Source organism: Holophaga foetida DSM 6591 (genome assembly GCF_000242615.2).
GTDB lineage: Bacteria > Acidobacteriota > Holophagae > Holophagales > Holophagaceae > Holophaga > Holophaga foetida.
In genome coordinates this window covers 121,680-167,250 of record NZ_KI912269.1, presented here as the reverse complement: position 1 = coordinate 167,250, position 45,571 = coordinate 121,680, and the positions used below count along the sequence as shown (strand labels likewise).

At 64.2% G+C, this 45,571-nt stretch carries 36 protein-coding genes; 23 read left to right on the top strand and 13 right to left on the bottom strand.

Annotation, left to right across the window (positions count from 1 at the left end):
• Positions 1-179: 179 nt before the first annotated feature.
• Positions 180-650: an SEL1-like repeat protein gene (locus HOLFODRAFT_RS0216200; RefSeq protein WP_005031282.1), complete on the top strand. Its 471-nt coding sequence runs from the start codon at positions 180-182 to the stop codon at positions 648-650.
• A gap of 414 nt (positions 651-1,064) precedes the next feature.
• On the opposite strand, the gene HOLFODRAFT_RS0216195 is transcribed toward HOLFODRAFT_RS0216200, so the two are convergent.
• The 4 genes from HOLFODRAFT_RS0216195 to HOLFODRAFT_RS0216180 form a co-directional block, all read right to left on the bottom strand.
• The gene (locus tag HOLFODRAFT_RS0216195) at positions 1,065-2,603 is read right to left on the bottom strand and encodes an SEL1-like repeat protein (protein WP_158412980.1); all 1,539 of its coding nucleotides are present in this window, start codon (positions 2,601-2,603) and stop codon (positions 1,065-1,067) included.
• A 306-nt stretch (positions 2,604-2,909) separates the two neighbouring features.
• Positions 2,910-5,525: an AMP-binding protein gene (locus tag HOLFODRAFT_RS0216190; protein WP_005031280.1), complete on the bottom strand. Its 2,616-nt coding sequence runs from the start codon at positions 5,523-5,525 to the stop codon at positions 2,910-2,912.
• The gene (locus HOLFODRAFT_RS21860) at positions 5,522-6,787 is read right to left on the bottom strand and encodes an MFS transporter (RefSeq protein ID WP_005031279.1); all 1,266 of its coding nucleotides are present in this window, start codon (positions 6,785-6,787) and stop codon (positions 5,522-5,524) included. The genes HOLFODRAFT_RS0216190 and HOLFODRAFT_RS21860 overlap by 4 nt, the downstream gene beginning before the upstream one ends.
• Positions 6,788-6,804: 17 nt before the next feature.
• The gene (locus tag HOLFODRAFT_RS0216180) at positions 6,805-7,716 is read right to left on the bottom strand and encodes an AEC family transporter (protein ID WP_005031278.1); all 912 of its coding nucleotides are present in this window, start codon (positions 7,714-7,716) and stop codon (positions 6,805-6,807) included.
• 188 nt (positions 7,717-7,904) lie between these two features.
• Here HOLFODRAFT_RS0216180 and HOLFODRAFT_RS0216175 point away from each other — a divergent pair, with 188 nt between their 5' ends.
• From HOLFODRAFT_RS0216175 to HOLFODRAFT_RS0216165, 3 genes are all read left to right on the top strand, one after another.
• Positions 7,905-8,651, top strand: coding sequence for an ABC transporter ATP-binding protein (locus tag HOLFODRAFT_RS0216175; RefSeq protein WP_005031277.1), 747 nt, complete (start codon positions 7,905-7,907; stop codon positions 8,649-8,651).
• An 11-nt stretch (positions 8,652-8,662) separates the two neighbouring features.
• Positions 8,663-8,797: a hypothetical protein gene (locus HOLFODRAFT_RS25600; protein WP_005031276.1), complete on the top strand. Its 135-nt coding sequence runs from the start codon at positions 8,663-8,665 to the stop codon at positions 8,795-8,797.
• A 78-nt stretch (positions 8,798-8,875) separates the two neighbouring features.
• Positions 8,876-9,952 carry a M6 family metalloprotease domain-containing protein gene (locus HOLFODRAFT_RS0216165; RefSeq protein WP_005031275.1) on the top strand — a complete coding sequence of 359 codons (1,077 nt, stop codon included), beginning with the start codon at positions 8,876-8,878 and terminating at the stop codon, positions 9,950-9,952.
• On the opposite strand, the gene HOLFODRAFT_RS21855 is transcribed toward HOLFODRAFT_RS0216165, so the two are convergent.
• Positions 9,945-11,099, bottom strand: coding sequence for an ISAs1 family transposase (locus HOLFODRAFT_RS21855; protein ID WP_005034570.1), 1,155 nt, complete (start codon positions 11,097-11,099; stop codon positions 9,945-9,947). The genes HOLFODRAFT_RS0216165 and HOLFODRAFT_RS21855 overlap by 8 nt on opposite strands.
• 134 nt (positions 11,100-11,233) lie before the next feature.
• On the opposite strand from HOLFODRAFT_RS21855, the gene HOLFODRAFT_RS0216155 reads away from it, so the two are divergent.
• Positions 11,234-12,199, top strand: coding sequence for a metallopeptidase domain-containing protein (locus HOLFODRAFT_RS0216155; protein WP_005033956.1), 966 nt, complete (start codon positions 11,234-11,236; stop codon positions 12,197-12,199).
• Positions 12,200-12,212: 13 nt separating this feature from the next.
• Entirely contained in the window at positions 12,213-12,782 is a 570-nt protein-coding gene (locus HOLFODRAFT_RS0216150) for a hypothetical protein (RefSeq protein WP_005033954.1), read from the top strand.
• A gap of 3 nt (positions 12,783-12,785) precedes the next feature.
• Here the strand turns inward: HOLFODRAFT_RS0216150 and HOLFODRAFT_RS0216145 are convergent, their stop codons facing one another.
• Together HOLFODRAFT_RS0216145 and HOLFODRAFT_RS0216140 are read right to left on the bottom strand one after the other, a co-directional pair.
• Complete coding sequence (locus HOLFODRAFT_RS0216145) at positions 12,786-13,811, bottom strand: agmatine deiminase family protein (protein ID WP_005033952.1); 1,026 nt, start codon at positions 13,809-13,811, stop codon at positions 12,786-12,788.
• A gap of 8 nt (positions 13,812-13,819) precedes the next feature.
• Positions 13,820-14,725, bottom strand: a complete 906-nt coding sequence (locus HOLFODRAFT_RS0216140; protein ID WP_005033950.1) for a carbon-nitrogen hydrolase — start codon at positions 14,723-14,725, stop codon at positions 13,820-13,822.
• Between the two features lie 511 nt (positions 14,726-15,236).
• On the opposite strand from HOLFODRAFT_RS0216140, the gene HOLFODRAFT_RS0216135 reads away from it, so the two are divergent.
• From HOLFODRAFT_RS0216135 to HOLFODRAFT_RS21850, 5 genes are all read left to right on the top strand, one after another.
• On the top strand, positions 15,237-16,592 hold the full coding sequence (locus HOLFODRAFT_RS0216135; RefSeq protein ID WP_005033948.1) for a hypothetical protein: 1,356 nt from the start codon (positions 15,237-15,239) through the stop codon (positions 16,590-16,592).
• A gap of 83 nt (positions 16,593-16,675) precedes the next feature.
• Positions 16,676-18,040, top strand: a complete 1,365-nt coding sequence (murC, locus tag HOLFODRAFT_RS0216130) for a UDP-N-acetylmuramate--L-alanine ligase (protein ID WP_026939406.1) — start codon at positions 16,676-16,678, stop codon at positions 18,038-18,040.
• 150 nt (positions 18,041-18,190) lie between these two features.
• Positions 18,191-18,622, top strand: a complete 432-nt coding sequence (gene tnpA, locus HOLFODRAFT_RS0216125; RefSeq protein WP_005033945.1) for an IS200/IS605 family transposase — start codon at positions 18,191-18,193, stop codon at positions 18,620-18,622.
• Between the two features lie 264 nt (positions 18,623-18,886).
• A complete protein-coding gene (locus HOLFODRAFT_RS0216120) occupies positions 18,887-19,462 on the top strand; it encodes a UbiX family flavin prenyltransferase (protein ID WP_005033943.1) in 576 nt (191 codons plus the stop codon).
• On the top strand, positions 19,459-20,430 hold the full coding sequence (locus HOLFODRAFT_RS21850; protein ID WP_005033942.1) for a YheT family hydrolase: 972 nt from the start codon (positions 19,459-19,461) through the stop codon (positions 20,428-20,430). The genes HOLFODRAFT_RS0216120 and HOLFODRAFT_RS21850 overlap by 4 nt, the downstream gene beginning before the upstream one ends.
• Here the strand turns inward: HOLFODRAFT_RS21850 and HOLFODRAFT_RS0216110 are convergent.
• Positions 20,385-21,884: a Ppx/GppA phosphatase family protein gene (locus tag HOLFODRAFT_RS0216110; RefSeq protein ID WP_005033939.1), complete on the bottom strand. Its 1,500-nt coding sequence runs from the start codon at positions 21,882-21,884 to the stop codon at positions 20,385-20,387. The genes HOLFODRAFT_RS21850 and HOLFODRAFT_RS0216110 overlap by 46 nt on opposite strands.
• Before the next feature lie 208 nt (positions 21,885-22,092).
• Between HOLFODRAFT_RS0216110 and fbaA the strand changes: the two genes are divergently transcribed.
• Positions 22,093-23,121, top strand: coding sequence for a class II fructose-bisphosphate aldolase (gene fbaA, locus HOLFODRAFT_RS0216105; RefSeq protein WP_005033938.1), 1,029 nt, complete (start codon positions 22,093-22,095; stop codon positions 23,119-23,121).
• A 49-nt stretch (positions 23,122-23,170) separates the two neighbouring features.
• Here the strand turns inward: fbaA and HOLFODRAFT_RS24135 are convergent, their stop codons facing one another.
• Positions 23,171-23,818 carry a GGDEF domain-containing protein gene (locus HOLFODRAFT_RS24135; protein WP_084053816.1) on the bottom strand — a complete coding sequence of 216 codons (648 nt, stop codon included), beginning with the start codon at positions 23,816-23,818 and terminating at the stop codon, positions 23,171-23,173.
• Between the two features lie 431 nt (positions 23,819-24,249).
• Positions 24,250-26,007: a 30S ribosomal protein S1 gene (locus HOLFODRAFT_RS0216090; RefSeq protein ID WP_005033932.1), complete on the bottom strand. Its 1,758-nt coding sequence runs from the start codon at positions 26,005-26,007 to the stop codon at positions 24,250-24,252.
• Positions 26,008-26,214: 207 nt separating this feature from the next.
• On the opposite strand from HOLFODRAFT_RS0216090, the gene HOLFODRAFT_RS0216085 reads away from it, so the two are divergent.
• The 4 genes from HOLFODRAFT_RS0216085 to HOLFODRAFT_RS0216070 all read left to right on the top strand — a co-directional run bounded on the left by HOLFODRAFT_RS0216085 (position 26,215) and on the right by HOLFODRAFT_RS0216070 (position 31,421).
• A complete protein-coding gene (locus tag HOLFODRAFT_RS0216085; protein WP_005033930.1) occupies positions 26,215-28,290 on the top strand; it encodes an FUSC family protein in 2,076 nt (691 codons plus the stop codon).
• 315 nt (positions 28,291-28,605) lie between these two features.
• On the top strand, positions 28,606-28,884 hold the full coding sequence (locus HOLFODRAFT_RS0216080; RefSeq protein WP_005033928.1) for a hypothetical protein: 279 nt from the start codon (positions 28,606-28,608) through the stop codon (positions 28,882-28,884).
• 85 nt (positions 28,885-28,969) lie between these two features.
• On the top strand, positions 28,970-30,856 hold the full coding sequence (gene htpG / locus HOLFODRAFT_RS0216075) for a molecular chaperone HtpG (RefSeq protein WP_005033926.1): 1,887 nt from the start codon (positions 28,970-28,972) through the stop codon (positions 30,854-30,856).
• Positions 30,857-30,899: 43 nt separating this feature from the next.
• A complete protein-coding gene (locus tag HOLFODRAFT_RS0216070) occupies positions 30,900-31,421 on the top strand; it encodes a PAS domain S-box protein (RefSeq protein ID WP_005033924.1) in 522 nt (173 codons plus the stop codon).
• A gap of 7 nt (positions 31,422-31,428) precedes the next feature.
• On the opposite strand, the gene glgP is transcribed toward HOLFODRAFT_RS0216070, so the two are convergent.
• From glgP to HOLFODRAFT_RS0216055, 3 genes are all read right to left on the bottom strand, one after another.
• Complete coding sequence (glgP, locus tag HOLFODRAFT_RS0216065) at positions 31,429-33,552, bottom strand: alpha-glucan family phosphorylase (protein ID WP_005033922.1); 2,124 nt, start codon at positions 33,550-33,552, stop codon at positions 31,429-31,431.
• Between the two features lie 88 nt (positions 33,553-33,640).
• On the bottom strand, positions 33,641-37,942 hold the full coding sequence (locus tag HOLFODRAFT_RS0216060) for an amylo-alpha-1,6-glucosidase (protein ID WP_005033920.1): 4,302 nt from the start codon (positions 37,940-37,942) through the stop codon (positions 33,641-33,643).
• A 7-nt stretch (positions 37,943-37,949) separates the two neighbouring features.
• Complete coding sequence (locus HOLFODRAFT_RS0216055; RefSeq protein WP_005033918.1) at positions 37,950-39,275, bottom strand: sensor histidine kinase; 1,326 nt, start codon at positions 39,273-39,275, stop codon at positions 37,950-37,952.
• A gap of 231 nt (positions 39,276-39,506) precedes the next feature.
• On the opposite strand from HOLFODRAFT_RS0216055, the gene HOLFODRAFT_RS0216050 reads away from it, so the two are divergent.
• The 7 genes from HOLFODRAFT_RS0216050 (at position 39,507) to HOLFODRAFT_RS23500 (ending at position 45,191) form a co-directional block, all read left to right on the top strand.
• On the top strand, positions 39,507-39,971 hold the full coding sequence (locus HOLFODRAFT_RS0216050) for a division/cell wall cluster transcriptional repressor MraZ (RefSeq protein WP_005033916.1): 465 nt from the start codon (positions 39,507-39,509) through the stop codon (positions 39,969-39,971).
• A 2-nt stretch (positions 39,972-39,973) separates the two neighbouring features.
• Positions 39,974-40,957, top strand: a complete 984-nt coding sequence (gene rsmH / locus HOLFODRAFT_RS0216045) for a 16S rRNA (cytosine(1402)-N(4))-methyltransferase RsmH (RefSeq protein WP_005033915.1) — start codon at positions 39,974-39,976, stop codon at positions 40,955-40,957.
• A complete protein-coding gene (locus HOLFODRAFT_RS0216040; RefSeq protein ID WP_005033913.1) occupies positions 40,954-41,325 on the top strand; it encodes a hypothetical protein in 372 nt (123 codons plus the stop codon). The genes rsmH and HOLFODRAFT_RS0216040 overlap by 4 nt, the downstream gene beginning before the upstream one ends.
• 57 nt (positions 41,326-41,382) lie before the next feature.
• The gene (locus tag HOLFODRAFT_RS0216035; protein WP_005033910.1) at positions 41,383-41,964 is read left to right on the top strand and encodes a pentapeptide repeat-containing protein; all 582 of its coding nucleotides are present in this window, start codon (positions 41,383-41,385) and stop codon (positions 41,962-41,964) included.
• Positions 41,965-42,074: 110 nt separating this feature from the next.
• Positions 42,075-42,944, top strand: coding sequence for a homocysteine S-methyltransferase family protein (locus tag HOLFODRAFT_RS21835; protein ID WP_005033908.1), 870 nt, complete (start codon positions 42,075-42,077; stop codon positions 42,942-42,944).
• Positions 42,941-43,606 carry a DUF1638 domain-containing protein gene (locus HOLFODRAFT_RS0216025; protein ID WP_005033906.1) on the top strand — a complete coding sequence of 222 codons (666 nt, stop codon included), beginning with the start codon at positions 42,941-42,943 and terminating at the stop codon, positions 43,604-43,606. The genes HOLFODRAFT_RS21835 and HOLFODRAFT_RS0216025 overlap by 4 nt, the downstream gene beginning before the upstream one ends.
• Before the next feature lie 79 nt (positions 43,607-43,685).
• Positions 43,686-45,191: a two-component system sensor histidine kinase NtrB gene (locus tag HOLFODRAFT_RS23500; RefSeq protein ID WP_005033903.1), complete on the top strand. Its 1,506-nt coding sequence runs from the start codon at positions 43,686-43,688 to the stop codon at positions 45,189-45,191.
• The last annotated feature ends 380 nt before the right edge of the window (positions 45,192-45,571 follow it).

Sequence of the window (45,571 nt, the reverse complement as noted above, 5' to 3'; positions counted from 1 at the left end):
CGGCTTCGTTCAACAGAAGCTCCATCCCCGGGGCTAATGCGGTGATATATGAGATTCCATCGGTGTCTGCGGCCGATGATGGAGCGAAGTTCTCGGTGGTGGTGAGCAATGGCAATGGGCAAGTGACCAGCGCCGAGGCTACGTTGTGGGTTGTCAAGGAATGATGCGCAGGAGGAGTGATGAAGAAGATGCGTTTCTGGCCCTGGGGCTGCCTGGAGGCGCTTACCCTGGCGCTGGCCCTGCTAGTGGGTCTGCTGATGAGCTGGCGGTTCTCCCGGGTGCATATCCTGGCGAGGTTGGGACATGCAGAGTCCATGTCAGAGCTGGGATTGGCTTATGTCAGTATCTCCGGTAGGGGATTGGTCGCTGAAAGTAACTGGAAAACGGCAACCTATTGGTTCGAAAAGGCCGGAGCGGCGGGGGATGGAGGGGCGGATTTCGAGCTCTACCAGATGTGGCGGGTGCAGGGCGATCCCGCCGACATCCGCCGTTGGCTGGAACGGGGGGCCCGGAATGGGAATCCGGAGTGTGCCATGACCCTCGCGCAATGCTATTGGTTGGGCCTCTATGGGTACCCGAAAGACCAAGTGCTTTCAGATGAATGGGCGAAAAAGAGCACAGCGTTTGAACGCAGGAAATACCGGAAATAAGGGGAGGACGGCTGGCCGCTCAGGGGGCATGTTCAGCCTAGGGAAGCCCTGCCATGTGTGTCTGGACCCCTGGGCGGTGGCGGCGTCTCTTCCCGTCTCCCCGGACTACCCAGCCCACACCGGGCCGGAGGCCTGCGCAGGTGCTCAGCCGCCCCGCATGGTCAAGAATCCCACGGAATCCCACGGACCAGGTGGTTCCGGTGGGGCAGGGGGCGCTGTTCAGTGTGGATGCCGAGGTGAAGGGACAGATTGGATACCAGTGGATGAAGAACGGGGTCGCCATCTCCGGGGCCACCGCGACAAGCTATGCGACACCCCCGGTTTCCTTGGGCAATGATGGTGCTGGGTTTTCCGTGGTTGGGCGAAGCCCGACCGAAGCTGAGCCCCTGCGGCACTTGGTTATTCACCCTCCGGCTAGCGCCGAATCGGGTGCTGGACCCGGCGCGATTCGGCTGCCCTGATCGCGCTCGCACGCTCCCGCCAGCGCCGAGCTTCCATGGGATCAGCCAGCACGCCATCCCCCGTGGCATAGGCTGTCGCCAACAATCCGCAACTGGATTCATCCCGGAAGCCCTTTTCGTAGGCCTGGCTGAGCCACCGTGCTCCCTCGATCTTGTTCGCAGGGATCCAATCCCCCCCATCGGCCTTCGAACCTTGACCGAGGAAGAGGAGGTTCCCCAGGGCATTCATCGCACCGGAATCCCCAGAGGACGCGTGTGAGCGCAATTCTGCGAGTCTGCTGGGGGGTGGGTAATGGGGCGTGGAGGCGCTTTGGGATCCCGGCGTGCTGGGGAGCTGTGGACGCCGCCCTTGTGAAATGGGCTGATCCGTTCGCCGGATCACTCGGGAAGGCACCGCCTCGAAGGGGCCGATCGTTGACTGGATTTCCAGTATGGCGGCTGAGAACGCATCCCTCGCTTGGCGAAGGGCTCTCGTTTGTTCCGGGGTGCGGGTCTGACGGATGTGGCGGGCTTGCTCTGCATCCTGGGGCGGTGACAGGGGCTCCGGTCCTTCATCCGTGAAATAACCTGCCGGGCTTTCATCCAGGCAGGACGAGTGGTAGCACACCTGGCCTTTGAGCGAGGCCACGGTTTGCGTATAGATGACTTGGCAACTGGGCACATAACCACTCTGGTTGGCCTGTTGAAGGTCTATGGCCACTCCCCAATTGCCGCCCGTCAGCATATCGACCTCTCTCGGCGGGGCGGGCAATCCCGCTTTACTGAAGGCATCGCTGGTATTTGTATGCAAACGCTCGACGATGCGGATCAGACGTTGGATCTTCTCCTTGGATGCTTCTGTGGCCTCATGGCGGGGCGTTGAGGACGATGCCATCGCCTCTGCCGTTTGTGCCGGAGCCGCAGGTTTCGGGTCGGGACCGATGATCGCCCTCCATACGGTTCTACCGACCGCCAGGCGCAGCGCATGGTCCGCGCCGCCGACCAGCAGGAAGGCCACGATGACTGCAAGGGCGGTCTTCCACGTTGCGACGCGATGGACCGAGGCCAATCCCCAGGTGGCGAAGGCGATTCCCAGAACCGCCAGCACCGCAGACATGACGAGAATGGCAAGAGAGAGCCACGAGGGCGTGGCGAAGATGCCCATGCCAAGTCCCTGGCCCCCCCTCACAGAAGCAATCGGGTTGAACTGCAGGTACAGGGAGAGGGCGGTCAGGCAGGCTGCGAGAGGCAGCAGCCACGCGGAGCTGTATCCAAGGACCCGCAGGGAGTTCCGAAGATAGCCCCTGACCCTTTGGTCCAAGGCCCAAAGAATCCCGTGGGCGGTGAATCCTCCGATGAACATGAAACACAAAGGTCGGAGCAAGAAGGCTACCAGGGTGCCGGGAACAATCAGGATCGTGTCGCTAAGCACTAAGGAAACATAGGGGCCAGCTGCTTTCCGAATGGCGATCAAGCCCAGTTTCATGGCCAGGAAGAGGAATGGGCTGGTCACGATTACCCAAAGGTAGGCATACCCGAGGGGCGCCCACAGGGAATCACCTCGGTACGTTGCGTCCCAGATGGTGCGGAAAGATTTGAAGGGGTAAAGGTTATTGCGGAACCATCGGACTGCAAAATTGCCATGTTCCTCGAATGGGAGGAGGTTGAATGCCATGGTTTAGGCCTCCGCATGGGTAGAGCAGGTTGCACGGTGTGTGCAACTTTGGATTATAACCTTTTTATGTTTAATTAGTGGGTATTTAAGTGCTTAGGGGGTAGGGATTGCCCCGCCATGACCCGATGGTGGCGCAGCAGCGTTCTACAGCCTTGCCTTCAAGCTCCGGTAATCCGTCTTCCCGGTCCCCAGGGTGGGGATCTTGTCCACCTTCTCCACTCTGCGGATGTTGTGGATGGGGCTGAGGCCTGCTTCGCGGATGGCGGCGTTGGCGGCTTCCCGGGAGATGTCGCGGATGGTGAAGAGCACCAGCTCTGGATTGTGCTCGTCGGGGGTGGCTTCCACGGCGAGGATGATCTCTTCGTCATCCTCGTGGCCGAAGCGGGCGATGAGGGCCTCCTCCACCGCGGGGAGGCTCACCATCTCGCCCCCGAGCTTGACGAAGCGCTTGAGGCGCCCGGCGAAGACCAGGTGGCCATCCTCCTCTTTCACCAGATCCCCGGTGCGATACCAGGCGCTGCCCTCGAAGTCCTGGAAGGGGGAGGGACCCTCGTAGTCCAGGTAGCCGCTGAAGACGCTGGGGCCCTGGACCAGGAGCATCCCGGGGCGGCCGGGCTCGGCCCGCTCGCCCGTTTCGGGGTCCACGAGGACGTGGCGCAGGGAGGGCATGGGCAGGCCGATGGTGCCGTGGCGTCGATTATCCTTGCGGTTGCCGCTCACCACTGGGGAGCATTCGGTGATGCCGTAGCCTTCCAGGATGATCATTTCCGGGAAACGCTGGTCGAGGGTGGCGTAGAGGCTCTCGGGGCACTTCTCGCCCCCGGTGATGACGAACTTGAGGCTGGCGAGCTGCTCGTCCGTGGCCGCCCTCACGGCACCGTTCAGGAAGGTGGGGGTGCCCAGGAGGAAGGAGGCGCCGTAGGCCTGGATGATGGCCGCCAGGGCCGCCCCTTCCGTGGGGTTGGGATGGAAGACCGTGGGCACGCCCGCGCAGAGGGGCAGGATGGTGGTGGTGTTGAGGCCGTAGGAGTGGAAGGGGGGCAGGATGCCCGTGAAACGGTGGCCGTCCAGGAATGGATAGGCCGAGATCAGGTCATGGATGTTGGCCAGGAGGTTGCCCTGGCTCAGGGGCACTGCCTTGGGCAGGTTCTCGGAGCCGGAGGTGAAGAGCACCACTGCGGTATCAGTCACCTTGGCCCGGCGCAGGCCGCCCCACCAGAGGCGGCTCTGGAGGAGGGCCAGGATCTTGCGGCCCAGGGACAGGGTCTTGCCCACATCCTCCAGGAGGAGGAAACGGTCCTGCAGGCTCGAAAGATCCATGCCCTGGGCTTCCAGCCTGGTGACGAGCTGCCGGGCGCTGAGCACCTTCGTGACCTTCAGGAGGTCCAGGCCGTGCTTGAGGTTCCTGGGGCCCACGGTCCAGTTCACCATCACGGGTGTCTTCCCGGCAAAGAGGGCCGTCATGTAGAGGATGGCGGCGCCCACGGAGGCCGGGAGCATGATGCCGACGTACTGGCCCTCGATGGCCTTCAGGGTGGGGCGAAGGGCGAGGATGCCCAGGATGATGTCGCGGTAGCTCTTCACGCCGGAGCTCTGGTCCGCCAGGATGGCCGCATCGGGCTCGCGCTTGGCGCGGTTCAGAAAGGCTTGGGCGAGGTTTGCGCCCTCGGGGAGCGAGACCGGCACCCGGCGAGGAGCGAACCATCTGGGATCGATGGGCTTGAGCTGGCGTTGGCCGCTGGTGTCCAGAAGGCCAGCCGCCGCCAGGATCACATCGCCGACGCTGCCAAGGGCTTCGGGATCGGAGGCCTCCACCCGGTATTCCTGGGAGAGCCAGTTGATGATCTCCAGGCGTCCCAGGCTGTCCAGGCTCAGGTCCCGGGCCAGCTGATGCCCGTCCTGGAGTTCGGGACATCCGCTCAAGTCCTTCAGGAAATCCAGGACCCGCTGACGGATCGCGACGTCCACTTTAGCGGGGTCTCCGACGATCTTTGGGGGGATGGGGTCCGGCATCTCCCCGCCTTCCCGGTTCTCCCAGAACCCGTAGGGGACGTAGCGCCCTGCGGGGGCTTCAAGGTTGTAGAAGGCCTCCATGTAGCGGTTCTGCTGCTCCCGGGTGCCCTGGTAGGGGAAGTCCACCGCTTCCTTCAGGGTGATACGGACCGGCCGTTTGGGGAGGAAGAACAGGGCGTTGGCCAGGAGCTTGCGGATTCCCATGCCCAGGAAGGCGCCCATCTGGGGGCTGACGCCGTGGATGCGGCTGGACGCGCTGCCCCAGAGACCGGTGGTGCGGATGAGGACGATGCGGGTTCCCGGGGCCTTCTTCAGCAGGGCCTCCACTGCACTGCTGGCTCCCAGATCCTCCAGGTGGCTGCGCATGAGGTGCCCGGCGGGGTAGAGCATGAGATTCTCACCCCGCTTCAGGACCTCCGCGCAGGCCTCCAGGGTCTCCTCTACCTTGCCCTTGGCGGCCTCGCCGTAGACCGCTGGGTCCGGCAGGGGCATGGTCTTGAAGTGCCGGGCGATCCAGGCGGTGGCTTTTCCGGAGATCCGGTCTTTGTCCGCCAGGACCCAGGGCTCGAAGGGGTTCTGGAGCTGGAGCCGCACCAGGACGGGATCGATCAGTCCCGGGTGGTTGGGAAGGAAGAGAATGCCCCCTCGCCGACCCCCAAGGGTCGGCGAAATATTCCCCTCAATGCTCACCTTGTATCTGAGCGCGGTCAGAGGTTTGGCCAGGGCACAGAGAATCGACGCGATCAAGCCCACTCCTTGTTGCGAAACTCCAGCGCCAGCCAGAGGGTAAAGCCGAGGGAGGCTACGCCCAGGCCGCCGTAGGCCAGGGTGGGGAGGAGGGCGCTCAGGGCCGGGATCAGGGTGTAGGCCAGGCTCACGGCGGACATCCCCAGGAATGCGGCGAAATTGGCACTGGCCCAGACCGCTCCCTTGCGCTCGGGGGCCGGTCGCACCTGGAGGAAGCTTTCGCAAGGGATCATGAAGAGGCCACCCCCGGCCCCAGCGAGGGCGATGAGGGCATAGAGGGCAGGGATCTGGATGCCCTGGGCCATCATGGGCACCAGGGCCAGGGCCAGCATGGCGGCGCCCATGACGAGGCCTGCGGGCAGGAGCACCCGGAACCAGCGCCCGCCCCTGGCGAAGCGGGCGGAGAGGAGTCCCCCGAAGGCCAGGCCCAGGAGCTGGCTGGCCACCAGCAGAGAGGTCCGGGCATCCCCCAGGTGGAACTGTTCCTTGCCCAGGGTGTTGATCACCAGGAGCTGGAAGACCCCCGCGGACCAGATGAAGACATCCGCCAGCAGGACCCGGCCCAGCTGGTGGTCCCGCCAGATGGCTCCCAGCTCCCGGAAGGTGTCCAGGGGGCCGGTCCAGGGGAAGGGGCGTCCGGGGTCAGCGGCGGGCCTGGAGGGAATGCCCAGGCTCACGCCCAGGCCGATGAGGGCGAAGAGGATCACCGCAAGGCCCACCATTCCGTGGCCGAAGGAGGCCCCCAGGAGGGGACTGCCCTTCATGCCCAGGACGAAGCCCGAGAGGGTGATGCCCACCAGGATGCCCACGCTCACGATCATGCGGAGCATGGCGTTGGCCTGGGTGACGTGGCTGGGGGGGTAGAGTTCGGGGATCGATCCGTTCAGGGCCGGGCTGAAGAAGGTGGACTGGAGGCCCATGAGCCCTACCATGCCGATCATGACCCACATGTGGCCTGCCAGGATGCCGTAGGCCCCGACGAAGGCGGCCAGGAGCTCAAGGCTCTTGGCGCCGATGACGATGCGGCGCTTGGGGAAGCGGTCGGCGAACCACCCCGCCGGGGCGGCGAAGAGGATGAAGGGGATGGTGAAGGCCGCTCCCACCAGACCCTGGAACTGCTTCATTCCCAGGGTCACCGCCAGGAGCATGACGGCCTGCTTGTAGAAGTTGTCGTTGAAGGTGCCCATGAAGTAAGAGCTCGCCATGGCCGCGAAACGGCTCCGGGCCTGGCGGAGCTGCTGTGCTTCAGAATCCAGAGTCATTCATGCTCCTGAACAGGTCAGAAGCAGTCTAGCAGGCGCACCACCAGGGGCAGGGTGAGGAGGCTGAGGGCCGTGCTCAGGAAGACGCAGCGCGAGGTGTAGGCGTTGTCCCCGCCGTAGATCTGGGAGAAGACCGCCACCGTGGCGGCGGAGGGCAGGGCTTCGATGACCACCAGGATCCGGGTGATGACAGGATCCGCATGGAAGAGCCTGCATACCAGGAAGGTCAGGGCCGGGGCCAGCAGGAGGCGCACGGCGCTGATCATGTAGATGGAGACGCCTGAGAAGACCTCCTTAGCCTTCACCTCCGCCAGCATGGCTCCGATGATCATCATGGAGAGCGGGGTGGTCATGTTCCCGACCATGGTCATGGTCTGGGTCACGGGGCGGGGGAACGGCACCGAGCAGAGATAGAGCACGATGCCCGCCAGGGTGGCCATGAGGATGGGGTTCATCACCGCCTTCCACATATCCTTGAAACGGGTCTTGCCGGTGAAGAGGGTGATGCCGGAACTGAACATGAAGACCCAGAATGGGAGCTGGAAGACGGCGCCGAAGAAGACCCCCACATCGGGGAAGAGGCTGGCCAGCAGGGGGATCCCCATGAAGCCGCAGTTGGAGAAGGCCGTGATGAAGCGCCAGGGAGCCTGGCGGTGCTGGGGGGCCTTGAAGAACATGGCCTTGCCCAGCAGGAGCAGGAGGATGTTCATGAGGATCGAGAGGGCGAGCATCTCCCCAGCCCGGCCCAGCATGGCCTTCTCGAAGGGGCGCAGGAAGGAGACGAGGACCAGCAGGGGCATGGTGACGTTGAGCAGGAGGTCCGAAAGCCCTCGGTTCACCCGCTCATCGATGAAGCCCCGCTTGCGGGCATAGAAGCCCACGACCAGCAGCAGGAACAGGATGATGACTTGGTCGACGATATTGCTCAAAAGGGCCTTCCACGGAACCCGGAGCGCCGGACATCGGCCCGCTCCCAAAGTACCGGAGACTATTGTAGCCAGCTGGGCTACACCCTTCGCTCCAATCCCGGGTCCATTGTGAGAGCAGGGGCTTTCCCTTCGAATCCCCACTTGTATTCCAACGGGCTCTGCGGGAGTCTGCGTTCCTGGAGGTTCCCATGGCTGAAGCACCCCTGATCCGGCTCCAGGACATCACCAAGGTCTACCAGATGGGCGACATGGAGGTGCGGGCCCTGGATGGCGTCTCCCTTTCCATCCAGCGGGGGGAATACGTGGCCATCATGGGGCCCTCGGGTTCCGGAAAGTCCACCCTGATGAATGTGATCGGGTGTCTGGACTCCCCCACCACCGGGGAATACGAGCTGAACGGCAAGGTGGTCTCCAGCATGTCGGACGATGAGCTGGCCCAGATCCGCAATGAGGAGATCGGCTTCGTCTTCCAGACCTTCAACCTCCTGGCTCGCACTACGGCGCTCCAGAACGTGGAGCTCCCCCTCATCTACGCCGGGGTCAAGCCCCTGGATCGCCATGCCAAGTCGAAGAAGGCCCTGGGGGACGTGGGCCTGGGCCAGCGTTCGGATCACATGCCCAACCAGCTCTCCGGCGGTCAGCGCCAGCGGGTGGCCATCGCCCGGGCCCTGGTGAACGATCCTTCGATCCTGCTGGCGGACGAGCCCACGGGCGCCCTGGACTCCAAGACCAGCGTAGAGATCATGGCACTCTTCGAGGAGCTGTATCAGCGGGGCAACACCATCATCCTGGTGACCCACGAGGAGGATATCGCCCGCCACGCCCACCGCATCGTCAAGCTTCTGGACGGCAGGATCAAGCACGACGAGCCCAACACCCCCATCAGCCTGGAACAGCACCTGGAGCACCTGAAGGAGTGGGCGGACAAGGATTGAAGGCAGATCCCATGCACAAGGCAACATGGAGTCTCGCGGCCTTCGCGAGCTTTACCCTACCCCTGGCGACCAAGCCTTCCCCGCAGGCCCAGTTCCCCAAGCTGGACAGCATCAAGGGGGCGGTGATACTTGGCGGGCAACGCTGAATGGATCCTGGACAGGGGTGGATCGCATTTCCTGCCCAGGGCTGACATCATGGGGCCACCACACTAGGAGTTGCCACCATGAGCCGCCGCTTCCCTCTGGGCTTTGTGGCCCTGCTTTTGTCCCTTCCCGCGATGGCGGGCCCAGCCAGGCCTGACATCATCGAACTCGAACAGCCCGATGGCACCCGAATTCCTGTTCGGATCCGTGGAGACGAATTCCAGGGCTGGACCGAAACCCTCGAGGGCTACACGGTGCTGCGGAACGAGGCTTCCGGGCTCTGGGAGTATGCCCAACGGGAGGCCGTCTCGGGTGCACTGAGGCCATCGGGTCACGCTGTGGTTCCCGGAACCCCTGCTCCCTCCTTTCTGTCGGGGGGCTTGCGTCCGAAAAGGGATACGCTGCGGGAGCGCGCCACTGCGACCCAGCGCAAGGCGGTCTTTGGGGGGCGGACCGGCTCTGCGCTGTCAGGGCTTTCATCGGCCTCGGCGGTCACAGGCAACAAAAAGCTGCTGGTCATCCTGGTCGCTTTCGCAGACCGGGCCCTTGTGACTGATCCCTCCAGCTGGTACGGCGTGCTCTTTCAGACCGGAACCGGTGTGAAGTCTGTCCGACAGTTCTACCGGGATAATTCCTACAACGTTGTCGATATCCAACCCGTGAGCCACACCCAGTCCAGCACCAGTGGGGTGGTGAGCGTAACGATTGCGGCCAACCATCCCAATTATGGTGAAGACGGCACTTATTCGGCGGAAATCGCCTGGCTGAACCTGGCCCTCGCCCAGGCGGCCAGCTATGTGAATTTCGCGGCCCTGGACACCAATGGGGATGGGGAGATCACGCCCAGCGAGGCCGCCATCTACTTCATCCCCGCCGGTTACGAGACCTCCGGAAGTTCCAAGACGCCTTCCATCTGGGCCCACGCCTGGGGCGGGCCGTCGGTTACCGCGGGCACCAAGGCCCTGACGACCTGGGCCATGAACGGCGAACTGAACGACGGGGATCGCCAGCATCCCATGGGTGTCATTGCCCATGAACTGGGGCATTCCCTGATAGATCTGCCCGACCTCTATGACACTAATTACACCAACTACGGTCTGGGGCACTGGTCTCTCATGTCCTATGCAGGGCCACCGCATGATGGAATTATTAGATAGAGGTCGTCTCTCCATTGTGTGGGAATCCAAGCAAAGCAGCCATACGATAATCCGGCGACATGGCGGCCTGCATCCTGCGGAACTTGATGCTTCCCATGGGGTTCGGGTCCTGCCGGAGGAGATTCAGCACGATATGGCGGAGGACCGCGCTGCACTCAGGGCCGCTCCCCTTCCGAGTCCGATTGGCATCTTCCCGAAATGCCACGTCTAGGACCCAGTGGAGCTTGTTCTCGATGCCCCAATGATGGCGGGCGGCCGAACCAATAGCCTCGGCTTGGGTCATGGACAAGGTGGTGATGTAGAACCGTTCTTCCAGGGCAGGCTTGCCGTTGCGCAGCGATTCTGATTGGATTCGCACGATCGTCTCCAGCTTGGGCCATTCCAGGAGGATGCTCTCTGGAAGTTGCTCAACGGCATCCAGGGTGGTCACGCGGCGCCGCTCATTCCGACCACGTCGAGACTCCAAAGACTCGGCGCTGCCGTGAGCAGTGCCCACCAAATTGGCATCCAGGCTTTCAAAGCACGCCTTGATGGCCTTGTGGAGGCGCTCCTGGTTGCCCTTGACGGCCAGAAGGTAGTCGGCCTTCTTCGCCACGATCCCCCTGGCGATTCCCTTCTGGCACCCCATGGCGTCGATCGTCACGATGCACCCTTTCAGATCCAGAACCTTGAGGAGTGCGGGAATAGCTGTGATCTCGTTGCTCTTTTCGTTGACGGCGCATTGTCCAAGCACCATATGGTTCGCAGAGGACCAAGCGCTGACCATGTGCAGGGCCGACTTACCGGCTGCAAGCGATGCCCGGAGCGTCTTGCCATCCAGGGCCACAACATCCCCAGGAACCTTCTTCCGTACGTCGCGAACCCAGGAGAGGAAGCACTCTGTGAAGGCCTTGGGGTCGAGCAGGATGAACACCCGGTTGATCGTATCGGCGCTTGGCACACCGTTGGGCAGCGTGAGGAAGGTCCTGAGCCAGGCATCCTGCGACTTGGCGAAGCGGTGGATGTCCTCCCAGCTGTCAGCGCCACAGAGAACGGCCAGGACGGCGATGAGAATGATGTCGAGAAGGAGGTGCCGCTGACCACGCGTGCTCCGGGGATCGGGCAAGGATTCGAGGTGATCGGCGAGGGTTCTGGCTTTGGTTACCATGGACAGTTCTCCATGGAATGTCATGCCATACTTGATTATGAAGTACAAGTGTTATATGGGCCCGCACCGTTGATTTGCCAGCTATATGGCCCGATTTATTGCTTTTTTGATTATTTGTACATGCGGCGGCCCTGATGTCCTATGGAAGCTGGGGGGCGGATACTGGGGAAGATAGCGGTTCCACCCCCGTGACTCTGGATGCCTGGTGTCGTCAGTACCTGGGCTGGGCCAGCCCCCAGACCCCAGACCAGCTTGGGCAGACCGTAACCCTGGGGCTCCCCCTGTCCTCGATCCAGGCGGTAGCCAAGCTCCGGTCTCCCTTGCTCACGAGTCAGGAATACTTTCTGGTGGAGAATCGCTACCCTTCGGGCTGGGACCGGGGCCTGGTGGCCAATCTTGGCTCAGGTTGGGCCGGTGGACTCCTGACCCTGCATGTCGATGAGGCCATTGCGGGTAACGCCTATGTCGCGGGCAGCCACCAGATGGTGATGGCGGAACATGCTGACAATGCGCTCTACGGCTCCGTGGGCTCCGGTGCGTCTCTCTTCTATAGCGGAGGGCATGACAGCTTCACCCCCCTGACCACGCCGTCCTCCACCTATTACAGCGGTTCGAGCAGTCTGGTGGGTTTCACCGCGGCGAGCGTCCCGGGAACTTCCATGAGCTTCAGCTTCTACGCGGACACCTCGACCATCTCCATCAGCGTGACGCCCACCACGGCGGTTCTGCTGCCGGGGGCCAGTCTGGCCATCACCGCCAGTGGTGACGAGGGTTGGGGCGTGACATGGGGCCTGGCGGGGGCCAGCGGCGCCTCCAAGGTGGATGCAGGCTTGACGACGACCCTGACGGCTCCCGCTGGAACCCCTGTGGCGGACCTAGTCTTCACGGTGGAGGTCGCCAGCGCCGTGGATGCCTCGATTACCGCTTCCTCCACCGTGACGGTCAAGTCCATGGACCTGGATGCCTCAGGGGGGGTGGATCCCCAGGATCTGCTCAGCCTGGCTGCCCAGTGGGGCCAGGGCACTTCCGCCCCGGCCAACCTCAAGGGAACTGGTACCGTGGACAACACCGACCTGGATGCCCTCCTGGGCCAGCTCTGAGAAAGGCATACCCATGAAGCTCCTGGCTGCACCCCTCGGACTGATCCTCGCCCTTGCCCAGTTCTCCTGTGGCGGGGGCTCCTCCAGCCCTTCAACCCCCAAGGCCTCGGGTCTGGTCTATACCAATCCTGCATCCGGTACCTACCGATTGGTTCGCAATGCTGACCTTTCAACGACGACCCACCTGGTGCTGGACCTTGTGGGACCCCTTTCCGGGACGGGCTCCGGGGTATCGGTGACCCTGAGCGCTGGGACCCCGGTGGCTTGGAGCAATGTGAACGGCAGCGATCCCGCCGGGACTTTCCTGGCCAACGGCACCCAGTTCAGCCTCGGCAGCGCCCCCCAGATCCTGAAAGCCAGGGTCACCGGGCAGAGCCTGGTCGGGACCGTGGCTGAGAAGGGCTTTTCTGCACCGAAGTCCCTCAACGGAACCCTTTTGCGAGTCGCTCTGGACTTCAGGACCGGGCTGGGCACGCTATCGGGAACGGATGCCACCCTTCAGGTCGGTACCTGCCGCCTACTGGATGCATCCGGCACGCTTCAGGACATTACCCTGACGGCAGGCACTCTGGTCTGTCAGTGAGATTCAGGTCGGCTGCTGCTGGGTCATGCAGTGCATGGCCCCGAAGCCCCAGATGAAGTCGCCGCTGTGGATGCCCACGATCTCCCGGTCCGGGAAGAGTTCCGCCAGGAGGTTGAGTGCGAGGCGGTCCTTGGGGTCGTTGAAGGTGGGCACCAGCACCAGGCCGTTGGCGATGTAGAAGTTGCCGTAGCTGGCGGGGAGGCGCCGCCCTTCGAAGAAGACCGGGGAAGGCATGGGGAGCTCCACGATGCGGAAGGGCTCGCCGTCGAGATCCCGCTCGGCCTTGAGGCGGCGGAGGTTCTCCGCCAGGGGGGCGTGATTCGGGTCGGCGGGGTCGGGTTCCACCACCGTGACGATGGTGTCCGGGGCTACGAAGCGGGTGATGTCGTCCACGTGGCCGTGGGTGTCGTCCCCCTCGATGCCGCGGTCCAGCCAGATGACCTTGCGGATTCCCAGGTGCTCGGCGAAGACCCGCTCGTAGCCCGTCCTGGTGAGGCCCGCGTTGCGCTGCTGGACCTCGCTCAGGAGGCACTCCTCCGTGGTGAGGAGGATGCCTTCGCCGTTGACATCGATGGAGCCGCCCTCCAGGATCACGCGGCCTTCCCGGCGGAGGGCCTGGACGGGCTCGGCACCTGCGATGCGGGCCATGGCCTCGCCCACCTGGCAGTCCCGCTGCCAGTTGCCGTACTTCGCCCAGGCATTGAAGAGCCAGTTCACCCCCTTGAGGTGCCCGCCCTCCTGGACGAAGGTGCAGCCCGAGTCCCGCATCCAGATGCGGTCCGTGGGCAGATGGTGGATGCGGAGGTTCCCGTTCAGGGCGTTGGCCCGGGCCAGGATCCTGCGGGCCTTGGCTTCGGCTTCGGCGTCCTGCACCAGCAGTTCCACCCGCTCGTGGCGGGTGAGGTGGCGGATGATGTCGGCGTAGACCCACTGGATGGGTGCGAACTTGCCGGGCCAGTCCTCGGCATTGTGGGGCCAGGCCAGCCATGTGGCGGCGTGGGGTTCCCATTCGGCGGGCATGCGGCGCATGGCTGTCCTCAGTCCAGGAAGCGGCGGGTGATGGCGCCGTAGGAGTCGATGCGGCGGTCCCGGAAGAAGGGCCAGTTGCGCCGGGTGTCTTCCAGGAGCTTCAGGTCCACCTCTCCGATGAGGATCTCCTCCTTGTCGTGGCTTCCCTCGACGATGATCCGCCCGAAGGGATCCGCCAGGAAGGAGCCGCCCCAGAATTCCAGGCCCTTGCCTTCCTTCGCCTCATTGCCCCGGATGTTGCCGGTTTCGAAACCCACGCGGTTCACCGCCGCCACGAAGATGCCGTTGGCCACGGCGTGGCCCCGCTGCACGGTGCGCCAGGCATCGTGCTGGGCAATGCCGAACTCAGCCTTTTCGAGGGGGTGCCAACCGATGGCGGTGGGATAGAAGAGAATGCTGGGGCCCTGGAGGGCGGTCAGGCGGGCCGCCTCCGGGTACCACTGATCCCAGCACACCAGGGTGCCGATGCGCCCGAAGCGGGTGTCGAAGGCCTTGTAGCCCAGGTCGCCGGGGGTGAAGTAGAACTTCTCGTAGAAGAGGGGGTCGTCCGGGATGTGCATCTTCCGGTAGATGCCCAGCTGTTCGCCATCGGCGTCGTGGATGACAGCGGTGTTGTGGTAGAGCCCGGCGGCCCGGCGTTCGAAGAGGGAACTCACCAGGGCTACGCCGTGGTGCTTCGCCGCTTCCGCGAGGCGATCCGTGGTGGCACCGGGGATGGCCTCGGCCAGGTCGAAGAGCTCGGCGTCCTCCCGCTGGCAGAAATACTGGGTCTGGAAGAGTTCCGGCAGGCAGACTACCTGGGCCCCCCGGGCGGCGGCCTCCCCGATGCAATCCAGGGCCTTGCGCAGGTTCTCCTCTGGCTCGCTGGAGCAGGACATCTGGATCAATGCGACATGGAAACGGTCTGGAGACACGGCAAGCCTCGAAAATTGAGAGGACAAGGATACCAGTGCCCCCGGGGGCCGTTGGCAACGGATCTGTCAATTCTCCGAATGCGGTCACCGGGAAGTATGCTTATGGCTTCCCGATTATCGGCTTGCTTCAGCCAAGACCGAGGGGCTGGGAGGACTATTGGCAGGCACCGAAAATCAATGAATTCAGCTGGGATGCAAAAGATGAACAGGATAAAGCAATCAGCGGGCAACGATGGTTCACATCGGCGATCTGGCCCGCCCCGCTATGCGGGGGCGCGCGGCAAAGCCGCACGCGTTCAGGAAGGGCAAAGGGGCATAGGCGCGCCTACGTGCCATAGCCCCTTTGCCCTTCCTGAACCTGGCCAGAGCGCCGAGCCTTCTGTCAGCGGCTTTTCATCCCTTTCATCCGTGCGCCCAGCTCATGTCTTTTTCGGCTGAGCAAAGCCGATAATCGGGTATGGCTTTGCTCAAAGGGCACTCCCCTATGATTAACGGATGTCGGAGATTCTGCATGGCCTTTGAACTTGGAAAGATGCACCGCCCCATCACCCTGCTGGCCTTTCTTGTCGCCGGAAGCTGGGGTTTCGCCCAGGTCTCACCACTGCCTCAGGTCATGGATGCTGCTGTCACAAAGGCCGTCACGCCACGGTTTGCTGTGGTGGATGGCTATCTTGTGGCACATCTGCCGGAAGAGAACGTCACTGTGATCGCCCAGGCTCCCGTGGCCGGGCCTGTGGGGGTGGACCAGGGATGGGCCACCTGGACCCAGCGGGCTGACATGCTTTGGCGGGGGCAGATGGAGGATAGTCAGGGGCGGAGCTACAACATCAGGATTCTGCCGGGCTATGTGGCCCCCTGGCGCTATGGAACGCAGGGCTGGTCCGATGCTGCCTCGAACCTGGGGGAATACGGACAGGCCCGCACCTGGAGGAAGCTGGGCAGGGATTCCCGTTCCTGCTTCAAGTGGGGATGGGAAGACTCACTGTGGGAGTTCGGGATTGAGGGCTCTGGGAAGGCCTGGTCCCGGAATTTCGAAATGGCCAAGCGGCGAGTCCAGCGCAAGACCTTCGGTTGGCCCCTGGCTTACCCCTGGGCCACCGTCAGTGCCTCCTTCGAAACCCTGATTCGGGTGCCCCTGGGGGCCGCAGGGGCCGTGGTGGGGACCGCTGCCGGGGCTGTGGTGGTCCCCGCTTTCCAGGTGGCCTCGCCCAGCATCAAGGCGGTCTACCATGCTGGGATTGACGGCGTCCTGTTGCCTGTCTCCGGGTGGGCCTGGCAGACCATGGCCGCCCCTCCCGCTGCCCTCCTGGCTTCGGCCCCCACGCCCAGCAGGGCGGATGGGGTGTGGATGAAGGTCGTGGAGCCCCGGCGGGAAACGGCGGCTCCAGTCGCCGCGGAATTGCCCCGCCTGTCCGATGCCTCGATGGACATCCTGGCCCGCTACGCCCTGGAGGCGGCCCATCACGACGCCCGCGAGGCCGAGGCCCACCGCCTGGAGCAGGATGAACTCAAAGCGGTCCGGACCCGCCACGCGGAGGCCCGGCGCCAGTTGCAGGAATCCAGGTCCGAGGCCCTCTTGGCCTGGTCCAGGGAGCCTGATAACCAGAAGGCGCTCCTGGCTCTCCTCCAGGAGGGAGGGGATGCTGCCTCGATCCGAGCCCAGCGGGAGGCGCTGGCGCAGCGTCTGACGGCCATGAATCTTTCCGAGGCCCAGGCCATGGAGATCCTTCGGGTTCTCGTGCGCCACCCCCTGCGTGAGAGGGCCCCTTCGCGTCCTGCTGTCTCCACCCTCAGCGACAAAACGGACCCAGTTCGGGGGGCCCTGGAAACCGTGGACCGGGTGACGGGTACTCGGATCGTCCCCTGAAGGCACCCGCTCGGGCTTTCGTGCGCCGTTCTCCGGAACCGCCGGGGATGGGGGTAGACTCAAAGATCATCCTGGGGGCATGCGTGTTCGGAAAGATTCAGCACATCCATTTCGTTGGCATCGGGGGCATCGGCATGTCCGGCATCGCCGAGGTGCTGGTGAACCTGGGCTATCGGGTCACGGGCTCGGATGTGAAGGAGAGCGCCACCACCACCCGGCTCCAGGGGCTGGGGGTGGAAGTGCAGATCGGGCACGGGGCCAAGGCCATCGAAGGAGCCCAGGTGGTGGTGATCTCCAGCGCCGTGAAGGGTGACAACCCCGAGGTGGTGACCGCCCGCAGCGCCAAGATCCCCGTCATCCCCCGGGGCGAGATGCTGGCGGAACTGATGCGCATGAAATACGGCATCGCCGTGGCCGGTTCCCACGGCAAGACCACCACCACCAGCATGATTGCCCAGGTCCTGAGCCAGGGGGGCATCGACCCCACCATCGTCATCGGCGGCAAGCTGGGGACCATCGGCAGCAACGCCAAGCTGGGCAAGGGGCCCTTCCTGGTGGCAGAGGCCGACGAGAGCGATGGCAGCTTCCTGCTCCTGAGTCCCACCATCGGCGTCATCACCAACATTGACCGGGAGCACCTGGACCACTACAAAGACATCGACGAGATTCTGGAGGCCTTCGCCCAGTTCGGCAACAAGGTGCCCTTCTACGGTTCCCTCTTCGTCTGCATGGACGATCCCAATGTGGCGGTGCTGCGGCCCCGTCTCAAGCGCCAGGTGCGGACCTACGGCACCCATCCCCAGGTGGATATCCAGGCCCGGGACATCGTCCAGGAGGGCTGGCGCACCCACTTCAAGGTGCGGGCCTTCGGCGAGGATCTGGGGGCCTTCTCCCTGGGCGTGCCGGGGCACCACATGGTCCTCAACGCCCTGGCCACCATCGGGGTCGCCATGGAACTGGGGGTGGAGCGGGAGATCATCCAGGCCAGCCTTTCCAGCTTCACCGGGGCTGACCGCCGCTTTCAGAAGAAGGGCGAGAAAGACGGTGTCCTGGTGGTGGATGACTACGGCCACCACCCCACGGAAATCGCTGCCACCCTGGGCGCAGCCCGCCACGGCTTCCCGGAGCGGCGCATCGTGGTGGCCTTCCAGCCCCACCGCTACACCCGCACCCAAGCCCTGCTGGAGGAGTTCGGCCGCGCCTTCTTCGATGCCGACGTGGTGGTCTTCACGGACATCTATGCCGCCAGCGAGCCCCCCATCCCCGGCATCTCCGGCCAGACCCTGGTGGATTCGGTCCTGGCTCACGGCCAGCGCGAGGCCCACTACGTGCCCAGGCTGGAGGATCTGCCAGCCTTCCTCAAGGGGCTGACCCGCGAAGGGGATCTCCTCATGACCTTCGGGGCCGGGAGCATCACCCAGGTGGGGCCCAAGTTCCTGGAGCTGTAGAGACTTCCTGGTCTTCAAGTCAAAAAATTAATTATCCATTTCGGGAAAACCCCCGGCTCTGCCGGGGAGGCAGTAGAAGTTTGACTTTTCAGGGAGTCCATCTTGGAATCTCGAATCGTGAGCCGCCAAGCACGCGAAAGGAGGTCCGAGATGGACTCGTCGGAAAGTCTAAGCCACTCCCGCTGGGAGTGTAAGTACCACGTGGTTTTCATCCCGAAATGCAGGAGGAAGACGCTATACGAAAAGCTGAGGCCTCACCTGGGGGAGATATTCAAGCGTTTGGCTGATCAGAAGGAGTGTCGTATCGAGGAAGGCCACCTGATGGCTGACCATGTGGACATGCTGATCTCGATCCCGCCGAAGTATGCGGTGTCTCAGGTGGTGGGTTTCATCAAGGGGAAGAGCGCGATCTGGCTGGCCCGGGTCTATGGGGAAAGTAAGCGAAACTTCGTCGGGCAGCATTTCTGGGCCCGAGGCTACTTTGTGTCGACAGTTGGGCGGGATGAGGAGGTCGTCCGCGAGTACATCCGAAGCCAGGAAAAAGAGGACGAACGCTTGGAACAGTTGTCGCTGTTTCGTTAAGGCGGGCACCATGTGGTGCCCCATAACTCATTCGGGGCCGCGTTAGCGACCCCGTTCAGCCGCTTCGAGCGGCTCACATTGAAAGGCCCCCGGCTCTGCCGGGGGATGTCTTACTATATTTTTCATCCTGTCCATCCTGCCTATCCTGTTTAAAAACAAGAAACAGGATAGGCAGGATGTATAGGATAAAGACGTTATCCTTCGTGTCCTGGACGTCGGAGATGCTTTGACTGATCCTGCCGCTGCTGATGCTAGGCTGGATTCATGTCTAACAAGCGCTTCACCCTCGCCATCACCGGGGCCACGGGCTCGGCCTTCGGCGTGGCGGTGCTGCGGCGACTGGCTGAGAATCCCGGGGTGGAGCAGGTGAGCCTCCTGCTGACGCCCACCGGGCGCCGCTGCCTGGAGGATGAGACGGAGCTCACCCAGGAGGACCTCCTGGCCATCTCCCCCAAGGTCCGCCACCTCTACGAGAACGATCTGGGGGCGGACATCTCCAGCGGCAGCCACCGCCAGGACGGCATGGTGGTCCTGCCCTGCAGCGCCGGGACCCTGGGCCGCATCGCCTCGGGCACCAGCGAGAACCTCGTGGCCCGGGCGGCGGATGTCTGCCTCAAGGAGCGCCTGCCCCTGGTCCTCTGTGTCCGGGAGACCCCCTTGAATCGGATTCATCTGGAGAATCTATTAAGGGTTAATGACTCTGGGGCCTTGGTGATGCCCTTGATGCCAAGCTTCTACCATCGGCCCGAGACCCTGGAGGACCTCTACGAGGCCTTCGCCACCCGGGTGCTGGACCGCCTGGGGCTGGCTGAAGAGGACGGAAGGCGCTGGAAGGGATGAACGCGCCGGAACCCTTTGTGCCGCCCCGCTGGGCCCGCTGGCCCCATGTCCAGACGATCCTGGCCCACCTGATTCCTTCGCCGACGCCGGAATCGCCCTGGCGGGCCGAGAGCCTGTCCCTGGCGGACGGGGATCGGCTGGCTCTGAGGATCTGGGAGGGGTGCAATTCGACGGTGCTCTTCCTCTTTCATGGGCTGGCGGGCAGCGCCGACGCGGACTACATGCGGCGTACCGTCGCCCTGGGCCTGGCCCGGGGATGGACCGTGGTGGCGGTGAACCACCGGGGTTCGGGGGAGGGCAGGGGCATGGCCCGGCGGACCTACCACAGCGGGGCCACCGGGGATCTGGCGGCGGTCCTGGCCTGGGGGAGGGAGCGCTGGCCTGGGCATCGCCATCTCGCCGTGGGCTTTTCCATCTCCGCCAACATGCTCCTGCTCCTGGTGGGCCGGGACCAGCATCTGGCGCAGCCCGATCTGGCTATCGCGGTCAATCCTCCCGGCGATCTGGAGGCGGCCTCCCGGCGACTCCGCCAGGGTTTCAATCGCGTCTACGACCTCCGCTTCGTGAAGCGCCTGCGCCGTTTGGCAGAGGAGCTGGGAGGCCGCTCCCTCCCTCCCACTGCCACCCTGTGGGACTTCGACGAAGTCTACACGGCCCAGGCCGCGGGCTTCCGGGATCGCCTGGACTACTACACCCGTTGCAGCTGCGGTTCCCACCTGGCTGGGATCAGGACGCCCACGGTGATCCTCACCAGTGAGGACGATCCCTTCGCTCCGGCTTCGGATCTGGGGCCCGTTTCCCCCGCCGTCAGGCTCCATGTTGAGCGCTCCGGGGGCCACATGGGCTACTGGGCCGCAAGGCCTACACCCCTGGGGAGCCGACGCTGGCTGGATTACGCGCTGGAGGTGTGTTTCCGGGAATCTTATCTCTCCACCACCAGCCGCACCGGCAGTTCCAGCAGCTCGTAGAGCAACTCGCCCTTGGTGCGGAGGCTTTCCAGTTCGGGGCGCAGGTCGTTCTTTCCCTTGATAACCAGACGGAATCCGCCTTCTTCCTCCTGGAGGCTGACGGAGCGCACGGCCTTGATCCTGCGGCGGTCCAGGGCGTCCGCCACCCGCAGGATGGCCGCCAGCTTCTCCACCACCTGCTGGTGCCAGGGGGCCAAGCGGGCGTAGAGCTCGTCCTTGGCCTTGCGGGGTGCCTTGCCCCGGTGGAAGCGCACCACCTGGCTGATGACATCGGACTCCTTGGGCCAGAAACCCTGGAGCTTGGCGCTCTGGACGAGGTAGGCGCCGAGCTTGTGGTGGGCTCTCTCGGCGATGGAGAGGCCGATGTCGTGGAGCCTGGCGGCGAAGCCCAGGAGTTCCCGTTCTGGATCTCCCAGTTCGAAATAGGGGCGGATATCCCGGAAGAGCTGGTCGCAAAGAATAGCAACATGGTGGCTGTGGGTGGCATCTGGGTCCAGTCGCTCCGCCAGCGTTTCCACCGAAGCCCTGCGGCGGGCCGCCAGGGCTGGGAGGTCCATGCCGCCGTGCTTGAGGGCCTCCCAGATCATCCCCTCCCGCAGACCCACCGGGAGGCAGCGGGCCTGCTCGGCCCCAAGCCAGCGCATGAGCCCGGTGGCCCAGGTGGCCCCCACATGCAGGACCTCCGCCCGCTTGGCCTCTACGCCGAGAGTCTCAATCCTGGCTTGGGCCGGGAGTTGCCAGAGGTGGCGCTTGAACTTGATGAGCTGGGCCAGGCCCAACTCCGTCTCGCTGCCGCTTCCTTTGGCCAGATCCTGCCAGGTTCCCGAGGTGGCCAAGAGGATCCGGGTCGTCGGGAGGTCCTCCGGCAGGCTCCTCGTGGCCTTCCTGAGAACCTTGCGGATGAACTTCCTCAGGCGTTTGAGGTCCTCTGGAACAGGAGGATCAGAGGTCGGAACGGCGTCTGCCAGGCGCTGGATGCCCCAGGGCAGGGAGATCGAGGCCAGGACTCGCTCCCCCATGGTCCAGGTGATCTCGGTGCTGCCACCACCGATATCCACCAGGGCCGTGGGCTCGGTGGGAAAGGGTACCGAGCGGCTCACGGCGAGGTGGATGAGGCGGGCCTCCTCCTCGCCGGAGATGATACGGATGGGAATTCCAAGTTCGGCAGCTTCCCCGACGAAAGCCCCGGCGTTCGCCGCTTCGCGGAGGGCAGCGGTTCCGCAGGCCATGATGGTGTCGCACTTGAATCCCTGGATGACCGATGCCATCAGGGCCAGGGCATCAAGCCCGGCCCGATAGGTGTCGGGGGAGATGAGGCCGGCCTGGGCCAGCCCCTTGGAGAGACGGACCATCATCTTCTCCCGGGCCAGAACCTGCTGGTTACCCATGGCATCGGTCTCCACCACCACCATGTGGATGGAGTTGGAACCGACATCAATGGCTGCAATCCGCATCCTGGCCTCCCTGGGACCAGCATAGTCCGAACCGGGGCAGAGGGTTGTGAATAGGGTGCGCCTTACTGGGGAGGAAAAGAGGCTCACGCGGAGGCACGGAGGGCGCGGAGGGCGCGGAGGGAGGGCTTTCGGGTACCACCGGTTGCCCCGGATACTCCGGGGGGGTATGTTGGACCTTTGTGTGAACCTTTCGTACAGGGGAACGGCCATGCCTGTTGTTGACAACAAGACCTACTGCCGGATGCTGGATCGCGCCAAGAAGGAGAGGTTCGCCTTCCCGGCCTTCAACGTGACCTCCACCGAGACCGCCAATGCCGTCCTGCTGGGCCTGAAGACCGCCAAGGCCGATGGCATCATCCAGATCTCCACCGGTGGCGCCGAGTTCCTTTCCGGGCTGGGCATCAAGGACATGGCCAAGGGGGCCATCGCCCTGGCGGACTACGTGCGCTACATGGCCGACTTCTATGACATCAACGTGGCCCTCCATACGGACCACTGCCACCCCAAGCACCTGGAGGGCTTTGTCCTGCCCCTCATCGAGGAGACCGAGCGCCGCCGGGCCGCCGGGCGTCCCAATGTCTTCAACGCCCACATGTTCGACGGCTCCGAGCTCTCCATTCCCGAGAACATCAAGCGTTCTTCCGAACTCCTGGAGCGCTGTGCCAAGAGCGAGATCATCCTGGAGGTGGAGACCGGCGTCGTGGGTGGCGAAGAGGATGGCCATGACACCAGCGGCGTGGGCAAGGAAAAGCTTTATACCACCCCCGAGGACATGGTGGATGTCCACAAGGCCCTGGCTCCCATTGGCCGTTACATGCTGGCCGCCACCTTCGGCAACGTCCATGGCGTCTACAAGCCCGGCAACGTGGTCCTGAAGCCCCAGATCCTCAAGGAGGGCCAGGAGGCCATCGCCCAGGCCAAGCCCGGCGAGAGCGCCCTGCTGGTCTTCCACGGCGGCTCCGGTTCCAGCCTCGAGGAGATCCACGAGACCTTGGACTACGGCGTCATCAAGATGAATATCGACACCGACACCCAGTACGCCTTCACCCGCGCCATCGCCGACCACATGTTCAAGAACTACGACGGTGTGCTCAAGGTCGATGGAGAGGTCGGCAACAAGAAGGTCTTCGACCCCCGCCCCTACATGAAGAAGGCCGAGCAGAGCATGGCTGATCGTGTTGTGCGTGCCTGCCACGACCTGCGCTGCGCTGGCACCAGCCTGGGCAAAGAGGCCTGAACCTCTCCAAATCGTGAGTGGAAGCCGGACACAGGCGTGTCCGGCTTTTTCATTCCGGGTCCACCTGGTGGACCCGGTTCCGGCCGGACTCCTTGGCAAGGTACAGGGCCTGATCCGCCATGTGGAGGAGCTGTTCGGGCGCCCGGTCCAGTGTGGGTACGAATGCCGCCACTCCACAGCTGATGGTGACGACCGGGGCGGTCGGTGAATGCTCGTGGGGGATGCTGGCTTCCTCCACGGCGCTGCGGACCTTTTCGGCCATCAGCCTGGCCTGGGAGGTGGGAGTCTGGGGCATCAGGGCTACGAACTCCTCTCCCCCGTACCGGGCGCAGAGATCTCCGGCCCGCTTGACCTGGGAGCCCAGGACCGCTGCGACTCGCATCAGGCATGTGTCCCCGGCCTGATGCCCGTAGTGGTCGTTGTAGGCCTTGAAGTTGTCGACGTCCAGGAAGAGGACGGCCAGTGGGGTACCTGACCTGGCTGCCCGGTTCCACTCCGCCTGGAGGCGCTCATCCAGACTGCGGCGAACCAGAACCGAAGCCGGATCAACATCACCCCGAAGACGTAGATCACCAGGATCCCCGTGTGGTAATGCAGGGCGTTGGGATGGCAGCTCGTCAGGAGGAGGGCGTTCAGGGTGAGGGTGGTCAGGATCACCTGTCCCGCTGCAAGCCACTCGCGGTGTCGGGCGAACCATGGCTGCGGCAGGAAATAGGTGACGAGGGCGATGACCGGGGTCAGGAAGCAGAGACGGAGCAGGAGCGCGAAGCGGGCCACATCCGGGATCATCCGGAAATCGCCGTAGCCGAAGATATCGATGAGGAGCACGCCCGCAGCACCGTAAATCCGGAACCTGGAGACGCGTTCCGTGGCGGAATCCTGCTCGAATTGACGTTCCAGGCGCTTGGGGAACCGGAGCCAGCGGAACCCGGAATCCAGGGTCGCCTGGGCGCTGTCCTCCAATGAGAGGAGGCGGCGCTGGGAGACGAGTTCGTCTTCCGACTGGGCCGGAGGAGGAGGTGCGCTGTGGACGGCGGTGGCGGACATTCGGTGGCAGTTTGTGTTGTTTGGATGATTTATCCCACGAAAAAGCCCCCTTGCGGGGGCTTTTCGTGGGGCTGGAGGAAACTACTCCTCGCGCTTCGCCTGGGCGAAGGCGTCGGCCAGCGTAGCCTTCTTGAAAGGCTCCATCTTGGCGCGGGCTTCGTCCATCTCACCCTTCTCGAGATCGGTCTCGTACTGCTTCACGGAGAGGCCGATGCGGTGCTCGGTGGGGTCGAGCTTGACGATCTTCATCGTCAGCTCCTGGGCGGTGGTGAACTCCTTCTGGATGTCCTCGACGCGCTTGCGGGACAGCTCGGAGACGTGCACCAGGCCCTCGATGCCATCGCCGAGGTCGACGAAGGCGCCGAAGTCGGTCAGGCGGGCGATCTTGCCGGTGACGGTGTCACCCACGCGATGGCCGTCGAAGAACTGCTCCCAGACGTTGGGCTCCATCTGCTTGACGCCGAGGCTCATGCGCTGGTTCAGGGGATCCAGGTTCAGAACCTTGGCGGTGACGGAATCACCCTTCTTCACAACCTCGCCGGGGTGCTTGATCTTCTTGGTCCAGCTGAAGTCGGAGACGTGGATCAGGCCGTCGATGCCCTCTTCCAGCTCGACGAAGGCGCCGAACTCAGTGATGTTGCGCACGGTGCCGGTGACGATCTGGCCGATGTTGTACTTCTCGGCCACTTCCATCCAGGGATTGGGGGTGACCTGCTTCATGCCGAGGCTGATGCGGCGGCTCTCGACATCCACCTGGAGGATGACGGCTTCCACCATGTCGCCCAGGTTGACCATGCCCTTGGCGGACTTGACCTTCTTGGTCCAGGACATTTCGGAGACGTGCACCAGGCCTTCGACGCCGGGCTCGAGCTCGACGAACGCGCCGTAGTCAGTGATGGAGACGACCTTGCCCTTGACGCTGGCGTTCATGGGGAAGCGCTCTTCGACGGTCAGCCAGGGATCGGCAAACTTCTGCTTGTAACCCAGGGAGACGCGCTCGGTGTCCTTGTCGTACTTGAGGATGGCCACCTCGACCTTGTCGCCCACCTGGAACATCTCGCTGGGGTGGTTCAGGCGACCCCAGGACATGTCGGTGATGTGCAGCAGGCCGTCCACGCCGCCCAGATCGATGAAGGCGCCGTATTCGGTGATGTTCTTGACGGTTCCCTCGACCAGCTTGCCTTCCTCGAGACCAGCCAGGGTCTCTTCCTTCAGGGAGGCGTTGATGGTCTCCATGAAGAGCTTGCGGGAGAGGACGATGTTGCCCCGGCGGCGGTTGACCTTGATGACCTTCATGTCATAGGACTTGCCGAGGTAGGGATCCAGGTTGCGGACGGGCTTGACGTCCACCTGGCTGCCGGGGAGGAAGGCGCGGATGCCGATATCGACAGCCAGACCGCCCTTGACCTTCTCCAGCACAACGCCGTGAACGGTCATGTTGGAACGGAAGGCCTTTTCGACCTCGTCCCAGATCTTCATCTTCTCGGCGCGCTCACGGGAGAGACGCACGTTGCCGTTGACGTCCTCCAGGTGCTCGACGAGGACTTCGACGACATCACCAACGGCCACACCCACGCTGCCGTCAGGGTTGTTGAATTCGTCGATGTTCACCGTGCCCGAGCCCTTGTAGCCGATGTCGACGATGACATCCTTGCCACGGATCTCGACCACGACGCCCTTGACCACTTCCTCCTCGCGGAGGGCACGGGTCTCGCCTTGGAGGGCGTCCAGGAACTCCTGGGTCTCGGAGGACTCGTCCTCCAGCAGAGCAGCGTCCAGCACCTTGATGCGGCCCACCTGCTTGCTGTCTAGGCCCAGAATTTTGTTTAGTTTGGACATTCGTCCACCTCTTATAGTTGCCCCTCTCCATGGGGGCTGGATTCCCGGCACGTGCGTCCGGCAGAACGATCAGACTACCCCCTGCTTCGACTGAAATCCAAAGAAAACTGAAGGGGAAAACTAAAATGGGACGTGATTGAAAGGCTGTTCCTGGTGGGTGACCGCCTGGATGCCATACTGGAAGCGGTGAAAACGGAGTCCTCGCGCATGTTTCAACGCCATATCTACAGCCATTACTTCTTCAGCGGCCTGACGGTCGCCACGGGGGTCATCGGGCTGGGAGCGGTCTGCTACATCCTCTTCGGCCCGGCGGTGGCCGCAGGAGTCTCCCTCGGGGCCTCCTGCGTCAGCATCAATGATGTTCCCACTCCCAAGCAGCACAAGGTCTTTGAGATCCTGGCGGCCCTGGCGCTCACCACCCTGGTGCAGTTCCTGATCGGCATCAGCCGCACTGGGCCCTGGATGGAGGGGCTGGCCATCCTTGGCATCACTTTCTTTGCCTCCATGATCACCATGTACGGCAAGAAGACGCTGCCCCTGAGCTTCTCCATGATCTTCTCCATGATCATGGGCATGGGGGTTCCTGCCCATGGATGGGAGGTGGCCCTTCACCAGACGCGCCTCTTCGCCATCGGCGGCGGACTGTACGCGGTCTACAGCCTGATCGTGGCGGGTTTTCTTCAATACCGGACCCGCCAGCAGGCCCTTGGGGAACTGCTCCAGAGTCTGGCTGGCTATCTGAGACGTCAGGCGGATTGCTACGATCCCCAGATCCCCATGGACGAGGGCTACCGGGCCGTCATCGAGCAGAAGGCTGTGGTGGCGGACCGTCTCCAGGTTGCCCGGGACCTGGTCTTCCGTTCCATGCGCACCAGCAGGGACGGCATGCTGGCGGCCACCCTCAGCGAGCTGCTGGAGCTTTTCGAACTCATGCTGTCAAGTCAGACGGATTACGGAATCCTTCGGGAGTACTTCGCGGATTCTGAGCTCCTGACCTTCTACCGGGATCTGGCCCTCAAGGCGGGGCAGGACCTGGAGAACATCGGCCTGCGCCTGATGCGGGGGCGTGTGCCCCGGGGGACCGTCTCCTGCAAGGCCGAGTTGATCGCCATGGAGTATTCCCTGAATACCTTTGCGGCATTTGCTGGGGGGGATGCTGCCAAGCAGCAGGCCCTGCGGGCTGCGATGGGGAGCCGCGACAAGCTGCTGGCCTGCCTCCGCCAGATTGATGTCATCCGGAGGGCCTCCAGGACGCCGGTCAGTCCGGAGAAGGCGCTGCAGGATGCCGTGGTCCGGCCTTTCCTCAGCCGTGCGCGCTTCAGCCCCCTGGCGATTCTCGGGCACATCTCCCTCCGCTCCCAGGTGCTCCGCTACGCCATCCGCCTGTCTCTGGCCATGGGGTGCGGCTACCTGGTGGCCCTCTTCCTGCCCTACGCCTCCAGGGGGTATTGGATCCTGCTGACTGTCGCGGTGGTCATGCGCTCCAGCTATAGCCAGACCCGTCAGCGCCACTGGGATCGCGTCGTGGGGAACATCCTGGGCTGCCTTTTCACGGCCATCCTTCTGTGGGCGACGCCCAACCAGGTCGTGCTCGCCGCTGTCGCCTTCCTGTCCATGGTCATCACCCATTCCTTCGTGGTGGTCAACTATCGATACTCAGCCACCGCCGCCTGCGTCATGGGACTCCTCTTCATCCATTTCCTGACGCCTGGATCCCGCTTCGTCGCCCTGGAACGGATCATGGATACCGTCATCGGTGCGGCTCTGGCCTGGGGCTTCAGTTTCATCCTGCCCAACTGGGAGGCTTCGGGGATTCCGAGGCTGACCAACGAGGTGATGGCAGCCAGTGGTGCCTATGCACAGGAGACTCTTTTTCCCTGGCATGACCTGATGCGGTACCGTCTGGCCCGCAAGCGCTTGATCGATGCCATCGCTGCCCTGGGCATGTCCATCTCCCGCATGGTCGGGGAACCCGAGAGCCAACGCCGCAGTTTGGCGCCCCTCAACAGCTTCATCAACGCAAGCTATCTGATGGCGGCCCAGCTGGCTTCGCTCCATGGCCTGCTGGCGCTTCGCCGGGAGGATCTGGATGCCGAGAGTCTCACGGCCATGACCCGTCGCACCGCGGATCAGGTCGTGAAGCGCCTTCAGGGTGAGGAAGGGGGATTGCCTGCGCTGGAGATCGCCCATCCTGAGAGCTCGCCCATGGACCAGATCAGGGCCAGGCTGGTGCAGGTTGAACTGGCCGCCCAACGTTTGGGAGAGGTCAGCCGACAGGTTTGATGCCTTGTCGTTCGCCCATGGCATTCTGCCATTGGGCGGGCTGAAGTTGCCGATGGCCCCCTTGGGCTTGTGGGGGTAGCCACTCTGCACCACCCTCACCCCATGAGGCTCCGCTCCTTGTTCGCCCTTGCTCTGGTTCCGATGATGGGGTGCCTGTCGCCTGGGTTGGAGGTTCGCCGGGAGTTGAGGCTGTATGAACTCTCGGGTTCACGTCTGCTCAGGTGTGATGTTGGCGCTTCCCCCCAGAAAATGAGATCCAGAAGGGGAGTGCTCCGCTGCACATCGCCCGATGGGGAATGCTTCCAGGGGGAGTGGATGCGCCTCAAAGAGAGCACCAAGGAGAGCAGCTCCGCCCAGCAGGACGACATGTCCACCCTTCCCATTCTGGGAACGCGGAGCCCGATGAGTTCCTGGGACTGGGCCAGCTCGCTGGGGGTGGACCTGGAGAAGAACACCGAACGATGCATCTTCCTGCTGTACGGGGACCGTGGGACGGTGATCGATGGCATCGTCGTGGGGGAAAGCGCCGGGGGAGAAGGCCTGCTGGGCGCAGCCAAGGACAACAAGGGACGCAAATACCGGGTGATGGGCTAGCCTTTGCACCCCTTCAGGCAGTCATCGCTTGCCGTGGCTGGCCTTCTCGACGTATTACTGGATACGTCTGTAGGAGAACGCCACCATGACTCAACCCGCTGTAGAAAAACTCGAGTTCAAGAGCGAGCTGCGCCAAGTTCTGAACCTCATCACCCATTCGCTCTACTCCCACCGCGAGGTCTTCCTCCGGGAGCTCATCAGCAACGCCTGCGATGCTATCGACAAGATCCGCTTCAACTCGCTCCAGAACGAGCAGCTCCTGGAGGGCAACCGGGACTGGAAGATCAAGCTGGTGGCTGACAAGGAAGCCGGGACGCTCACGGTGTCCGACAACGGCGTCGGCATGGATCACGACGCCATCATCGAGAATCTGGGGACCATCGCGAAGTCCGGCACCAAGGCCTTCCTGGAGAACCTGAAGCAGGCCGATGCCGCCACCCGTCCCGAACTCATCGGCCAATTCGGGGTGGGTTTCTACTCCGCCTTCATGGTGGCGGACCAGGTGACGGTCGTCTCCCGGGCGGCGGGGCAGAGCGGTGCTGTGAAGTGGGTTTCGGACGGCCAGGGCGAGTACACCCTGGAGCCCGCCGAGCGCGACCGGCGCGGCACCGATGTCACCCTCCACATCAAGGACGAGGAGAAGGAGTTCCTGGATCCCTGGCGCCTGCGCCAGATCGTCAAGCAGTTCTCCGACTTCGTGGAGCATCCCGTCGTCATGGACGTGGAGAAGTCCGGCGAGGGTGATGCCAAGGTCATCGAGGAGGAGGTCATCAACTCCCGCAAGGCCCTGTGGCTGCGCAGCAAGGGGGACGTGACCCAGGACGAGCACAACGCCTTCTATCAGCAGATCTCCGGCAACTTCGACGAGCCACTGAAGGTCATCCACTACTCCGGTGAGGGCACGGTGGAGTTCAAGGCCCTGCTCTATATCCCCAAGACCAAGAGCTTCGACCTGCAGTACGGCGATGTGAAGGCGGGTCCCAAGCTCTACGTCAACCGCGTCCAGATCATGGACCACTGCGAGGCCCTGCTCCCCTCCTACCTGCGCTTCGTGACCGGGGTCGTGGACTGCGCCGATCTGCCCCTCAACGTCTCCCGGGAACTGCTCCAGCACAATCCCCTTCTGGAGAAGATCCAGAGGATCCTGGTCAAGCAGGTGCTCAAGGCTCTGGAAGACCTCAAGACCAGTGCCTACGATGACTACCTGGTCTTCCACGACGAGCTGGGCAACTTCCTGAAGGAGGGCCTGGGGCGGGACTGGAACAACCGGGAGGCCCTCGCCGATCTGCTGCTCTTCCATAGTGTGAAGACCGAAGCCGGAAAGCGCACCACCCTGGCCCAGTACGCGGAGGCCATGCCCGAGGACCAGAAGGAGATCCTCTACCTTGCGGGTGAGCAGCGCTCGGCCTTGGCGAACGCTCCCTGTCTTGAGGTCTACCGGGAGAAGGACTGGGATGTGCTCCTGCTGACGGAGCCCATCGACGAGTTCGTGCTCCCAGGTCTGCCGGACTACAAGGGCAAGCCCCTCAAGGCCGCGGACCGGAGCGTTCCCGAGCTGAAGCCCGAGGAGAAGGCCAGGCTGGAGGCTGCTACCGAAGGCTTCAAGCCCCTCTTCGAGGCCCTGCAGGGCCGGATCCAGGAGGTCAAGGAGGTGCGCCTCTCCAGCCGCCTGAAGGGAAGCCCCGCCTGCCTGGTGCCCGACGAAGGCGCCATGGGGGCCAGCCTGGAACGCCTGCTCCGGAAGATGGGGCGTTCCACCGAGGAACCCTCCAAGCGCATCCTGGAGCTGAACCCCGAGCACCCCCTGGTGAAGACCCTTCAGGCCTTCCACCAGCAGAACGCTGGTGACGAACGGGTGGAGAATCTCGGCCGCCTGCTCTACGAGGAGGCCCTGATCGCCGAGGGGTCCAGGCTGGAGGATCCCAGTGCCTTCATCAAGCGGATCAATGCGCTGGTGGGGGAGAAGTTCTAGTTCGCCTTTCAAGCCTGGGGAAACGGGTGCCGATGGAGCGGACATGCCTAACATGCCTCGCTACCATCGGCTGCCCTTCCTGCGCGATCCAGAGGCGCTGTTCTTCCAGATCCTTGATGAGGTTCCCGATATGGCCATCTGGCTCGACGCTGATGGCCGTATCGTCTATGCCAACGCCAAGGCCTGCCGGTGCCTGGGATACACGCGCGAGGAATTGCTTGGAGGCGGTATCGCCTTGATCGTGCCGTCCTTCTCAGAGGATGACTACCCGGATTTCTTTGAGGATCTGCGTCGGCGGAAATCCGCCTGTTTCGAGCTGGATCATCACACCAAGGCCGGGGGCTCCTTTCCCGCCGAGGTTCGGGTTTCGCATGTGACCCTGGAAGGTCTGGAGCTCGCCTGTGCTCTGGTGATGGACATCAGTCGCCGCCGCAAGGCCGAGGACCAGACTCTGGATCTCCACACCGCCTCAATGCTGCGGGAGGCCAAGCTCCGCGCCCTGATCCAGGAGGCTCAGGGCGGAGCGGTGCGGGTAGAGGATTTGGAGGCTCTGCTTCAGGGCTGAAACGCCCTCAGGGCGGTGGCATCTGGCAGCTGGAGGCCGTTGCTGCCGGAAGGTAGCAGTTCCGGACGTAGTCCATCACCATGCGGTCCGCGCTGAAGCGCCAGGCCAGGGTGCGCATGGAGCGCTTGACGCGCTGGAGCCAGCGTCTCGGGACGCCATTGGCATCCCGGTCGTAGTACATGGGCACGATGACGTTCTCCAGAAGCTGGAAGAGGGCCTCGGCATCCCGCTGGTCCTGGACCTCCTGGTCGGCGTGTATCTCGCCGTTGCCGATGGCAAAGCCGTTCTCCCCGTCGTAGGCCTCGGCCCACCATCCGTCCAGGATGGAGATGTGGAGGCCGCCGTTCATGATCACCTTCATGCCGCTGGTGCCACAGGCCTCCAGGGGGCGGCGGGGATTGTTGAGCCAGGCGTCCACGCCCTGGTAGAGGTTCCGGCCCACGTGGATGTTGTAGTTCTCCACGAAGACGATGCGGTTGCGGAAGCGGGGGTCGTCCAGGAAAGTGCCCACCCGCTGGATGATGGCCTTGCCGGGGCCGTCCGCCGGGTGGGAGCGCCCAGCGAAGACCAGGTTCACGGGCCGCTCGGGATTGTTGACCAGGCGGTCGAGACGATCCGGGTCCGAGAAGAGCAGGTCCGGCCGCTTGTAGGTGACGAAGCGGCGGGCGAAGCCGATGGTCAGGGCATCCGGATCTAGGGGGGGCGGCTCGATGGGGGGCAGGCCGATGCGGGCGTTGACCTTGGCCACCCGTTCCCGGATGAAGCGGATCGTGCGGGCCTTGAGGACCTGCTTGGTCTCCCAGAACTCCGCACTGTCCATGTACTCCAGCTTGGTCCACATGTCCGGGCGGGCGATGGCCTCCATCCAGGTGTTGCCCAAGTGGGTCTCCAGGAGGTGGTTGATCTCCTGGGCGAGCCAGGTGGGGACATGGACGCCATTGGTGATGTGGCCGATGGGGACTTCGTCCACGGTGCGTTCGGGCCACATGTGGTGCCACATCTGGCGGGAGATCTCGCCGTGGAGGGCACTGACGCCGTTGGCCCGCCGCGAGCACTTGAGGGCCAGGACGGTGGGCAGGAAGGGTGAACCCAGATCCCCGGGGTTCACCCGGCCGAAGCCCAGGAGCTCCTCGATGGAGATGTTCAGGCCGTCCGCCAGGGGCTTGAGGTGAAGGCCTGCCAGATCCGCCGGGAAGCGGTCGTGTCCCGCCTCCACGGGGGTGTGGGTGGTGAAGACCGTGGCGGCGGCGCTTTCCTTGAGGGCCCGGTGGGGATCCAGGCCATCCTGCTGGACCCGGTGCCGGGCCCGCTCCAGGATGGCGAAGGCGCTGTGTCCCTCGTTGAGGTGGTAGACGCTGGCGGTGATGCCCAGGGCGCGCAGGGCCCGGCTCCCGCCGACGCCCAGGAGGAGTTCCTGCTGGATCCGCATCCGCAGGTCGCCTCCATAGAGGCGGGCCGTGATGCCCTTGTCCTCTTCGGTGTTGGCCTCGTCCCGGCTGTCCAGGAGGATGAGCCTCACGCGGCCCACATGGGCCTCCAGAACCTTGGCCCAGACGGTGCGCCCCGGCATCTCGACGCTCACCCGGGCGGGTACCCCGTCTGGGGTCAGGGCGGGCCAGACAGGCAGGTCGGCCAGGTCCACGGGCTCCCGGACATCGTGCTGCCAGAAGCTGGCATCCAGTTGCTGGGTGGTGTAGCCCTCGTGGTAGAGGAGCCCCACCCCCACCAAGGGGACCCCCAGGTTGGAGGCGCCTTTGATGTGATCCCCCGCCAGGATGCCGAGGCCGCCTGAGTAGATGGGGATGGACTCGTGGAGACCGAATTCCATGCAGAAGTAGGCCACGGGTCGGCTGTTCAGGGTGCCGGCGTGGACCAGGCCCCAGGTGGTGACGGGGTTGAGGTAGTCCTCAAGCTGCCGAAGGGCCCGATCTGTGCGGATCTGGATGTCCACCTCAGCGGCTCGCCTGTCCAGGAAAGCATCGTCTACCTGTTTGAGGATCTGCAGCGGGTTGCGGTGAGCCTCAAGGTAGAGGTCGTAGTCGATGTCCCGGAAGATGGCCCGGACTTCCGGCCTCCAGGTCCACCAGAGGTTCTGGGTCAGGTTCTGCAGCTTCTGTTTGAGCACTTCCATGGAATCCGCTCCTCAGGTTGCTGGGGTTAAGTCTGGAATCAGGAGTCTATACCACTCTGGCGGGTCGGGCGATGCTGCATTTCACGGATTATTCCAGGAACGGCTCCTGGTGCAGTAGCATCCAGACCCTCAGGGTCTCGGTCGCACTCCATGCCTGGGCGTCGCAGCCCCGGGGGGCATGGGGGGCATCGCCGTCCAGGATCTCCGGCAGATGGCCAGAGCAGCCCTCGGCCATCAGCCGATCGCAGGTCCCCAGGTAGCCCCGGGCTGCAGCCACGGCCCTCGGTGCGAAGTCCCAGGCCCGGGCCATGGCCTCGCAGAAGGTGGCCAGGGGCCAGACCCAGGCGGTGCCGTTGTGGTAGGCGGGCTTGCGCCGGGTATCCTCGTCCCCCTCGTAGTGACCCCAGTAGGGGTGCCAGGGATCGTTGAGAGGTTCGCCGCCGGGACCCTCAACGGACAGGGGGTGGGTGGTGGGCAGGGGAGCCAGGCTACGCATCCCCCCGGGGATCAGCAGGTGCTTGGCGCAGGTCATGACGGCGGCGCGGGCCTTCGGCCCCCCCAGGATCCCCAGGCTCACCAGGAAGAGCTGGTTGGGGCGCACCAGGCCGTCGGGCTGGCCCTGGGCCGTCAGGAGATCGGAGAAGCATCCCAGTTCCGGGCTCCAGAAACGGTCCAGGGAATTCAGGGCCTTCCGGGCGACCTGGTCCCAGGCCCGGCCCGGGACCTTCAGGCGGTCCAACTGCTCCAGGAGCCGGATCCAGAGGGCCTGGATTTCGATGGGATAGCCCTCCCGGGGGGTGGCCGCCGGGAAGTTGGTGTCCATCCAGGTGAAGTGGGATGGGCTCCAGACCAGCCCCGAGGCGCTGTCCACGCGGATCCCGTTCCGGGTTCCCCCCAGATAGCCCGCGCCGATGGAGCCCAGGACCTGGGCCAGGGTGCGTCCCCCCACGTCCTCGCCGTAGATCTCGTCCCCGAGCGCCGCCGCCGCCTCCTCGCAGGCTAGGCCGAACCAGAGGGGGGCGTCCGAGGTGTCGCGGTTGGCGGTGGAGTCCGCCGAAAGCATGTTGGGCAGGGTGCCCCCCTCCTCCAGGCGGGCATAGGTGAGGAGGATCTCCCGCACCTCGTCGTGGAATCCCCCCGCCAGGAGGCCCCGGACGGCGATGAGGGTGTCCCGGCCCCAGTCGAGGAACCAGGGGTAGCCCGCGATGACCGTGGTGCCCTTGCCCCGGCGGGCCAGGAAGGCGGAGGATGCCCGCAGGAGCTGGCGCCCCAGCGAGTCCTCGCCCCGCAGTCCGGGGCGCAGATCCAGGGCCAGCATCCGGGCGGGGACCAGGGGCAGGTTGCGGAGCAGGGCCGGATCGGGAGGGCTTCCCTCCGCGTCCAGTATGAGGGTGGTGCTGCCGCCGGGGGACAGGGGCACCTCGAACCATCCAGGGCTCCAGGCATCTCCGGAGGCAGTCATGCCCCGGCTGCCCTCGACCGGGTGGGGGATGTTCCAGCACCACTCCGGGGAGTCGTGGTAGCGGCCTCCCTCGCAGCGGACGCTCAGGTGCCGGTCCGGTCCCGGGCGGAAGAGGAAGCCCCGGCGGTCTTCGAAGGGGGCTGTGGCCTCGTCGAAGAACCGCTCCGCATCGTGACCACCCCTGGTTTCGCCATGGAAGCCGCGGTCCTCCAGATCCACCCGCAGGATGAGGGTGACCTCGCAGCGGGAGGGGAGGGGATCGCCGGAAGCCGGGAGGGTGTCCGGGCGGAGGAGGTGGAAGGCCACGGTGTTGCGCTCCGGCAGCAGGTCCGCGCAGAGATGGATCTCGGCGATCCGGCCATCCCCGGCGTGGGCGAGAAAGACCCAGCGGGCGGGAGGACCGGGGTCGAAGCTGTGGAGGTTGGTGTGGTCCAGGGCCGTGATGAAGCCATCGGCGTTGACCCAGGCCCGCAGCCGCTTGGACAGGATGTGGCGGTCGCAGGGGTTGTCCGGGTGGAGATTGGCCCCCAGGAGGCAGTCGTACTTGGAGGTGACGGCTCCCAGGTTGGCGTGGAGCCTGGCCATGGCCCCCCGGCCGTTGGTGAGGAGGGCCAGGCTCTGGGGCGTTCCCCCGTGGAACTGGGGCTCTGGAGCGCACAGGCGCAGGCCGCCCCTGGCCTGGCGTCCCTCCTCGGTGAACCGCTCCATGAGCAGTTCGGCGTCCTCGGAGGTGCTTCCCCGGGCCTTCAGGGCTTCGGGAGGGAAGACCACCATCTGTCCTCCGTCCACGGGGATGGAACGGAGGTGGAGATCCCGGGATCCATTCCGGTGGAGGGTTGCTGCGAAGGGGGCTGTATCACGGACCAGGAGCCAATGGTGTCCGGGAACCGGGGTGATCCGGCGGATGTCCGCCCGATCCCACTGGATGATTGGTGCATAGCCATTCCTGGCCCGGGCCTCCTCCAGGGAGGTGAGGAGGTCGTGGCGGGCATCCGAGGTCTTCAGGTTGACCAGGGCCCCCAGGAAGCCTGCGGGATCCCGGCCCACCCAGGCGCCCAGATCCCGCCAGGAGGCCGGGCCCAGATCCTCGGCGGGCCAAGCCTTCGCAAGTTGCTGGTACGCCCAGGCCGCCTGGGCTCGGCGGGTTCGGTAGCGGGTCCCCGCCAGGCCCCTGGGCTCCGGAAGATGCGAAAGGCAGTGGGCTCCGGCGGGTTCCAGGGTGATGGCCACACCGTTCTCCGTGGTCTGGATCTCCGGGGGAGGCTGTCCCAGGAGGTCGACTCTGGGATCCCCGAATGCCTGCCAGCGGGCGGGCTCCAGCAGGAGGCTGCGGGGGGATTCCTGGTCCAGATTGAGGAGCACAAGGCAGCGGTCCTGGCCGTCCTGGGAGACCCGCCCCAGGGCCAGCACCGGGGAGTCCGCAGGGCTGAGTCGCTCCAGCGCTGCCCCATCGAAGAAGCAGGGGTGTTCCGCCAAGAGGTGATTGAGGCGGGAGAGTTCCGGCAGGAGGTTGGGGGAGGCGCTCCAGTTGAGGCTCCGGGTCCCGTGGACATCAATCTTCTCCGTGGCCAGCCACTCAACTCCGGCGGTGAAGGCAAAGGCCCCGCTGAGGCTGGTGAGGGCGCAAAGGCGGTTCCGGAAGAGGGACCAGGCCTTCCCCTTCTTGGCCAGGCGGTCGTTGTCGTGGGTTTCGCTGTAGTGGACCAGGGGGCCCAGGCGCTCCCCCTGCCGGAAGCAGTGGTCCAGGTAGCTCGAAACCTCCTGGGGCTGGAAGTTCTGGAAGAGCTCCGAGTAGGCCCACTGCATCCCGCCCTCGGAGAGCAGGGTCTCCGTGGCCTCCCAGGCGCCCCCGAGGCCTTCCAGCAGGAAGGTGCAGTCCGGGTATTCCTGGCGCACCCGCGCGATGATGTACTGCCAGGCCGGGAGGGGCACCATGTAGCCCGCGTCGCAGCGGAAGCCGTCCACGCCCCGGCGGCACCAGACCAGGAGGGCGTCCGCCACCGTCTCCCAGAGCTGGGGCTGATGGTTGTCCAGCTCCACCAGATCCTCCCAGGTGGTGCCCCAGGCACCGGGGCTGTGGAAGCTGCCATCGGGGTTGCGATGGAACCACTCGGGGCGTTCGCCCATGAGGCGGCTGCCCCATCCCGTATGGTTCACCACGATGTCCAGGAAGACCAGGGCCCCCCGGAGGTGGGTGGCGTAGGCCAGCTCCCGGAACTGGTCCTCGGCGGTGGTGCGGCGGTCGAACTCGACCAGGGCCGGATCGATGGCGGTCAGGTCCAGCTGGGCGTAGGGGCTTCCGAATCGCCCCATGCGGGCGTACGTGGTGGGGACGGGCCCCAGGGGGAGGAGGTGGAGGATCCGGCAGCCCAGGGTTTCCACGATGTGGGGGATCTGCCGGATGAGGCTCCGCATGGTGCCGCTGGGGGGGATGACGGTGAAGGCCCGGTCGTCCAGCTGGCGCACCCCCTCCTCCATGAAGGGCTCCAGGCTCGCGTCCGGACCGAACATCCTGGGGAAGGCGCAGTAGACGGTATTGCCGGTGCGAAGGTGGTCCGGTAACACGGAGATGCCGAGATCGGGTCCATCGGGCCAGTACTGGTTGCCGAAGGGGTCCACGGCGTAGGCCTTGGCCCGGAAGTAGCCCACCTCGGAGAGGGGCATGTCCAGTTCCCAGGCGCCGGTGACCGGGTTCAGGGGGATGTCCCGCCAGGAGGCGCCGGCGAAGGTGTGCCCATCGCTGGGACGGGTGCCCGCCAGGGCCACGACCTCCTCCCGGGCCTTGGCGCCCCGGGTCAGGTTCGTGCGCAGGAGGCCCTTCCAGCCCTCCTTGGCGTAGGAGGGCCGCTTGAGGGTGAAGCGGACCCGGTCGCCCACATAATGGACGCAGCGACCGCCCGGCTCCGGAAGCATTGTGAAGGATTCCATAGGATTCCTATTCGGCCAGGGGGAGCCTCAGGGTGAATGTGGCACCGGCACCCAGGGAACTCTTCAGGGAGATCTCGCCCCCCATGAGGGAGGCCAGGTGCTTGACGATGGCCAGGCCCAGGCCCGTGCCCGGCACCCCCCGGGTGAGGGGGGAGCGGTAGAATCGCTCGAAGATCCGGCTCTGTTCTGTTTCGGCGATGCCCGGTCCCTGGTCCACCACCGAAAGGCTGACCCACTCCCCGTCCCGGGCGCCCAGAAGCTTCACCTCAGCCTGTTCTGGGCTGAACTTGATGGCGTTGTTCAGGAGGTTGTCCAGGAGCTGGTGGAGGCGATGGGGGTCGGTGATGAGGGTCGTCTCCTCCAGGCCCTCCTCCAGATGGCTGGTGAGGCGGATCTGGCGGGCCTGGGCCTGGGAGGAGACATCCTCCAGCACACCTTCCAGGAATCCCCCCAGGAGGATGGGAGCCGGTTCCAGGGCCGTGGCGCCGGTCTCGATCTGGGAAAGCTCAGAGATGTCATTGAGGAGCATGGCCATGCGCTCCACAGAGCGGATGATGATTCGCAGGCTCGTCTCGCCCTCCGGGATCACCAGATTACCCTCCAGGAGGTTCTCGGCGGCGATGCGGATGCTGGTGGCCGGGGTCTTCAACTCGTGGCTGGCATTGGAGATGAACTTCTGCCGCGTGGTCTCGAGGGCCTCCTGGCGGGTGATGTCGTCCAGGGTCACCAGCACCCCGTAGGTCTCGCCCGGATCCAGGTCAATGGGGAAGGCCCGGACCCGGAGGATCTTGGGATTCCGTTTCAGATCCCACTCCGCTCCCTCACCGGCGAAGGCCCTGGCGAGGTTCGAAAGGCATAGGGGCTCCCGGAAGACCCCCACCAGGGGGGAGCCGAGGGTGATGAGGCTGGAGGAGCCCAGGAGGGACTGGGCGGCCCGGTTGGAGAGGCGCACTTCCCGGTTGCTGTCCAGCACCACCACCCCGGCCTTCAGGTTGGCCAGGATGGTGCGCCGCAGCTGGTCCTCCCGGAGGTTCAGGAGCCGCAGCTCCCGGTTCTCCCGTTCCAGTTCGGCCCAGACCTTGGGAGCCTCCCGGAAAAGGGATTCATCCTTCCGTTCCACCGGGATGACGCTCAGGAGCCGCTTGATGAGCATCCTGGATGTCCGCTGACCCCAAAAGAGCCAGCCGGTGGCCCCCAGCAGCATGAGCCAGCCCAGGACCTGATTGGTGGGATCGCTCGCCTTGGCCAGCAGGCCCGTGCCCAGAATCCCCAGGAGAAAGGCCAGCCAGGGGCTGGGGAGGGCGCGGGAAAGCTCGTGCTGGGTGCGGGGCATCAGGGCTCCTGGGTTCCTCTATTCTTTCGGGATCGCCGGGCGAAAGCCAGGAAAGAGGCTGTAAATTCACACAGTATTCGCCCTTGTTTCGCTTTTGTTTTGACTTGTGGTCTCACGAAGGGTTCCTAAACTTGTGAGTGGATTCAAGTGGCAAATTTTGGAGCTGAGTGGACCAAAGTGGTCGGCAAAGTGACGAGGTTTTCCGTTTCCGATTTTTGAAAGGTCACCGAGGTGCTGCGACTGCGCGGCAATTCCCCGGCCACCGTGGATGAAAAGGGCCGTCTCAAGCTCCCCACGGGTTTCAAGGCCGATCTGGAGGCCTTCGCCAAGGGCGAGGGTGGGGAAGCCTTCGCCTTCTACCTCACGTCCTTCGATGGACAATCCGCCCGCCTCTACCCCATGCCCGTCTGGGAACAGATCGAGGAACGCCTTGCCAAGCTCCCCAGCACCAGCCCCGCCAAGCAGAAGTTCCTCCAGGTGACGGCCTACTTCGGCAGCGAAGTGGCTCCCGATGCCCAGGGGCGCTTTGTCATTCCCGGCATCCTCCGGGAGGCCGCCGAGCTCACGGGCGAGGTCGCCATTCTCGGACAGATGGACTACCTGGCCATCTGGAGCCGCGCCCGCTTCCAGGGCCGTCTGGCTGCCGAACCCCTCACCACCGACGACTTCGCGCAGCTTGCTGAGCTGGGGATCTGACCATGACGCCGACCCCCATCCATGTTCCTGTGCTGCTGCACGAAGTGCTAGAGTCCCTGCCTGTCCCCCCGGGGGGCCGGGTTCTGGATCTGACCCTCGGGTTGGGTGGGCACGCCGAGGCCATCCTGGCCCGTTGTGATGCGGATACGCGCTATCTCGGTGTGGATCGGGACCCCTTCGCCCGGGAGCTGGCCCAGGCCCGCCTGGGTTCGGACGCCCGCTTCAGCATCCTGGCCGGGGCCCACGAGGAGATCTGGGAGGATCCCCTCTTCGAGGCCTGGCGATCCCTTCAGGCTCCCAATGGCTTCGACGCCATCCTCATGGATCTGGGCGTTTCGAATCTCCACCTGAAGACCCCGGCCCGGGGTTTCAGCTTCATGGAGGAGGGTCCCCTGGATATGCGGATGGATCCCGAGCACGGCGAGACCGCCCTTCAGTGGATCTCGGAGCAGAGCGATGAGACCCTGGCCAACGCCATTTATGAATACGGCGAGGAGCGGGCCTCCCGGCCCATCGCTCGATCCATCCTCAGGGCCTTCAATGAGGGGCGCCTGCACACCACCCTGGATCTGGCCCAGGCCATCTACCAGGTGCTCCCCCGGGAGATCGCCAAACGGAAGAAGCAGATTGATCCCGCCACCCGTACCTTCCAGGCGATCCGCATTGCCGTGAACGGCGAGCTGAGCCGTCTGGAGGCCACCCTCGAGCAGGCCGTGGAAGCCCTGGTCCCCGGCGGACGCCTTGGGGTCATCTCCTTCCACAGCCTCGAAGACCGCATCGTCAAGCACACCTTCCGCCGCTTGGCGGGGGTCTATGACGGCCCAGGCCGCATCGCGCCCCAGGTCCTACCCGAGAAGGTGCGGGTGATCCACGGCAATGGCCTGAAGGCCGGTGACGCTGAACTGCAAGCCAATCCCCCCTCCCGATCCGCCCGCCTGCGGATCGCGGAGCGCCTTTCTGAAACCGCATCTGTGAGGACGCCATGAACAACAAGCTGCACGTTCATCCGGGCTATTCCGTCTCCAGTCGCCAGCCGGAAGGGGAGGGCGTGCTCCGCATGCTCCTCCTGGCGGTGGCTGTGGCCATGCCCCTGGCCTCCATGGCGTACCTCAAGATCCAGCACACCCGCTTGAGCTATGCCATGAGCGAGGTGCGGGCCGAGATCAAGAAGCAGGAGGAACTGCAGCGCAACCTCCTGCTGGAGCGTTCCCATTACCAGAAGGACGAGGAGATCCAGGTCTTTGCCGAGAAGGTGGGCATGATGCCCCGGAAACAGAGCTACCTGATCCACCGCGGCTTCACGCCCAAAGATCAGAAGCTGGCCAAGCTGCGGCCCGTGTTCTCGGACGAGTAGATCTGGGATGCGCACACCTGATTCTTCCTATCCTTCTATCTCAGCGGGGGGATGTTGATGGATCGGTTGGAATCTGAGGGAACCTACGAGTCGATTGACGTCACAGGGGCTGACTTCTCTGATCAGCACGTGACCATGGTGACCATCTCGAAGAGTCATCTGATCAAGGCGAGCTTCGCGAGGACCTGTCTTCAGAGGCTTGACCTGACCAGGGTGAAGCTGGATGAATGCGATGTCGCCAACGCTACGTGGGAGAGGGCTAGGCTTGATAAAATAAAAATCAATGAGTGTCGCCTCACGGGTTTGAACCTATCGGGCGCGCATGTGAAGGAGGCTGTATTCCAGGCGTGTGAGGCATCCTTCAGCAACTTCCGCTCGGCTGCGTTCAAGAAGTCCCGGTTCGTGAATTGTAATTTGAGAGGTGCCGACTTCCAGGACGCTGATCTAAGGGGTGTCGTCTTTGAGAACTGCAACCTTAGAGAATCACAGATGTCCTTTGCAAAGCTGGAGGGAACAGACTTCCGGGGCTCTGAGATTGATGATCTGCGGGTTGGCATCGAAAGTCTTCGCGGAGCCATTGTGGATCCGTCCCAAGCTGCGTATTTATCGGGTCTCATGGGGCTCAAGGTTGTCTATTAGGCATGGTCATTGTCTGTTCTCTTCATCGGGCTATCCAGTCCGCCCCATCTAGATGAGAATTGAGGCTCTGGCTTGCGCCAGAGCCTCAATTCTCATGAAGGAGCAGCCCCATGGAGAACATCAAGGAAGCCCTCGCAGCCGGAAAGCTGTTGATCGCCGATGGCGCCACGGGGACCATGCTCATGGCCGCCGGACTGCCTTCCGGCAGCGCCCCCGAGCTGTGGAATGTGGAGCGCCCTGAGGAGATCCTGGCCCTCTACCGCGCGTATATCGATGCCGGTTCCAACATCTTCCTGACCAACACCTTCGGCGGAAACCGCACCACCCTGGCTCGCCACGGCCTGGGGGATCGGGTGCGGGAACTGAACATGGCCGGGGCCCGCCTTGCGCGCGAGGCGGCGGGGGACCGCGCCTATGTGGCAGGCGACATGGGACCCACCGGTGCCCTGCTGAAGCCCTACGGCCCCATGAGCGCCGAGGAGGCCCTGGAGGTCTACACCGAGCAGGCTGCGGCCCTGGCCGAAGGCGGCGTTGACCTGCTTTGGATCGAGACGATGTCCGAACTCAGCGAGATCAAGGCTGCGATCCAGGGTGCCCTGACCACGGGCCTGCCGGTCTTCTGCACCATGAGTTTCGACGCGAATGCCCGCACCATGATGGGGGTTCGGGCCAAGATGGCGGCCCAGCAGCTCTGGCCCATGGGGCTTGCCGCCATCGGCCTGAACTGTGGCGAGGGCTTGGAGATGGTGCCGAACGCCCTGCGCCAGATGAAGGAAGGCGCCCCAGAAGCGGTCCTGATCGCCAAGCCTAACGCCGGGCTTCCCCGGGTGGTGGATGGCAAGACCGTCTACGATGTGACGCCCCGGGACTTTGCCGAAACCGCCGCCAGCTTTGTGGAGCTGGGGGCCCAGGTGTTGGGCTCCTGCTGCGGCAGCGGCCCTGCCTACATCAAGGCCCTGTCGGAGCGCTTCCAGGCATGAAGACTGTCATTGTCGCCTGCCAGACCATCCAGGACGAACTGCGCATGGCCATGGGGGAGGTGGGCTGCACCTACCCCGTGGTCTGGATCGAATCCGGCCTGCACCTGGAGCCCGGTGGCCTGAAGAAGCGGATCCAGGAGGAGCTGAGCAGGCTCACGGATGTGGACCTGGTGCTCATGGCCTTCGGCATCTGCGGCAACTGCTTTGTCGGCGTCACACCCGGGGACTACCGCATGGTCTTTCCCCGGGCTGATGACTGCATCACCCTGATGCTCGGCTCCGACCGGAAGCGCAAGGAGATCTCCCAGGATGGCGCCACCTATTTCCTCACCAAGGGGTGGCTCAAGTACGAAAAGAACATCTGGGCCGAATACCGGGAGGCGGTGGAGCGGATGGGGCAGGGGAGGGCCGACCGGGCCTTCAAGGTCATGCTCCAGCATTACCGATACCTGGGTCTTATCGAGACCGGGGCCTACGATATGCCGGAGTTCCTGGGTCAGACCCAGGTGGTGGCCCAGGATCTGAAACTTGAGCAGCAGGTGATCCCCGGCTCGCTGCGCTATATCAAGAAACTGCTGACCGGTCCCTGGGACGAGGAGTTCGTCACCGTGGGGCCCCGAGAGACGGTCCTGCTGGAGCATATCTACAAAGCCTCCCAGTGACTTGATTTGAAAATATAATTGTTTCCGGTCGATCACCGCTGCATAATCTACCCAGACTTCCAACCCCCAGCGGGTGAACATGGGTAACACGTGGACTGATCAGGAGATCCGCAGGTGGTTCGGCCACTTCATCCACGGCTATCTCTCCAGGAGGGATCCCGAGGATGGGTGGGATTTCGTGGACCATGCCCCCATGGGCGAGTGGGGCTGTCCGGTGGGGCATTCCGCTTCCCCAGTCTCCCTGGATCACGACCATCTCGATGTGACCCAGATCTCTGATCAGGCCGCCGTGGTTCGGGGGCTGTGCACCCTTAAGGAGAACTGGACTCCCAGGGGGAGGGAGCGCCTCCTGCGGCTGACAGCGGTCCTTTCCTGGATGGATGGGCGCTTCCGTGCCCAGCATCTCCATGTCTCCCATCCCCGGGGGCGCCACCTGGAGGAGCTGACTCGCCTCCGCACTCTGGTGGGGCAGTTGCCGGGTTTCGCCTACCGGTGCCACCTGGACCTGATCTGGCGCCTGGAGCACCTTGATGGCCGCTTCCAGGAACTCACCGGCTATCTTCCAAGGGACTGGGTGGGCGCCTCGGATCAGTGTTTCGGCGAGCTGGCCCACCCGGATTTCAGGGAGCCCCTCCGGGCTCAATGGAGGGAGGCTCTGATGCTCGGGACCGCCTTCCAGTCCGAGTACCCGATCCTGTGTGCGGATGGGACAAGCAGGTGGGTCTGGGAACAGGGCCAGGGGGTCCTGGATGAGCAGGGAAAGCCCTCGCATTTGGAGGTCTTCGTTACGGACATCACTGAGCGTAAGCAGATCGAGCACAGTCGCCTTGAACTGGAAAGGCGTCTGATGCAGTCGGAGAAGCTGGAGAGCCTCGGTGTCCTTGCGGGAGGGGTTGCCCACGACTTCAACAACCTCCTGATGGCCATGGTCGGAAACCTTGACCTGCTGACGCTCCAGCTTCCCCAGGACTCTCCCTGCCGAGGGTCCATCGAGCGATGCATGGCCGCCGCCCAGAAGGCCACCCGGTTGACAGGGCAGATGCTGGCCTGTTCCGGTACCCGTCCTGCGTGCTCCAAGCCTGTGGAGCTGAGCTCTCTTCTGGAGGAGAACGAGTCCCTTCTGAGGGAGGTGGTTCCCCCCCAGGTCCGGCTCATCCTGGAGGGACGGAAGCGCCTTCGTCCGGTGATGGGGGACGCTTCCCAGCTCCTCCAGATCGCCCTCACCCTCGTGACCAACGCTGTGGAGGCGATCGGCGCCCAGTCCGGGGTCGTGAACGTGCGTTGCTACGAGCGCTACCTCAGAGGTGACGATCTGGCGAAGAGTCTCATCGAGGCCACGCCCCGGGAGGGCTGGTACGTCCTGCTGGAGGTGGAGGATACGGGTTGCGGGATGAGCCCGGAGATCCAGAACCGCCTCCTAGATCCCTTCTTCACCACCAAATTCTTCGGACGGGGGCTGGGGCTGCCGGCCGCCATGGGCATCATCCGCGGGCACCAGGGGGCGGTTCTCCTGGACAGCGAGCTGGACAGGGGCACCCTGGTCCAGGTGCTTCTCCCTGTGGCTGGGAACAGGGTCTCGCAGTAATCGGATGACAAGCGTATTACGATGTAATACCCGTTTGCCATCAATCGTAAAGCTTCAAAAGCCACTTCCACCACCAAGCACGAAGACACCAAGAATTCACCAAGGGCTTACCAACGGACCATGGCTTTGCCCCAGGGTGAATGTGAAAGCCAGCCAGTGCCATATCGCTCCACCGGGCTGGACACTCAGGCCGCCCCGCTCCGCGGGGGCGCGCGGCAAAGCCGCACGCGTTCCGGGAGGGACAGGCGGCGAAGGCACGTGAACAGTGAGCATTTCGTCGGTGGGGCGTGGGCGAGGCTGCCTCAGGTAGACGGAGCCCCCACCGATGAAATGCGGTGTTGAACAAGCCCGGAGCGGCGGGGGAGTTGGGCGAGGGCTAT

What these genes read in the sequence shown, in the direction of transcription:
- HOLFODRAFT_RS24135 (WP_084053816.1), bottom strand. Translation starts at nt 23,818, where the DNA reads ATGGTTCGCCCGACACCGCGAGTGGCTTGCAGCGGGACAGGTGATCCT.
- HOLFODRAFT_RS0216165 (WP_005031275.1), top strand. Translation starts at nt 8,876, where the DNA reads ATGAGCCGCCGCTTCCCTCTGGGCTTTGTGGCCCTGCTTTTGTCCCTT.
- HOLFODRAFT_RS0216070 (WP_005033924.1), top strand. Translation starts at nt 30,900, where the DNA reads ATGCCTAACATGCCTCGCTACCATCGGCTGCCCTTCCTGCGCGATCCA.
- tnpA (WP_005033945.1), top strand. Translation starts at nt 18,191, where the DNA reads ATGGACTCGTCGGAAAGTCTAAGCCACTCCCGCTGGGAGTGTAAGTAC.
- HOLFODRAFT_RS0216145 (WP_005033952.1), bottom strand. Translation starts at nt 13,811, where the DNA reads ATGCGCCGCATGCCCGCCGAATGGGAACCCCACGCCGCCACATGGCTG.
- HOLFODRAFT_RS0216035 (WP_005033910.1), top strand. Translation starts at nt 41,383, where the DNA reads ATGGATCGGTTGGAATCTGAGGGAACCTACGAGTCGATTGACGTCACA.
- HOLFODRAFT_RS0216135 (WP_005033948.1), top strand. Translation starts at nt 15,237, where the DNA reads ATGGCCTTTGAACTTGGAAAGATGCACCGCCCCATCACCCTGCTGGCC.
- HOLFODRAFT_RS0216055 (WP_005033918.1), bottom strand. Translation starts at nt 39,275, where the DNA reads ATGCCCCGCACCCAGCACGAGCTTTCCCGCGCCCTCCCCAGCCCCTGG.
- HOLFODRAFT_RS0216025 (WP_005033906.1), top strand. Translation starts at nt 42,941, where the DNA reads ATGAAGACTGTCATTGTCGCCTGCCAGACCATCCAGGACGAACTGCGC.
- fbaA (WP_005033938.1), top strand. Translation starts at nt 22,093, where the DNA reads ATGCCTGTTGTTGACAACAAGACCTACTGCCGGATGCTGGATCGCGCC.
- HOLFODRAFT_RS0216060 (WP_005033920.1), bottom strand. Translation starts at nt 37,942, where the DNA reads ATGGAATCCTTCACAATGCTTCCGGAGCCGGGCGGTCGCTGCGTCCAT.
- HOLFODRAFT_RS0216175 (WP_005031277.1), top strand. Translation starts at nt 7,905, where the DNA reads ATGGCTGAAGCACCCCTGATCCGGCTCCAGGACATCACCAAGGTCTAC.
- HOLFODRAFT_RS0216110 (WP_005033939.1), bottom strand. Translation starts at nt 21,884, where the DNA reads ATGCGGATTGCAGCCATTGATGTCGGTTCCAACTCCATCCACATGGTG.
- HOLFODRAFT_RS0216120 (WP_005033943.1), top strand. Translation starts at nt 18,887, where the DNA reads ATGTCTAACAAGCGCTTCACCCTCGCCATCACCGGGGCCACGGGCTCG.
- HOLFODRAFT_RS0216200 (WP_005031282.1), top strand. Translation starts at nt 180, where the DNA reads ATGAAGAAGATGCGTTTCTGGCCCTGGGGCTGCCTGGAGGCGCTTACC.
- htpG (WP_005033926.1), top strand. Translation starts at nt 28,970, where the DNA reads ATGACTCAACCCGCTGTAGAAAAACTCGAGTTCAAGAGCGAGCTGCGC.
- glgP (WP_005033922.1), bottom strand. Translation starts at nt 33,552, where the DNA reads ATGGAAGTGCTCAAACAGAAGCTGCAGAACCTGACCCAGAACCTCTGG.
- HOLFODRAFT_RS0216040 (WP_005033913.1), top strand. Translation starts at nt 40,954, where the DNA reads ATGAACAACAAGCTGCACGTTCATCCGGGCTATTCCGTCTCCAGTCGC.
- HOLFODRAFT_RS0216090 (WP_005033932.1), bottom strand. Translation starts at nt 26,007, where the DNA reads ATGTCCAAACTAAACAAAATTCTGGGCCTAGACAGCAAGCAGGTGGGC.
- HOLFODRAFT_RS0216085 (WP_005033930.1), top strand. Translation starts at nt 26,215, where the DNA reads ATGTTTCAACGCCATATCTACAGCCATTACTTCTTCAGCGGCCTGACG.
- HOLFODRAFT_RS21860 (WP_005031279.1), bottom strand. Translation starts at nt 6,787, where the DNA reads ATGACTCTGGATTCTGAAGCACAGCAGCTCCGCCAGGCCCGGAGCCGT.
- HOLFODRAFT_RS0216080 (WP_005033928.1), top strand. Translation starts at nt 28,606, where the DNA reads ATGCGCCTCAAAGAGAGCACCAAGGAGAGCAGCTCCGCCCAGCAGGAC.
- HOLFODRAFT_RS25600 (WP_005031276.1), top strand. Translation starts at nt 8,663, where the DNA reads ATGCACAAGGCAACATGGAGTCTCGCGGCCTTCGCGAGCTTTACCCTA.
- HOLFODRAFT_RS0216155 (WP_005033956.1), top strand. Translation starts at nt 11,234, where the DNA reads ATGTCCTATGGAAGCTGGGGGGCGGATACTGGGGAAGATAGCGGTTCC.
- HOLFODRAFT_RS21855 (WP_005034570.1), bottom strand. Translation starts at nt 11,099, where the DNA reads ATGGTAACCAAAGCCAGAACCCTCGCCGATCACCTCGAATCCTTGCCC.
- HOLFODRAFT_RS0216150 (WP_005033954.1), top strand. Translation starts at nt 12,213, where the DNA reads ATGAAGCTCCTGGCTGCACCCCTCGGACTGATCCTCGCCCTTGCCCAG.
- HOLFODRAFT_RS21835 (WP_005033908.1), top strand. Translation starts at nt 42,075, where the DNA reads ATGGAGAACATCAAGGAAGCCCTCGCAGCCGGAAAGCTGTTGATCGCC.
- rsmH (WP_005033915.1), top strand. Translation starts at nt 39,974, where the DNA reads ATGACGCCGACCCCCATCCATGTTCCTGTGCTGCTGCACGAAGTGCTA.
- HOLFODRAFT_RS23500 (WP_005033903.1), top strand. Translation starts at nt 43,686, where the DNA reads ATGGGTAACACGTGGACTGATCAGGAGATCCGCAGGTGGTTCGGCCAC.
- HOLFODRAFT_RS21850 (WP_005033942.1), top strand. Translation starts at nt 19,459, where the DNA reads ATGAACGCGCCGGAACCCTTTGTGCCGCCCCGCTGGGCCCGCTGGCCC.